We start from the raw sequence: 57,671 nt of genomic DNA, 5'->3' as shown, positions 1-57,671 counted from the left end.
ACGACGTGTCCATCGCGGGACTCGTCCGCGAGGCCGCCCGCCGCGCGCTCGACGACGCCGAACTGGACTGGGCGGACGTCGACGCCGTCGTGATCGGCAAGGCGCCCGACTTCTTCGAGGGCGTCATGATGCCGGAGCTGTATCTGGCCGACGCGCTCGGCGCGGTCGGCAAACCGATGCTGCGGGTGCACACCGCGGGTTCGGTCGGCGGCTCCACCGCGCTGGTCGCCGCAGGACTGGTCGCCGCACGCGTCCACCGCACCGTGCTGACCGTCGCGTTCGAGAAGCAGTCGGAGTCCAACGCCATGTGGGGCCTGTCGCTGCCGATCCCCTTCCAGCAGCCGCTGCTGGCGGGCGCGGGCGGCTTCTTCGCACCGCACGTGCGCGCCTACATGCGCCGTACCGGAGCGCCCGCCGCCGTCGGCTCGCTGGTCGCCTACAAGGACCGCCGCAACGCCCTGCTCAACCCCTACGCGCACCTGCACGAGACCGACATCACCCTGGAGAAGGTGCGCTCCTCGCCGATGCTCTGGGACCCGATCCGCTACTCCGAGACCTGCCCGTCCTCCGACGGCGCCTGCGCGATGGTGCTCACCGACACCGCGGGTGCGGACCGGGCGCCGCGACCGGCCGCCTGGATGCACGGCGGCGCCATGCGCAGCGAACCCACGATGTTCGCGGGCAAGGACTACGTCAGCCCGCGGGCCGGCCGGGACTGCGCGGCCGACGTCTTCCGGCAGGCCGGGATCACCGCGCCGCGCCGCGAGATCGACGCCGTCGAGATGTACGTGCCCTTCTCCTGGTACGAGCCGATGTGGCTGGAGAATCTGGGCTTCGCCGACGAGGGCGAGGGCTGGAAACTCACCGAGTCCGGCGTCACGGAGCTGGGCGGCGACCTGCCGGTCAACCCCTCGGGCGGCGTGCTGTCCACCAACCCGATCGGCGCGTCCGGCATGATCCGCTTCGCCGAGGCGGCCCTTCAGGTACGCGGCGAGGCCGGGGAGCACCAGGTCCTCGGCGCCAGGCGGGCCCTGGGACACGCCTACGGCGGCGGGTCGCAGTTCTTCTCCATGTGGGTGGTGGGCAGCGAGCCCCCCACTACCTGAAATACACCGTGCGCCGGGTGGTTTCCGCGGACTTGTGCGGGCTCCGGATCCGGTGGATAGGCTGGAGGAGGGACGACGACGTAGGAGGAGAGCGGACGTGGCCGAAAGCACCATCGGACAGCCGTTGGCCAACGGGAAGAAGCCGCAGGTCGACTTGACGGACGCGGAGTGGCTTTCCAGCAGCCAGGGCACCGGCGACGTACAGATCGCCTTTGTCGAGGGCTACATCGCGATGCGGGACGGGCGCAACCCCGACGGGCCCGCCCTGATCTTCACCCCCGCCGAGTGGCGCGCCTTCGTACTGGGCGCGCGGGACGGCGAGTTCGACCTCACCTGAGCCCAGCACGGGCGGACGGCATCGGCCGCCGCCCACCCGCGGCCGGGAGGCTTCCGCCGCCCGCCGCGGGTCACCGTGGTCAGCGGGCCCGCTACGGCCAACTGCCCAGCGTCGGCAGCGGATCGCCGGTCAGCGCCCGCGGCGGCACCCGTCCGGCCAGCCAGGCCGCCAGGTCGGTCAGCCGACCCCGTACGAGCACGGGTGTGCCCTGGCCCCGCGTGAACGACCAGGTGTCGTCCGCCGCGTCCCCCGGCGTGCCGAGCGTGAGCCGTATCCCGTCCGGCACCCGCGCGGACAGGAAGTCGACCAGGTGCGTACACAACTCGGGGGACCAGTCCGCCGGGGTCGGGCCGAGCAGCGCGTCCGCCGTGTGGATCTCCAGCTCGCGCCACCAGGCGAGCCCCGCCGTGGTCACCGTGCCGTCGCGGTAGCTCACCGGCCGGTCCCAGTCGTCCGGGCCGACCGCGGCCCAGGACGCCTCGATCTCGTCCAGCGCGTCGCCGAGCGCGGCGGTCAGCACCGGTGCGGAGCGGCCGTGCCCGGCCTCGATGGCCGCGTCCCGGCCGCTGCGACCGCCGTCGTACACCTCGATCAGCTTGCCGCGCAGCGCGTAGCGCGCCTGCCGGGCCAGCGCGAGGCCGACGCCCTCGATATGCGTCAGGACATGGCCGCGGGTCCAGCCGGGCAGCGCGCTGGGGGCGCGGACGGCGGCGTCGTCGAGACCGTCGAGCAGCGTGCGCAGCCGGGTCTGCCCCGCGTCGAGCACAGCCGCGAGCGCGGGTCCTCCGGCCGTCGGGCCGGTCGTGGGTCCGGTCACGGCCACAGCAGACCTCGCTCCCAACCACCCTCGGTGCGGACGTAGTTGACTCTGGTGTGTCTGCGGTCGCGGTCGCCCTGCCAGAACTCGACACTGTCCGCGCGCAGCGTGTGGAGCGCCCAGCCGGGGGCCACCAGGTCCGGGTCGCGCTCGATCCGGCCCGCGGCCTCCCGCACGGCCGCGTCGCGGGTGGCGAGGTCGGACAGGGGTGCGCTCTGGCGGCCGAGCAGCGCTTCGGCGCGGGCGCCGGGGGAGCGGGCCAGGAAGTCCGCCGCGCTCGCCTCGGGGCCCGCGGTCTCGACCCGGCCGCGAATCCGCACCTGGCGGGCGAGCGGCGACCAGTAGAAGGTGAGCGCCGCCGCGGGGTGGGCGGCCAGTTCGCGGCCCTTGCGGCTGCCGGTGTCGGAGGCGAACTCCCAGCCCGCCGCCGACACGTTCTTGACGATGAGCACGCGGGCGGCGGGGTCGCCGTCGGCGCCCAGCGTGGAGACCGTCATGGCGTGCGGCTCGCGGACCCCGGCCGCGACGGCCGCCAGCAGCCACTCGATGAACAACTCATGCGGATCCGCGGGCAGTTCCGCGATGTCGAAAGGCGGCAGGTCGCCGTCGAACACATCGAGACCGCGCAGGATCTCGCGGAGGTCGGACACAGGTACCCCCTCAGTCGTTAATGGCTTATGGCGACGATAGCATTAGGACATGACCGGTGATCATCTCGCGCTCGACCTCGCCGTCACCATCCGGCACGACGGCCACGGCGGCGTCGCCGACGACCTCGCGGACCCCGCCGGACTGACCCGGTGGGTGCGCGAGCACGCCGACGCGCTCAGCGGCGTTCTCGGTGAAGTGCCGGGCTCGGCGGCGCGGTTCACCGCCGACGAGGCCGCGCGCACCGCCGTCGTCGAGGTGCGTACGGCGGTCCGCGCGCTCTTCGCCCGCGCCGTGCTGCCCGGTCCGCCCAGCCGCGCGGACGCCGGACGACTGCCGTCGGCCCGGCAGGCGCTCGACCGACTGAACACCGCGTCCGCCCTGGTCCCCGTCGCCCCGCGCCTGGACTGGCCGGACGGCGCGGAACCCGCGGCGGCTCACACCGTGTCCGCCGACGCGGCTCCGGCCGACCGGCTGGCCGCCGCCCTCGCCCGCGCCGCCATCGCCTTCCTCGCCGGACCCGAGCGCGTGCTGCTGCGCGCCTGCCCCGCCCCGCGCTGCGTCCGCTACTTCGTCAAGGAGCACGCCCGCCAGGAGTGGTGCAAACCGTCCTGCGGCAACCGCGCCCGCGTCGCCCGCCATCACGCGCGGCAGCGCGAGGAGCGGGCTGGGCAGGGGAGTTGACCGGAGGGAGGGGGTGACGCGCGGATCGAGCGGGTGTGCGCGCCGAGTCGAGGCCCGCTCGAGTCGAGGCCCGCGTCGAGCTGAAGCGCGGGGCGAGCTGAGGCGCGGGACGAGTTGAGGCCCGCGTCGAGTTGGGGCCCGCGTCGGATTGAGGTGCGCGGCGAGCCGATGAGCGAGAGGCGCCGACATCCCGCGGGGGCTGACGCGCGCACGAGGGGCGTACGGCAGGACCCGCGGACGAGACGGCGCGTTACGGCGGGTAAGGGGGGCGCACATGGGGCGCACGGGTGCTCCAGTGCGGTGCGGGGACTGCGGTGCCTGGTGGGACGACCGTCTCGCGTGGCAGTCTCGCCCGTGCTGGGCGGCGGGAAGATCTCCCAGGTCGCCGCCGCTCCCGCCGTGCCGGTCACGTCCCCTGCCAGTGGCGAACCGGCACGGCCGTCCCCCTTACACAGCGGAGCCGACGGCGTACGCTGTGAGGCCACCGGTCGGCTGTCCGTCCTGCACGTCCCCGCATGTCGTGCGCCGGGCGCACACCACCGGCAGGCAGGGGGGTTGACCATGTCGCAGCGCCACTCGCGCAACCGGCGCGCGCTGCTCGAACGAGACGCCGAACTCGTCGCCGTGGACGAGGCGTTGAGCGATCTCACCGGCTTAGGTGCCGACGACGACGCCGGTACGGACGCGGGCACCGCCGCGCGCCCCGCCGAACGGCACGGCGGGCTCATCGCCTTCGCCGCGTCCGCCGGCCTCGGCAAGACCACACTGCTCACCGAAGTACGCCGCAGGGCCGCGGAACGCGGCTGCACCGTACTGTCCGCACGCGGCGGCGACCAGGAGCAGCAGGTCGCCTTCCACGTCGCGCGGCAACTGCTGCAACCCCAGCTCGTCGGAGCCCCGGAGACGGAAATCCGCGCCAGGCTCGGCAGTTGGTACGGCATCGTCGGCCCGGCCCTCGGACTGTGCACGGCGGAAGGCGCCGCCCCCGACCCGCAGGGTCTGCGCGACGGCCTGGACTGGGTCCTCACCCACATCGCCGTCCAACGCGCGCCCGTCGTGCTGGTGTTGGACGACGCGCACTGGGCCGACCCGCAGTCGCTCAACTGGCTCGCCGCCTTCGCGCCGCGCGCCGACGAACTGGCGCTGCTCATCGTCGTCGCCTACCGGCCGGACGAACTCCCGCCGGGCGCCGAGTCGTTCCGCGGCCTGCCCGGCCGGGCGGGACACCGCCCGATCGGCCTCGAACCGCTCACCGCGACCGCCATCCGCCACCTGATCAGGGAGTCGGTCGGCGCGCACGCCGACGAGGCGTTCTGCCGCGAGTGCTGGGCGGTCACCGCCGGAAACCCCTTCGAAGCCGTTGAGTTGGCCGAGAAGGTCCGCGACCGGGGGCTGCGCCCCGACGAGTCCAGCGCCCATCTGCTGCGCGACCTGGCCGCCGCGGCCAAGGGCAGTGGTCTGATCGCGCGGCTCGAACGCCTGGGCCCCTCCACCGTCCGCCTCGCCTGGGCCGCCGCCGTCCTCGGCACGGAGATCTCCCCGACGCTGGCCGCCACCGTCGCGGGACTCGGCCGCGAGGAGGCCGCCGACTGCGCCGACCGGCTGCGCGACGCCCGTATCGTCACCGGCAGCGGCACCCTGGAGTTCGTCCACCCGCTGATCGCCACCGCCGTCTACCGGGCGATCCCGGACGCCGTACGCGTCGCCCTGCACGGCCAGGCCGCCTGGTCGGTGGTCGACGAGGGCCTCGGCCCGGCCGCCGCGGCCCGCCACCTGCTGGAGACCCACCCCGAGGGCGACCCCTGGGTGGTCGCCCAACTGCGCGCCGCCGCACGGGAGACGCTGCGCGCGGGCGCCCCCGAGGCGGCCCGCGCGTACCTGGGCCGCGCCCTGCGCGAACCCCCGCCGCCCGAGGACCGGGCCGCCGTGCTCTATGAACTGGGCTCCGCCTCCCAGCTCCTGGAGCCCTCGGTCACCGTCAACCACCTGCGGGCCGCGCTCGAAGAGCCGATCACCGACCCCGAACTGCGCGACGGCATCGTCTTCCGGCTCTCCCAGTCCCTCGCCCACAGCGACCGGCTCGGCGAGGCCGCCGACGTCGTCGCGCACGCCGCCCGTACCGCCACCGGCGCCCGCACCAGGCTGCGGATGCAGGCGGAACAGTTCATGTGGGACGCCTTCCGCGCCGACGAACCCGACTCGCCCAGCCGCTCCCGGCGGCTGGCCAGGCTCGCCGACCGGCTCACCGGCCGCGACCTCACCGAGCGGTACATCATCGGCCTGCGCGCCTGGGACGCCACCTTGCGCGGCGAGCCCACGACCACCGTCCTGCACCACGCGGGCCGCGCCCTGGACGGCGGCCTGCCCTGGGCCAACGAGGGCTGGGGCTTCGAGGTCCCCGTCCTGGTCGCCATGACCTACATGTACGCCGACCAGCCGGGCCGCGCCGAGGAGCTGTTCACCACCGGCATCGCGGGCTTCGAGCGGCACGGCTGGCGCGGCGCCCACCTGTCCTTCGGCTATCTGCTGCTCGGCTACCTGCGCTACCGCCGCGGGCGGCTCGCGGAGGCCGAGGACTTCGCCCGCGACGGGCTGCGGCTGGCCGAGCGGGTCGGCCGCGGCACCCCCGTCCAGTGGTACTCGGTGGCCGTCCTCATCGAGATCCTGCTGGCCCGCGGCCGGACCGAGGAAGCCGTCGCGCTCGCCGCCGCGTACGACTTCCGGGAGCCGTTCCCCGCGGCCGTCACCTTCCCCGACGCCCAGGCCGTGCACGGCGAACTGCTGCTCGCCCAGGGGCGGTACAAAGAAGCCGTCGGCGAACTGACCGGCGTCGGCGGCAGGCTCGACCCGCGCGGGATGCGCAACCCCGCCTGGAGCCCCTGGCAACTGCACCTCGCGCTCGCCGAGGCACACGACACCCCCGACCGGGCCAGGGCGACCGCGCTGGACGCCGTCGCCCGCGCCCGCCAGTTCGGCGCCGCCTCCGCCGTCGGCCACGCGCTGCGGGTCGCCGCCGAGGTCACCGGCGGCCCGGACGGGCTGAAGCTGCTGGAGGAGTCCGTCGACCGGCTGGAGGAGTCGCCCTCCGCTCATCAGCTCGCCTGCTCGCTCGTCGCCCACGGCGCCGCGCTGCGCCGGGCGGGACAGCCAGAGCGGGCCGCGGAACAGCTCCACCGCGGACTCGACACCGCCCGGACGTGCGGCGCGGACGGACTGGCCGACCGGGCCGGCCAGGAGCTGGAGCTGGCCGGGCTGCGCCCGCGGCACCCGCACTCGGCCGACTCCGACGCCCTCACCGCCCGCGAGCACGCCGCCGCCCTGCGCGCCGCACAGGGCGAGGACCACCGCCGGATCGCCGCCGCCCTCGGCACCGGCGAGCGCGAGGTCGTCCGCACCCTGAACGCCGTCTACCGCAAGCTCGGCACCGACCCCACCGGGCTGCCGGAAGCCCTGCGCAAAATCCCCGCGGCGCCCGCGCCGCCGGACGACGACGCCTACGGTCGCTGACGGCCGGGGGAGCGGCCCATGGGCGGGCCGCCGTACGGGATCGCACCGGCCGGGGCGGCACGCGACCAGGGCACGGAAGGGGCGCGGGCCCGGTCCCCGGCGGCGGTCGCTACCCGTACGATGGCGGCATGTCCTTCCTCCGCCGCCGTAGCGCAGCCACGCCCACCGGGCCGGACTTCGATGTCCTCGCGATGGACCCGGGGGACTGGCCCGGCGACCTCGGCGCCGGGCTGCTGCCCGGCCCCGACGGCAGTTGCCAGGGCATCTATCTGCGCTACGACCTGTTCGGCGGACGCGGCCCCGCGATGCTGATCGGCAACCTCCCGGTCGGCTCGCCCGCCCGCGAGCTGGACGACGGCCAGGTGCCCTTCGAGGTGGCCCAGCTCCTCGCGGCGCTCGGCAACGACGAACCGGCCGAGGTCACCGGGATCGAGGACACCCCCGTGATGCACGGCGACAGCCTGCTGATCGTGCGCCGGATCAAGATCTCCGAGTCGCGGGTCGCCTGCGCCCAGTTCGACCGCAGCGACGGCGTCCAGGTCACCATCGCCACCTGGGACCGGCCGATCACCGACGATCTGTACCAGCTTCTGAAGCCGCTGCCCGCGGAGATGTTCCAGGCGGGCTGAGACCCGGCGGACACCTCCGCGGGGCGGACGCCCAGGACGCGGACGCGACAGGACGCCCAGGACACGCACGCTTCGGCACACGCACGCTTCGGGACACGCACGCTTCGGGACACGCACGCTTCGGCACGCGCACGCTTCGCGACACGGGCGCGACAGGACACGGCGAAGGGCGGCACCGGAATCCCGGTGCCGCCCTTCGCCCCGCTACTCTCGGGCCCGCCGCCGCGGGCCCGGCGGACTCAGCGCGGAGCGCCCAGCACAGACGGCAGCAAGGTCACGTCGGAGGCCATCACGTACTCCACCCGGTGACCGAGCTGGATCTCGTAGTAGAGCTGCTTCCCGCGCACCACCTTCTGGTTGCTGGTGTCGAAGGAGGTCGAGTAGAAGTACTCGCCCGGCACCACATTGCCGACCACGTACCGCTGTCCGGCCAGGATCGCGTACGGCATCGGGAAGATGCCCTGCACCGGCACGTCCGCCGGATACGCCGCCGCCTCCGGGTACGCGCGGCCGTAGACCGGGATGCTCGCCAGCCCCTTCTTCGGGGTGATCACCAGGCCGATCGAGTTGACGGCCGTCGGCCGCGACGCCGGGTTGTGGAACCACGCCTTCTGGCCGAGGTACCACACCGCCGTCCAGTCGCCCTGCCGCTCGGCCACCGCGAACTGCTGGCCCGCGGAGGCCCGCGCGCCCACGTCGTTGACGCCCGTGGTGCTCGCGCCGGTCGCGCCGTGCAGCCCGATGTCTTTGACCAGCGGCGCGTCCTCGCTCGGCGCCGTGTACAGCCGGACCGCGTCGGAGCCGTGCGCCGGACAGACCGCCGCGGCCGTCACACAGCCGGTGTAGACCGGCTGGTTGGTGTCGTAGTCGGGGGCGATGGTGACCACGCCGCCCCAGGCGCCGGCGGTCGCGCGCAGGGGGGCGCCCATCAGCGCCATGTAGTGACCCCAGTCCCAGTACGGGCCCGGGTCGGTGTGCATCCCCGAGATGTACGAGGCGGTCGGGCCCGGCACATTGTCGTGCCCGAGGATGTGCTGCCGGTCCAGCGGGATGTGGTATTTCGCCGCCAGGTACTTCACCAGCCGCGCGGACGTGCGGTACATCGACTCCGTGTACCAGGTGCCCGGATCGGTCAGGAAGCCCTCGTGCTCGATGCCGACGGACTTGGAGTTGGTGTACCAGTTGCCCGCGTGCCAGCCGACGTCCTTGGTGTTCAGGTGCTGGGCGATGTGCCCGTCGGAGGAGCGCACGGTGTAGTGCCAGGCCAGATACGTCGGGTCCTGGACGAGCTGGAGGGCGGTGTCCCAGTAGCCCTCGGTGTCGTGGATGACGATCGTGTCGATCTTCTCGGTGTTCGGCCGGTCGGCCTTGTCGTAGTTGCCGTAGTCCCCGCCGCCGGTGTCCTCGTACGGTGCCGGGATCCACTCGCAGCCCAGGCCGCTCGGGCACTCCGTCCCCGCCGCGTTGACCTGCTTCAGGCCGATCCTGGCGGCCTGGCCCGCCGCGGGCCTCACCGCGGGAGCCGCGGCCAGAGTGACCCGCTGCCCGGCGTCGGTGGTCCGTGTCTGCCCCTGCTTCAGGACGTCGAAGACGTCGTCGGCGAAGGCCGCGGCCGTCGCCGTGTCGTCGGCGCCGGAGTAGCGGGCGACCGCCGCGTACCAGTCCGCGGGATCCGAACTCAGCGGCTCGCCCAGCGACTTCTGGGTGTCGGCGAGCAGCGCCGCGCCGCCCGCCACATTCGTCGCCGCGTCCTCGCGCAGCGCACCGGCCGACAGCCCGGTCAGCGTCGCCGCGCGGTCCAGCGTGGTGTACGAGGCGGGCAGCGCGGCCAGATCGGGCGCCTGCGCGGTCGCCGTACTGATCATCGGCCGGGTGTCGTCCCCGCGCCCGTCGTCCGCGCCGTCCCCCATGCCCTTGCTCGGGAAGTCCGCGAGGGCGGTACGGGTGTCGGTCAGATGCATCGGCCCGTAGCCGCCGGTCACACTCGGCATGCCCTGGTGGCCGTCCCAGCGGGACTCCAGATACGACACGCCCAGCAGCACGCTCTGCGGCACGTGGTACGCCTTTGCGGCGTCCGTGAACGCCTGTTGCAGCGAGCCCGCGGCACTCGGGCCGGGCTCGGCCGCGTGGGCGACACCGAACACCGGGAGCAGAGCGGCGGCAGCCGCGGCGGCCGTGGCCATACGCAGCGCGCGCCGTCCACGGCGTCTGTCGGACGGGGGAGCGGATCCTCGCAAAGCAGCCTCCTCCAAGAGATGCCGAACGATCGGCACCACAGAGGTATCGGCTGCCGGAACATCCGTCAACCATCCGTCAGGCATCCGGACACGAGGCCGTCTTCGCACGTCAGCGGCGTATTTCGGAAGTTTCCCCGCTGCGGCGTGCTGGCCTGCTCCTCGTCAGTGGTGTGGACCAGTGGGGCGCGCGGGACGGTGCGCGGAACTCGTGGCCGGCCGCGGTCACGGTGTACCCGTCCGGTCCGCTCCTACCGGGTGCCGACCGCGGCGCGCACCGCCCTGCGGGCCATGCCGCAGTCGTCGTGCAGGCGGCGCAGCAGCAGCCGCTGCTCCTCGCCCGCCTCGGCCGCGCCGGGCGCCACGGGTCCCACGGCCCGCATCGTGCGCTGGACGGCCGTCTCGTAGGTGCGGATCTCCCGGGTCAGCACCAGCATCAGATTGACCAGGAAGGAGTCCCGCGCCGCCGGACCCTGCGCCTGCGCCTGCTGGCTGATCTGCCGCCGCGCCGCCGGGTCGTCGCCGAGCACCGACCACAGCACCGCCAGGTCGTACCCCGGCAGATACCAGCCCGAGTGCTCCCAGTCGACCAGCGAGGGACCCGCGGGCGACAGCAGCACATTCGACAACTGCGCGTCGCCGTGGCAGAACTGCCCCTGCACATGGGCCAGTCCGTGCAGAAGCTGCTGGAGGTCGCCCATGTCCCGGTCGGTCAGCAGCCCCAACTCGTGGTAGCGGTTGATACGGACGGGATAGTCGATCGGCGCGTCGAAGGAACCGGCGGGCGGGCGCCACATGTTGACGCGCGAGTACGCCGAGAGCGCCGCCCGCACATCGCCCTTGGTCGGCGGCTGCACCGGGTGCCGCTGCGGCGACACCACCCGTCCGGGCATCCGCTCCATCACCAGCACGCAGCTCTCGGGGTCCGCGGCGATCAGCCGCGGCACCCGGACCGGCGGCCGGTGCCGGACGAACGTGCGGTAGGCCGCTATCTCCTGGCGGAAACGCTCCGCCCAGGCGGGGGACTGGTCGAGCAGACACTTCGCGACGGCCGGAGCGCGCCCCGAGGTGCCGATCAGCAGCGCGGTACGGCCGCCGCGGCGCAGGAGCTGGACCGGGGCGAACTCGGGGCAGATGCGCTGCACGGCGGCGACGGCGGTGCGCAACTGGGCGCCCTGTGGGCCGGTCAAGTCGAGTCTCCCGCTGAGCGGATGGGAGCTGCCCGCGGGCCGGCCGACGCGCCGTACGGCGGTGGCCTGGCGGGGGCGGAGGGCGGATTCCGCGACGGCGGGGTACGACGGCCGGGGCGGTGCGGACACGGAGGACGATGCCGAATACATGAGGAGAAGCAGATCCCTTCGTGTGCCAACGGTTCAGGGGCGCCACGGCCGGTCCGGTACCGCACCCTGGGGAATGCGGAGACGGACCGGGGTGGCGCGTTCCTACCTGACACCCGGCCGCGGGTGGCACACCACGTAGCGGACCCTGGCGAACCCTGGCGAATAGTCGCGAGGCCATTGTCAGGGGGAATAGTGTCAATTCAGCCGAGGAACCTGGGGGCTTGACGTGGGCAATGAAGCCAACACCCGACTCGCGGACCTGTTCGGCCTCACCGGATGGTCCAAGGGCGAACTCGCACGGTTGGTCAACCGGCAGGCGGCGGCCATGGGCCATCCGCAGTTGTCGACCGACACATCGCGCGTACGCCGTTGGATCGAGACCGGTGAGTCGCCGCGCGATCCCGTGCCGAAGGTGTTGGCCGCGCTGTTCACCGAGCGTCTCGGCCGTGTCGTGACCATCGAGGATCTCGGGTTCGACCGGCGCCGGAAGACGGGAAAAAGACAGACCGGAGACGGCCTCCCGTGGCCGCCGGAACGAACCGCCGCGGTCCTCACCGAATTCACGGGAATGGACCTCATGCTCAACCGACGCGGTCTGGTGGGCGCGGGCGCCGCGCTCGCCACCGGTTCCGTACTCAGCACCGCCATGCACGACTGGCTGCACACCGACCCGGCCCTCGCGGCCGACGCGCCAGTCCTCGACGATCCGCTCGACGCCGACCCCGCCGCCTACGACCAGTACGAGGCGGTACCGGTCGGCTCCCAGGAGATCGAGTCGCTGGAACGCTCGGTCGAGGTGTTCCGCGCCTGGGACGCCTCACGCGGCGGCGGCCTCCAGCGCAAGGCCGTGGTCGGCCAGCTCAACGAGGTGGGCGGCATGCTCTCCTACGCTCATCCCGCGCATCTCCAGCGCCGGTTGTGGGGCGTGGCCGCCAACCTCGCGGTGCTGGCGGGCTGGATGTCGCACGACGTGGGCCTGGAACCCACCGCCCAGAAGTACTTCGTGATCGCCGCGCACGCCGCGCGGGAGGGCGGCGACCGGCCCAGGGCCGGTGAGGCGCTGTCCAGGGCCGCCCGCCAGATGGTGCACCTGGGGCGGCCGGACGACGCGCTGGACCTGATGAAGCTCGCCAAGTCCGGTTCCGGCGAGTCCGCGCTGCCGCGCACCCGCGCCATGCTGCGCACCATCGAGGCGTGGGCGCAGGCGTCCATGGGCCGTGGCCAGGCGATGCGGCGGACCCTCGGCGAGGCCGAGGACCTGTTCGTCTCCGACAAGGGCGATGTACCGGCGCCCAGTTGGATGCAGAATTTCGACGAGGCCGACCTGCACGGGATGCAGGCGCTCGCCTTCCGCACCCTGGCCGACCACGACCCGTCGGCCGCGGCCGAGGCGCAACTCCACGCCAAGAAGGCGCTGGTGCTGCGGGGCGGCGGCCACGAGCGGTCGATGATCTTCGATTATCTGTCGCTGGCGTCGGCCTGCTTCATCGCCGACGACCCGGAGGAGGCCGACCGCTACGCCCGGATGGCGCTGCTCACCATCGGGGAGACCTCCTCGCACCGCACCTGGGACCGGCTGCGCGAGATGTACCGGCTCACCGGCCGGTATTCCGGCTACACCAAGATCCAGGATCTGCGCACCGAGATCGAGACGGCACTGCCGAAATCCAAGGGGAAGGGAACCACCGGGAAGACCCGCTCCGTGTGACAGCGACCGGCCGGCCTGCCGCCGAACGGGTCGGACAGCTCGTACGACAGCACGGATGAGATCCCTGCCGGGCTCTCAAGGGTCTCGAAAAGAAGACCGCGATTCACCCGCGGAGCGCACGCGCGGAATGCCCGTACGGAATGCCGTACGGAATTCGTGCGCGCGACCTGTCCGCGGAACGTGTCCACGGGAAAGGAAGCAGGAAAGAAGGCTCAGGCGATCCTGGCGATCAGCACACAGGCGTCGTCCTCGCGCTCCGGGGTGCCGAACTCCTCGGCGACGATCCGCACGCAGTCCTGTGCGGTCCGGGCGCGGGCGAACAGCGGTGCCATCGCCAGGAGTCGTCCCGAGCCGCTCTCGGTGTCGGTGTCCAGCGCGGAACGGCGCGGCACGAGGCCGTCGGTGTGCAGCACCAGCAGATCACCGGCGGCCAGTTGCTCGTCGGCCTGCCCGTACAGGGCGCCGGAGGTCGCTCCGAGCAGGACGCCCTCGGGGGATTCGAGCACCCGCCCCGCTCCGTCGCGGAACAGCAGCGGGGCGGGGTGGCCCGCCTGGGCCCAGCGCAGCAGCCGGGTCGAGGGCTCGTACCGGCAGCACAGGGCGCTGCCGAGCGCGGGCTGCGCCGAGGTGTCGAGCAGTTCGTTGAGCCAGCCCATCAGGGGGCCGGGCTGGAGGCCCGCGACGGCCATGCCGCGCAGCGCGCCCAGCAGCATCGCCATGCCGGAGGTGGCGGCCACCCCGTGTCCGGTGAGGTCGCCGACCGTGAGTAAGGAGGACCCGTCGGGCAACTGCATCGCGTCGTACCAGTCGCCGCCGATGAGGGCGCTGGTGCCGGACGGCAGATAATGCGCTGCCAGGTCCATCGTGGTGGGCCCCCCGTCCTGCGGGAACCGCAGGGTGCCGCGCCAGGGCGGCAGCACGGCCTCCTGCAGCTCAACCGCCAGCCGACGCTCGGTCTGCGCGATCTGCCGCTGCCGCTGGAGGGAGTCACGGGTCTCCCGGAGCGTGCGCTGGCTGCGCCGCAGGTCGCTGACGTCCCGCAACACCGCCCACATGGACACGGTGTCCCCGTCGGCGCCGAGTACCGGCTCGCCGACCATGTGCACCGTACGCACGGAGCCGTCCGCGCGCACGATACGGAATTCGCCGTCGATCGGACGGCCGTCGACCAGGCAGCCGGTCACCATCTCGGTGAGGATCTGCTGGTCCTCGGAGAACAGCCACGAGGGCAGCTCGTCCAGGGTCAGCGGACCGTCGGCGGACTCCCGGCCGAAGATCCGGTACAGCTCGTCCGACCACTGCGCGTCATCGGTGAGCAGGTCCCACTCCGCGCTGCCCGCCCGGCCCAGCGCGCTGACCGCGTCGGGCCCCGGCGGCAGGGACGTCTGCGACGGCAGGTCCACCAGCAGGTCGGCGGTCAGCGGGTCGCCGCCCGGATACCCGGTGTCCAGGCCGTCCCTGAGCTGGCCGAGGTGGGTGTCCACGTCGTCGAGCTGGTGCACGGCCAGATCGCACAGGGCGCGCTGCCAGCGCAACTGGGGGTCCTCGGCGGCGGCGGCGCTCTCGCGCAGCACCGAATCCACCTGGGTCCTGAGGCGACGCGCCTGAGAGATCAGGGCGTCCACCGCACCGGGATCCGGTGGCTGCGCGGAGTTGTGCTCCGCGTGCGTGGGGAACGGCATGACACACTCCGAACGTGTCTGCTGGCAGGCGCTGAACGGCCGTCGCGGACGGAAGGACCGGTAACGACTGTTGCACAGGGAGCGATCGGCCGTAAGGGTTTCCGCGATACCCGATACGGTGGTGCTTCTGGCATATGCCACCAGCCCAGCGGCATAACGCCACCCTCCGCGCCACCCCACCGGCCGTTCCCGCGCCACCCGTTCGACACCCGCCCGCCGCCCGGAAGCGACACGGCACACCCCGAGTCGGTAGGCTTCCGCCGCCCGTCCCCACGGAATCCTCCGTTCCCGTCAGGCATGAAACCGACGACGGCCGGTAAGGATGCCGGGCACCGGTAGCGGAAATCCCGTTGCCATGGAACCCCCCGCACCGGATGCTGACCTCATGTTCGACCCAGACATAGCGCCCAGTGGATCCCTTCTCGGCCTCCTCCAGCGAGGACGCGGAGACGGGCCCCTGCATGCCCTGGCGGCGCCGCGGACGGAAGCCCTCGCCGCTTTGGAGCAGTGCGTGCTGCGCGATCCCCGGCTCGACTGGCGGGTCGAGTCGCGCTCCTTGTATTACGCGCGCCTCTACTCGGACCTGGAGAGCCCGCTCGACGGGATCGAACACCACCTCTTCCACCCGGACGACCTGGTCGCCCCGGACGAGCACCGCTGCGGCCTCGCCCTGTCCGTCCTCGGACACCTTGCCGGATACGGCCGCCGCGACGCGCTGCACCTGCTGCGGCGGTACGCGGCCACCGGCGGCTGCTGGGAATGGGCGCTCGACGAGCTGGCGGTCCGCGACGACGAGGCGGGACTGCGCGCGCTGGGCCCCGCCGTCGTCGCCCGCTTCCCGCACACCCCCGAAGGCGACGCGGAACTGGCCCGCGCCGTCCGCGAAGCCTACGAACCCCGCCCGTGGCAGCTCTGGGCCGAGGACGCCTCGCAACCGGCCACCGCGACCCGCGTGGCCAAGGCCGCGGAACAGGTCTCGTTCGACCGCTGGCAGCGCCAGATGCGCTCCGCGGGCCCGACCCCCGGCTGGAGCGTCACCGCCGTCCTCGAATGGGCGCAGCAGGGACTGACCCGCCACCCCCAGGTCGAACGCGACCAGCCCGCCGCCCGCTGCCTGGCCGCCGTCGCGGGCCCCGAGGACCACGCGGAACTGCTGGAAGCGGCCCTGCACGGCCCCTCAGCCGCCCGCGCCGCCGCGCTGCGCCACCTCACCGACCGCTGCGACCCCCGGCGCCTGGACCTGATCGAGACGGCCGCGGTCTCCACCGACGACCTCGTCGTACGCGCCGCCCTCGAATCCCTGGAACGGCTCAGGGACGACGACGCGATGGCCCGCGCCCGTGTCTGGGCCGCCCGCACCGACCCGCTCGGCTCCGCCGCCGCCCGGCTGCTCGCCCGCCACGGCGGACCGCAGGACGCCGAGCACGTGCTGGGCGCGCTGCGCAGGACCGTACAGACCGGCGGCGCGGACGCCGAAGGGCTCGACGCGCTCGTCGAGGGAGTCGGCCGGCTCTCCGCCTGCCTGGCCGCGCCCGTCCTGCGGCACATCTACCGGGAGACGTCGTCCTCCCAGCTCCGCGGCACCGCCGCGGTCGCGCTCGCCGTCACCGACCCCGGTTTCGCCGCCGGTTTCGCCGTCGAGTGCCTGTGGGACTGCGAGGAGAGCACCCGCGAGCTGGCCGCGCACCGCGCGACGTCCGGTGACGTGAGGGTCCTGGCGCAGCTGCGCAGACTGGCCGCGGACCCCGCGGAAGAGGCCGAAGTGCAGACCGCCGTACGCGGCCGGCTCAGTTCCGGCGGTACGTCCAGGTAGGCGGCCGGCCCGCGGGCGGACCACGGAGAACCCGGCGCGGGCTCTAGGGCGTGTCCGGCGGATCACGAACGGCCCCTTCGGCACCCGGACCGCCCATGATCCGCGGGGCGGGCCCTAACGCTCATGGGGCGTTCCACTTCGGGAAAGATCCACGTGGCCCTGACAACGCTCAATGCGGCGACAACCACGGTATGCGTGTCGCCATCGTCACAGAGTCCTTCCCACCCGACGTCAACGGAGTGGCCCACTGCGCCCTGCGCACGGCCGAACACCTCGCCCGGCGCGGCCACGAACCGCTCGTGGTCGCGCCCGCGGGCCCGGCCGACCAGGACCCCGGTCCCGACCCCTGTCCCGTCATCCGCGTCCCCTCCCTCCCCCTGCCCGGCTACCCGCAGGTGCGGGTCGCGCTGCCGGGCCGCCGTACCGCCGCCGCCATCGCCGCGCACCGGACGGAGCTGGTCCACCTGGCCAGTCCCTTCGTGCTCGGCGCGCGCGGCCTGGCCGCCGCCACTCGGTTGCGTATCCCCGCCGTCGCCGTCTACCAGACCGACCTCGCCGGATACGCCAGGACGTATCTGAACGCGGGCGAGTCCGCCGCCTGGCGCCGGATCCGCGCGGTGCACTCCGCCGCTGCCCGCACCCTGGCCCCCTCCTCCGCGTCCGTCAGCGCGCTGGCGGAACAGGGCGTGCCGCGCGTCCACTTGTGGCCGCGCGGCGTCGACTCCGACCGCTTCCACCCCGCGCGCCGCGACGGGGCGCTGCGCCGCGAACTGGCCCCGAACGGCGAGCTGATCGTCGGATACGTCGGCAGGCTCGCGCCGGAGAAGCACGTCGAACTGCTCGCCGGACTCTGCGAACTGCCCGGTGTGCGCGTGGTCGTCGTCGGCGACGGCCCCAGCGCGCCGAGCCTGCGCACCGCCCTGCCGGGCACGGTCTTCATGGGCCGCAGGACCGGCACCGAACTCGCCCGCATCCACGCCTCCTTCGACGTCTTCTGCCACACAGGGCCGTTCGAGACCTTCTGCCAGACCGTGCAGGAGGCGATGGCCAGTGGAGTCCCCGTCGTCGCCCCGGCGGCCGGCGGCCCCCTCGACCTCGTCCAGCACGGCCGCACCGGCCTGCTGGTGCCGCCGCTCGACCCGGCGGCCGTCCGCTCGGCCGTCCAGTTCCTGCTCGGCGACGACGGGCTGCGCGAGCGCTACGGGAGCGCGGCTCGCACAGCGGTCGCCGACCGTACGTGGGAGGCCGTCGGCGACCAACTCCTCGGCCACTACGACCAGGTGCTCGGCGAGCGCGAGGCGGCAGCGGCATGACCACCGACATGAGCGGCGGCGTCAACGGCGACGGTATGAGCGGTGCGGGCGACCGCATGACCACCGGTACGCGAACGGCCGGTACGGCGAGCGGCGCGCGAACCGGCGCCGTCACGGACTTCGGCACCGACCCCACCGACGGCAGGGACGACGTCATGTACGGCCAGGACGACCTCGCGTCACCCGACGGCGGCGCCCGCACCGCCCCGCACCCCCTCGACCGCGACCCCGAGTCGGCCCTGCGCATCGTGCGGCTCGCCAACTTCGTCACGCCCGTCTCCGGCGGCCTGCGCACCGCGCTGCGCCACCTCGGCGAGGGCTACGCGGCGGCGGGCCACGAACCCGTGCTGATCGTCCCCGGCGCCACCGCCTCCGACGAACTCACGCCGCAGGGGCGGGTGATCACCCTGCCGGGCCCTGAGATCCCCGGCACCGGCGGCTACCGCGTACTGGCCCGCCGCGCCCCCGTGGAGGCCGTACTCGCCTCGCTCGCCCCCGACCGGATCGAGGTCTCCGACCGCACCACCCTGCGCTGGACGGGGGAGTGGGCCAGGCGGCACCGCGTCCCCTCCCTGATGGTGTCCCACGAGAGCGCCGACGGTGTGCTCGGCACCTGGGGCCTGCCCTCGGGACCCGCCCGCCGCGCCGCCGACGCCCTCAACCGCCGTACCGCGCTGGCCTACACACGTGTGGTGTGCACCACGGCCTGGGCCGCCGCCGAATTCGAGCGGATCGGCGCCCGCAACGTCGTACGCGCCCCGCTCGGCGTCGACCTCGAAGGCTGCCACCCCGGTGCCCGGAACCCGCGGCTGCGCGAGACGCACGGGCACGGCGCCGCCGTGCTGCTGGTGCTCTGCTCGCGGCTCTCGCCCGAGAAGCGGCCGGGCATGGCGCTGGAGACCCTGGCCCACCTGCGCGGCTCCGGCGTCGACGCGGCGCTGGTGGTCGCGGGCGAGGGACCCCTGCGGCCCCGGCTCACCGCCCAGGCCAGGGCCGCCCGGCTGCCGGTCACCTTCCTCGGCCACGTGCCGCGGCGCGCCGACCTCGCCGCGCTGCTCGCCACCGCCGACGTGGCACTGGCACCGGGACCCGTCGAGACCTTCGGTCTGGCCGCCCTCGAAGCCCTCGCGTGCGGCACTCCCGTGGTGGCCAGCTCCCGCTCCGCGCTGCCCACCCTCATCGGACCGGCGGGCGGCTGCGCCGACACACCCGCCGAGTACGCCGCCGCCGTACAGCGAATCCTGGCCGCGCCCGAGGAGGGGCGCCGCGCCATGGCCCGCACCCGCGCCGAGCTGTACACCTGGCCCGCCGCCGTCAACGCCTTCCTCACCGCGCACCGGGCCGCCGTCGGCGCCGCCGCACCGTCCGCGCGCCGCCGGACCGCACCGGAGTCCGACGGGGTCAGGCCGTGACCGGCGCCGTGCGCTTCGCCGTACTCGGCGACTCGCTCAGCGAAGGCGTCGGCGACCCGCTGCCCGACGGCGGGTGGCGCGGCTGGGCGGCGCTGCTCGCCGACGGGCTCGCGGCGGCCCCGTACGACACCCGGACGCTCAACCTCGCCCGGAGCGGGGCCCGTTCGGGCGACGTGGCGGGTCCGCAGCTCGAAGCGGCGCTGCGGCACCGGCCGGACCTCGCGTCCGTGCTGGTCGGCGGCAACGACACGCTGCGCGGCGGCTTCGACATCCAGGCGGTGGCCGCCGAACTGCACGTCGTGATGGGCGCGTTGCGCGCCGAGGGCTGCGACGTGCTCACCGCGTGCCTGCCGGACCCCGGAACCGTGCTCGGGCTGCCGTGGCCGCTGGCCCGGCCGCTGGGCCGCAGGATGCGCGCGCTCAACGACACCGTGCACGCCCTGTCCGCGCACCACGGCGCGCACCACCTCCACGCCGCCGAGCGCCACTGGGCGACCATGCCGGGAGCGCTGAGCGCCGACCGGCTGCACCCCAGCGAGACCGGACACCGGCTGCTCGCCCGCGACTTCCACGCCCTGCTCACCGCCGCGGGCCTCGCCCAGGGGCCCGCGCCCCGCCCCGAGCCGGACGGCGCGCCGCCCGGCCGACGGGCCGCCGCGTGGTGGATGGCCACCCGCGGCACCCGGTGGATCGCCGACCGCTGCACCGACCTGCTGCCCGACCTGATCCGGCTGGCGGGCACCGAACTGCGCCACCACCGGCAGGGCGGCACAGCGGTGTTGGAGGAGGACGCGCGGCGCGCCACGGTCGCGGCGCTCGCCGCGCTCAAGGTCCCGCCGGGCCCGGCGGCGCGGCCGTATACCCCGCCGCGCCCACCGGCGCCGGGTCAGCGCGTGCTGAGCGGCACGAAGCGGACCGGCGTCCCCGGCGGTGACTGGGCGGCGGCCGGCAGCGAACCCTCGGGGACCACGCCGATGACCGGATAGCCGCCGGTGGTCGGATGGTCGGCGAGAAAGACCACAGGACAGCCGTCCGGAGGCACCTGCACAGCGCCGAGCACCATGCCCTCACTGGGCAGTTCACCGCCGCGGGCCCGGCGCAGCGCCGGGCCCCGCGTGCGCAGCCCGATCCGGTTGGACGCGGGTGAGACGGTGTAACCGCCGCCGAACAACGTACGGAAGGCGTCCGGCGCGAACCAGTCGTCACGCGGCCCGCGCGCCAACGGAAGGACCAACTCGGCTCCGGGACCGGGCAGTGCCACCACATCGCCCTCGCCGAAGAGGCTGACGAAGTCTCCGTCAGAGCTCACGTCGGAGCCCCCGATGACGTCCCCGGACCGGCCGCCGACAGGCAGCACGTCACCCCTCGCGAGCGGCGCGGGGCCGAGCCCCGACAGCAGGTCCGTCGACCTGCTGCCCAGCACCGGCCGTACGGCCACACCGCCGGACACCGCCAGATAGCTGCGCAGCCCCTGCTCCGCCCGCCCCACGTCGAGCTCCGCCCCGCCCGGCACCCGTACGAGCGCGCCCCACGCCGCGGGACGCCCGTCGACCCGTACCGCGCACGGCGCGCCTGTCACCGCCACCAGCACCGCGTGCGAGGCCCGCAGCGCGCAGCCGTCGACCGTCGTCTCCAGACCGGCGGCCTCCGCCGGATTGCCGACCAGCCGGTTCGCCGCCCGCAGCGCCGGACCGTCCAGCGCGCCGGACCGCGGCACCCCCAGATGCGCGTGGCCCGGCCGCCCGAGGTCCTGCACGGTGGTGAGCGCCCCCGCCCGTACGACGGCCAACTCGGCGTGCCCTGCCGCCGTTTCCCTCACCCCCGCACCTCCGTGAACCGCACCTCGGTGCCGGGGCTCAGCAGCGCCGCGGGCGCCCGCTCGGGGTCCCAGAGCACGGCGTCCGTCGTGCCGACCAGTTGCCAACCGCCGGGCGAGGAGCGCGGATACACCCCCGCGTACGGTCCGGCCAGCGCGACGGAGCCGGGCGGTACGGCGGTACGGGGCTCGGCCCGGCGCGGTACGCGCAGGTGCTCGGGCAGTCCGGTCAGATAGCCGAAGCCGGGCGCGAAGCCGCAGAAGGCCACACGGAAGGGCGTCGAGGTCACAGTCCCTGCCACCTCCTCGGGGGAGACCCGCCACAGCCCGGCCACCTCCGCGAGGTCGGGCCCGTCGAAGCGCACCGCGATCTCCACGGCCGCGCCCCTCCCGCGCGGCACCGCGGGCACGTCCCACGCGGCCACCTCGGCGGCGAAGGCCCGCGGATCGGCGAGCCCGCACACCAGCACGGTACGGGCGGCGGGCACGATCTCCGTCACCCCGGCCAGTTCCCCGGCCGCCCGCCTGCGCAGCAACTCGGCGTGCAGCGCCTCCGTCTCCTCGCCGGTCGCGGACTCCACCAGTACGGCGTCCGCCCCGGCGCGCAGCACCCGTGGCCCCGTGCCCGCCCCGGAACCCGGCCCGGAACCCGCCCGGCTCACGCGAAGGCCGCGATCCGCAGACCCGACGCCTCCAGCGACTCCCGGACGCGGGCCGCCAGCCGGGCCGCGCCCGGTGTGTCGCCGTGCACGCACAAGGACCGCGCCGCGACCGGCACCCTCTCGCCGGTGATCGCCGTCACCCGCCCGTCGCGGGCGATGCCCACCGAGCGGGCCACCACCTCGTCCTCCGACTCCAGGACCGCGCCCGGCTCGCGGCGCGGGACCAGCGTGCCGCCCGAGGTGTAGGCGCGGTCGGCGAACGCCTCGTGGACCGTGGGCAGCCCTTCGCGGGCCGCCGCGAGCAGCAACTGCGAGCCGGGCAGGCCGAGTACGGGCAGTTCCCCCGCGAGCCGCACGCCCGCGACGACGGCCACCGCCTGCTCGGCGTCGTGCACCGCCCGGTTGTAGAGGGCGCCGTGCGGCTTGACGTACGCCACCGTGGTGCCCGCCGCGCGGGCGAAGACCTCCAACGCGCCGATCTGATAGGCGACTTCGGCGGCCAGTTCCTCCGGAGGCACGTCCATCGAGCGCCGGCCGAAACCGGCGAGGTCGCGGTAGGAGACCTGCGCGCCGATCCGTACGCCCCGCTCCGCCGCCAGTTCGCACACCCGCCACATCGTCGACGGGTCGCCCGCGTGGAAGCCGCACGCGACATTCGCGCTGGTGACGACGGACAGCAGCGCCTCGTCGTCGGTCAGCCGCCAGCGGCCGAAGCCCTCGCCGAGGTCGGCGTTGAGATCGATGACCGCGCCGGGGTCGGCGTCCGGTGCCGCGCCGGGAGGTGTCCGAGGAGCCGTGCCGGGTGCCGCCCCGGTGACCGCGTCCGCCATGATGATCAGCCCGTCCTCGTATCCTCGTATCCGCCTACGAACGGCGCCGAAGGTGCTCCGCGCGCCGCCCGCGAGTCTTCCGTGCCCGTGCCGTACCTGTCGCGGGACCGATCATGGCACTCCCGCGGGCCGACGCGCCGGGTGCCCGCCCCGTGGCGATCCGTGCCGTTTCGTTCGTTGTCGGTGCCACCGCCTAATGTGTGGGGCGTGACCACCACGATCCCGTACTCGCTGCCGGGCGCCGCCCGGCCCGCCCCGGGCCCGGCCGCCGACGAGGGCCTGGCCCGCAGGCTCAAGGCGCTCGCCTGCACGGCGCCGCTGCACGACCTCGACACCCGCAAGGCCAACCTCGCGGGCGAGTACTCGGTGTACGCGATGGCGGAGATCGCGCTGGCCGCGATCGACCTGGTCACGCTCAACATGGACTTCGACACCGGCGCGGACCACGACCAGATAGTGGCCAGACTCCTGCCCCGCGTCGCCGCGCAGGCCCCCGTCCGCGGCCAGGCCGAGCACGAGCGTGTCGCCCGCTGGGTGCTGGAGAATCTGATCAACGTCGGCAGCGCCGACCGCGGATTCCGCGCCGTCTACGGCACGTTCGGCGCCGACGGCGGATATGTGCGGCGGGACTACGACTTCAAGCTGATCGAGGAAGTGCCGGGCCCCGGCGGCAGCGTCTACCTGCGCACCACCGACGAGGCGGTCAACGTCCTGGTCGGCGCGCTCGACACCGACGTCACCAGCGCGCAGATCGCCGCCGAGGTCAAGCTGGAGGTGCTGATCAGCCGCGGCAGGCTCGCCGACGCCCAACTCGCCGCGGAACAGGCCAGGTACCGCACCGTGCAGTACGCGGAGACGCTGCGCCGCACCCTGGAGGCCACCCGGCGCAACGTCCGGGCGGTCGACTGGCTGCGGACCGTCCCCGACATGATCGCCGAGGCCCTCGACCACGTCGCCGACCGCTACCGGCACGAGAACGCGATCCTCACCAACATCCGCAAGGCGCGCGACGAGGCGGAGGAGCCGGAGCACAAGCGCCGCGCCGCCGAACTGGTCGACATCGTCAAGGACTGCATCCGGCGCCACACCCAGCTCCAGTCCAGGCTGCTGGAGGCCGGACCGCTGTTCCGCGCCGAGCAGGACCGGCAGGCCTTCGCCGCGCCCCCCGCGCGCGCCGGACTCGACCTGTACGGGCAGCTCGTCGCGCCCCTGCTGCCGATCCCGGTCGAGCGCGCGTCACGGGTCACCGACGCGTTCTTCGCCCGCGGCGCGGGCCTGCGCACCCCGCCCGCCGTACGCGTCACCGACCTGGTCGAACTGCTGCTCACCCCGCCGCTGGAGCGGGAGCACCTGGGCGCGGAGATGCCGGAGCCCGACCTGGTCGCCACCCCGGACGACAGCCGGTTCAGCGAGGAACAGCTCGAATCCGCGCTCGATCTGCTCGACCTGCCGCACGACGCGCCGCGCCGCCTGTCGGGGCTCCTGGCCGACGCCCGCCGCCGCGACCCCGAACTGCCCTATCTGCTGGCCCTGCTGGCGATCCACGCCGCCTCCCCGCCGGTCGGCACCGCCTACCGCCAGGGCGAACAGCGCCTGCTCTTCGCGGTGGACGACGGCACGCCGCTGGACGACCACGAATTCGGCGGCGCCGACCTCATCGTCGGCACCGCGCGGCTGGACGCGGCGGCGATGACGGCCGCGCGCGCGGAGCCCGCGTGAGGCCCGGCACGGCGCCCGCCCGCCGTTTCCGGCCCGGCGGCGGGCGACCACGTACGGCGGACGCGGCGGTGCCGACCGGCGTCATCGCCTGGACCGAGGAGAGCGAGAAGTGAGCGAGTACCGGGAGACGGCGGCGGACACGCCCGAGGCCGCGGCGTACGAGGCCGGGAGCACCGGACCGGCGCGCACCGGGGGAGTGACGCCCGGCGACGCGGCGGACGCCGCCCGCCTCGTGGGCTTCGGGCTCCAGCCCAAGCTGCTGCCCGCCCGCGACGCGGAGTACGCGGAACTGATCCGCCGCCACCGCGAGGACCCCGCCTTCGCGCGCCTGGCCGACGCGGTCGCGGCCGGACTCGGCCTGATCGTGCTGGAGGTCTCGCCCCGCGCCGGAATGGCCCTGGCGGCGGGCGAGGACTCGGTGTTCGCCGTCCGGATGGGCGACTACGCCCGCCGCGCCGCCTCCGACTCCGGTGACCGCTTCCTGCACGGCCTGGCCCACCTCGCCGCGGCGGCGCTCGCCTTCCCGCGCCCCGAGGACCTCGCCGACGACGGCTACATCGGCCGGATCACCGTCAACGGCATCGACGCCTTCATCCGCCAGGCCTGCCGCCGCCTGGAGGAACAGGCCGACGAGACCGGTGAGAACACCGACCCGGCCAGCGACGCACCGGGACTGGAAGCCGCCTGGCGGGTCTACACCCGGCGCAGCGCGACCGGCGCCACCAAGGACGCCCGCAGGCTGGCAAGTTCCACCACCGGCATCATCGGCAAGGCCGTCGCCTTCCTCGTCGACTCCGGCTTCCTCCAGCGCACCGGGGACGAGTCGGGAGGCACCTACCGCACCACCGCCCGCTACCAGTTGCAGGTCCGCGACATGGCGGGCAGCGCCGCCATGGCCGAACTGCTCGACCTCGGCATCGTCCCGGTCGGCGACGGCAGCGCCAGCCTCGTCCCGGCCGCCGCCGACGACAGCGGCCTCGACCTGGCCGCGGACGCCGGTCTGCCGTTCCACGCCCACACCTGACCGGGGCCCGCCTCCCACCCGCCACCGCCACCGCCTCCCACCCGCCCCGCCTCCCACTCGCCCCCGACCCCCCCCACTCGCCCCCGACCTCCAGTCCACTTCCGACCTGAACCACGAGCCACGAGAGTCCGCCGCATGTACGAGCTTTCCCGACTCCGCCTCTACTCCATCGGGCCCGCGGGCGCGCGCTACGCCGACACCGTCCTGGACCTGCGGGGCGTCGGCGAGCCGGTGCCGCAACCCGCCCCCGCGCAGGGCGAGTTCTTCGCCGACGAGCCCGCAGGACCGCCGCGCCGCCCGGCGCCCGCGGGCGTGCTCTTCCTGGAGAACGGCGGCGGCAAGTCGGTCCTGCTCAAGCTGATCTTCTCGGTGATGCTGCCCGGCCACCGCAACACCCTGGGCGGCGCCAGCTCCGGCGTCCTGCGGAAATTCCTGCTGGCCGAGGACTGCGGCCACGTCGCCCTGGAGTGGCAGCACACCGTGACCGGCGAGCTGGTCGTGGTCGGCAAGGTCAGCGAGTGGCGAGGCCGCCAGGTCTCCACCGACCCGCGGAAATTCGCCGAGGCGTGGTATTCGTTCCGGCCGGGACCCGGCCTCAGCCTGGACTCGCTGCCGGTCGCCGAGGCCGCCAGCGTACGGCCGCCGGTCGAGGGCATGTCCGGCGCGCGCGGCAGGCGCCGCACGATGAAGGGCTTCCGGGACGCGGTCACCGAGGCGGGAAAGGCGTACCCGCACCTGGAAGTGGTGTGGGAGGAGATCCACGACCGGTGGAACGAACACCTCGGCGACCTCGGCCTCGACCCCGAACTCTTCCGCTACCAGCGGGAGATGAACGCCGACGAGGGCGAGGCGGCGGGCCTGTTCGCCGTCAAGAAGGACTCCGACTTCACCGACCTCCTGCTGCGCGCCGTCACCGACACCCGTGACACCGACGGCCTCGCCGACCTCGTGCACGGCTTCGCCAACAAGCTCGGCCGCCGCGCGGAACTCACCGCGGAACGCGACTTCACCGCGGGCTCGCTCGACCTGCTGGAGCGGATCGTCGAGGCCGCCGCCACCCGCGACCAGGCCCGCGGCGTCCACGCCCAGTCCGAACGCCGCACCCGCGCCCTCGCCCGTCGCCTGTCCGCCCGCGCCCAGCAGGAGCGCGGCAGGACCGCCGAACTGGCCGAGCACATGGCGCGCGCCGCGCACAGCGTCACCGACGCCGACCAGGCCCGCGGCGGCAGCGCCCTGATCGCCGCCGAACTTGCCTACCGGCACGCCTCGTTGGCGCTGGCCGCCGCGGACAAGAGCGCCGCGGGACTCCGCCGCGAGCTGGGCGACGCCCGTACGCTGCACGCCGCCTGGCAGGCGGCCGAGACCGTACTGCGGCAGCGCGCCGCGGGCGACCGGCTGACCCGCGTCACCGCCGCGATCCGCGAGGCCGAACGCGACGCGGCCCCGGCGCTGGCCGCCCGCACCCGCGCCGCCGCCGATCTCGTACGCGCCCTGCACGCCGCCGCCGCACGCGCCGAGCAGCAGGCCGACGCCGAGGAGGAGCGGTCCGCCGCGCTCCAGGCGGAGTCCGAGGCCGCGCACCGCGACGCGACCGCCGCCGCCACCGAGGCGCAGCGCGCCCGCAGCGAGAGCGGACACCTCGGACAGCGGCTCGCCGAGGTCGAGCAGGAGACCGCCGAGGCGGTCAGCGCGGGCTGGCTCGACGACACCGCACCCGACGCCGACCCGGCCCGCGCGGCCCTCGCCGCCTCCGACGCGGAACAGACCGCGGCGGCCCTGGCCCGTTCCGCCACCGACACCGCCCACAGCGCCGCCGCCCGCGCCCGCGAGGCCGCCTCCGCCGAGGCCCGCGCCGACCTGGCCGCCGCCCGCGCCGCCGACGCCCTCACCACCGCGGAAGCCGCCAGAACCGCCGCGACCGTGGCGGCCACCGCGCTCGCCGCCGACCCCCGCCTGGCCGCCCTGCTGAGCGTGCCGGGCCCGCGCGACGGCACGGATTCCGCGGCGGGCCAGGACGCCGGACACCCGGTCGGCGCCCGCTCCGGCAGAACCTCCGACGCCTCGGCCGGTGACAGCGCGACCGGGCCGCACGGCGGTACGGGCCGTGACGCCCGGGACGGCTCGGCAGGACGGCACGGCGGTACGGGCTCCGGCGCCGCGGGTACGGCCGCGGGCCGCATCGGCCAGGGCTCGGGAGCCTCCGACCGGGACGGCGCGGGCGCGTCGCCCCTCCGCCCCGCCGCCGCGCGCCCGTCCGCGGACGGTCCCCTCACCGCCGCGGAGCTCGACGGCTTCGCCGAGCCGCTGCGGGAACTGCTGGACAGCGCCGTCGCCTCCGCCGAGCGCAAACTCTTCGAGCTGCGGACCGCGGCGGCCGACGACGCGCGCATCCTCGCCGCGCTCGGCGACGGCGGCCTGCTGCCGCCGGGCCCCGACGTCCTGGCGACCGTCGAATTCCTGGGGGAGCACGGCATTCCGGCGCTGCCCGGCTGGCGCTACCTCGCACAGGCCGTGGACCCGGTGGACCACGCGGTCGTGCTGGCCTCCCGCCCCGAGCTGGTCGACGGCGTCGTGGTCACGGAACCCGGCTCGTACCAGCGGGCCAGGGACGTGCTGGCGCAGGCCGCGCTGCTGCCGCGCTCGACGGTCGCGGTCGGCACCGCGGCGGCGCTGCTCGCGCCGCCGCCCGCGACGGCGGCGGGCAGCGCGGACCAGGACGTGTTCCTGGTCCCGCCGAACCCGGCGATGCACGACGAACTGGCCGCCGACGGCGAACGCCAGGAGCTGCGGGCCCGCGCCACCGCCCGCGAGGAGGACATCAGGACGCTCGCGGCCCGGCTCGCGCACGACCGGACGCTGTCGGCCCGCCTCGCCTCGTGGCGCGCCTCCTGCCCGCCGGACCGCCTCGCCGAGCTGGAGGCGGAGGTCACCGCCGCGCGGCAGAGCGCGGAGCAGGCCCGCGCGGAGCTGGCCGCGCTGCGCGCCGAACGCGCGGAGGCCGAGGCCGCCGCCGCCGAGAGCGCGCGGGACAACGACGCCCGCCGCGCCGCCGCCGAGCAGGCCCGGCGCCGCGCCGACGCGCTCGCCGGTCTCGCCCACCGGCTCCGCGAGCGCGCCAACTGGCAGCGCAGGGCACGGGAGTTGGCCGCCGACGCGGCCGAGGCGGAGACCCGCGCCGAGACCTGCCTGGCGCAGGCCCGCGCCGCGGACGAGGACCGCCGCGCCGCCCAGCGCGCCTCCGACGACGCCCGCCGCACCGCCCGCGTCCTGCGCGCCGAGCGGTCCGAGATCGCCGGAGCCCCCGACGAGAGCGCGCAGGACCGGGCGCAGGCCCCCGCGGCCACCGAGTCGCTGCCCGCGCTCCGCGAGGCGTACCACTCGGCCTCCCAGGTGTACGAGAAGGTCGGTGTCGGCGCCGACCTGCGCGCCGAGCAGGCCCGCGCGGAGAGCACCGAGAACGCGGCCCTGGTCGAACTGGACCGGCTCACCAACAAGGTCCGCAGCCGCGCCGCCCAGTTGCTCGAAGGCCCGGACGGCGCCGACGGCCCCTCACGGCAGGCCGCGGCGGCCCGCGCGGAACAGCTCGTACAGACCCTGGAGTCGCGCGCCTCCACCGCCAGCGAGCAGTTGGGGCGGCTGCGCGGCGAGGCGGAACGGCTCGCGCCCGCGGACGGCGACCGGCACACCGACCTGCCCGACGGACTGCTGCCGCGCGACGCCGAGCACGCGCAGGAGCTGCTGCGCGCCGCCAACGCCGAACTGGCGTCCCGCACCGACGCGTTGGAGCAGGCGAGGGCCGCCCACACCGACATGGTCCACGCCCACCGCGCCGCCGAGGACGCGGCGGGCGGCTTCGACGAGATCGCCGCGATGCTGCGCGACCTGCTGCGGGACAACGCACCGGGGCAGCAGGACGAGGACGAGCCGGAGCCGTACCCCGGCAGCACCGAGGAGGCCCGGCAGGCCGCGGCGGAGGCCCGGCGCGGTCTGCGCGGCTGCGCGGCCGACCTGTCCACCGCGGAGACCCAGCTCCGCGAAGCCTCCGACGTCCTGGTCCGGCACGCCAACGCGGTGCGCTACGAGCAGGTCAGGACGCCCGCGCGCCAGCAGATCAGGGAACTGCCCGCCGCCGCGCTGCCCGAGCACGCCGCCGCCTGGGCGACCGCCTTCGCCCCGCGGCTGCGCGTGCTGACCGACGAGCTCACCCAGCTGGAGCGCAACCGCGACAGCATCGTGGACCGGCTGCGCGGCCTGGTCGAGTCCTCGCTCGCCACCCTGCGCTCGGCGCAGCGCCTGTCACGGCTGCCGGAAGGGCTCGGCGAATGGTCGGGCCAGGAGTTCCTGCGGATCCGCTTCGAGGACCCGGACCAGTCCGTTCTCACCGAACGCCTCGGCGAGGTCATCGACGAGGCCACCAGGGCCGCCGTACGCAAGAATTCGGACCTGCGGCGGGACGGGATGTCCCTGCTGCTGCGCGGCGTCGGGTCCGCGCTCGAACCGCGCGGCATCGCCGTGGAGATCCTCAAACCGGACGCGGTGCTGCGCGCCGAGCGGGTGCCGGTCGGACAGATGGGCGACGTGTTCTCCGGCGGGCAGCTCCTCACCGCCGCCATCGCCCTCTATTGCACGATGGCCGCGCTGCGCAGCAACGACCGGGGCCGGGACAAGCAGCGGCACGCGGGCACCTTGTTCCTCGACAATCCCATCGGTCGCGCCAACGCCACCTATCTCCTGGAATTGCAGCGCGCGGTGGCCGACGCCTTGGGCGTACAGCTCATTTACACCACGGGACTGTTCGACACCACGGCACTCGCCGAATTCCCGCTGGTGGTCAGGCTCCGCAATGACGCGGATCTGCGGGCGGGCCTGAAATACATCAGCGTCGAGGAGCACCTGCGGCCGGGACTTCCGGTCCCCGACCCGCAGGGCGAGCAGGTGCACGGCGAGATCACCGCCACCCGGATGTACCGACGGCCGCCCGAGCCGGAGCGGGACGGGAGAGACGGGGAATCGGACGTGCCCGTTTCCGGGTCCGCGCGCGCCGCCGTGCCCGGACCGGGCAGGGAACTCCAGCCGGACAGAGGCTAGTCCGGACCGCCGCCGGCGGTGGCCGCCGCTGCTACCGGCCGCCGCTGGTAATGACCGCGATCAGCTCCCGGACCGTCGCCCGACCACCAGGTACCGACGGCAGACCGCGAGCGGCCGGAGTCAGACCCCGAGGTGCCGGGGCAGATGGCGCGGTATGTGCACCCGCCGCGTCGGCCTGCCGCGCGCGGCCGACCGCGCCGCACGGTGCCTTCTGCGCCGCTCCCTGCGCAGGGCACGGGCCGCGCTGCTCGGACTGGAGAGCACCCCGTTGCGCTGGTTCCACACCTGTCGCGTCACCCACACGTCCAACACCGCCCACGTGGCGACGACGCTGGTGAAGACGGCGGAGATCAGCGCGGGCGCCGACAGCCAGGAGTGTCCGGCGGCCAGCAGTACGGCCATCACCGCGAGGATCAGCGCGACGGCCACGATCAGCACCGCCCGCACCGCCGCCGCTCGTACCGGATCGGGCATTCGGGGAGTGCCGACCGGGTCCTCGGTCCACACCCGCCCTTGTTCGAAGTCCATACAAGGTGCCTGCCCCGAATCTTCACGATGCATTCCGGGGTACGTATCCGGCCAGACCTGCCCAACCCTACGCACTGGCTTTCGAGTTACCGCATCGGCAGTAGTAGGCTCACGCCGTTTAAACGCGACAGACGATCCCCATACCGGGGAAGACGTTGGGGAGGCCATGCGCTTTCGCGGTACGACGATCCGCCGGAAGATCGTGGCGCTGCTGCTGATCCCACTGGTGTCCCTCACCCTCATCTGGGCCTTCGCCGCCACCATCACCGGGCGCGAGGTGTTCGGACGGCCGGACATCCAGCGAATAGTCGACAATGTCGGCTATCCCGCCGACGACGCGGTTCGGAACCTTCAGCAGGAGCGCAGGGTCGCTCTGGTCTTTCTGGCCAACACCCGTGACTCCGAGGCGCGGATCGCCTACGACAAGCAGGAACACGCCACCGACGCGTCCATCGCCAAGATGCGGACGACCATCGACGCGTCCGGCGTCCGCGACGACCTCAACGCGCGGTCCCGCGACCGCCTCGACGACCTCCTCAACACCGTCGAGGGCCTCACCTCGCTCCGCCAGCGGATCGACAACCAGCGGATCACCCGCGACGACGCCTACCAGGCGTACAACTCGCTGGTCGATCCCACCTTCGACCTCTTCGAGGAGTACCTCCCGCTCAGCGACGTCACGCTGGACAGCCAGCGGCGTGCGGTGATCGGCCTCTACCGGGCGCAGGAGGAGGTCAGCCGCGAGGACGCGCTGATGGCCGCCGCGATCAGCACCGGCCACACCAGCAAGGACGAACTGCGCTCCTTCACCTTCGCGGTCGCCGAGCAGCGCAACTACTACGCGGTCGACCTCAAGACCCTCACCGACGAGGCGCGCGCGCCCTTCGACACGTACTGGCAGAGCGCCAGCGGCAAGGCGCTGCGGGCCGCCGAGAACGCGATCATCGTCGCGGGCGTGGAGGAGGCGCCGGTCGTGGCCGCCCAGAAGGCGTGGCCCGCGACCGCCGCCACCGTGATGACCGACCTCGGCAAGCTCGACGGCGAGGCCATCGCGAAGTTCAGCAAGCAGGCCAGGCCGCTGTCCACCACGCTGGTCGTCGAAGCCGCCGTCATCGGTGTCCTCGGTCTGGTCGCGGTGATCGCCTCGCTGATCGTGTCGGTACGGATCGGCCGCAGCCTGATCCGCGACCTGTCCGGGCTGCGCCGCGAGGCCCAGGAGGTCTCCGGCACCCGGCTGCCCCGCGTCATGCGGCGGCTGGCCGCGGGCGAACAGGTCGACGTCGAGACCGAGGTGCCGCGCCTCCAGTACTCCGACGACGAGATCGGACAGGTCGGCAAGGCGCTCAACACCCTCCAGCGGGCCGCCGTCGAGGCCGCCGTCCGCCAGGCCGACATGCGCAAGGGCGTCTCCGAGGTCTTCGTCAACCTCGCCCGCCGCAGCCAGGTCCTGCTGCACCGCCAGCTCACCTTGCTGGACGCGATGGAGCGCCGCACCGAGAACGCCGAGGAACTGGCCGACCTCTTCCGCCTCGACCACATGACCACCCGCATGCGGCGGCACGCCGAGGGCCTGGTCATCCTCTCCGGTGTCGCCCCCTCCCGGCAGTGGCGCAAGCCCGTCCAGCTCATGGACGTGGTCCGCGCCGCCGTCGCCGAGGTCGAGGACTACGAGCGGATCGAGGTACGGCGTCTGCCCCGGCTGGCCGTCACCGGCTCCGCGGTCGGCGACCTCACCCACCTGCTCGCCGAACTCATCGAGAACGCCGCCGTGTTCTCGCCGCCGCACACCGCGGTACGGCTGCACGGCGAGCCGGTCGCCAACGGCTTCGTGCTGGAGATCGACGACCGCGGCCTCGGCCTGACGCCCGATGCGCTGCTGGAGTCCAACCTCCGGCTGGCCGAGACCCCGGAATTCGAACTGTCGGACACCGACCGGCTCGGCCTGTTCGTGGTCAGCCGCCTCGCGCAGCGCCAGGGCGTCAGGGTCTCGCTGCGGCAGTCCCCGTACGGCGGCACCACCGCCGTCGTCCTCATCCCGGCGAATCTGCTCACCGAGACCGGCGACGACACCGGCGCGACCAAGATCGGCGACCTCACCGAGTCCCGCCCGGCGCGGGTGCCCTCCGACACCGAGCACACCTTCCGGCAGTGGGGCCTGGACGGCATCGGCGGCGAGACGCAGAAGGAGCACGAGGCGCACCCGGCGGACGAACCCGTCGGCGCGCCGGTCGGCGAGGCGGGCGACCCGGAACTCGACGGGCCGCTGCCGTTGCCGCGCCGCCGCCGTACCGCGCCCGTACTGGTCTCCGACCGCGGCCGACCGGTCGGCGGACCCTCCGCGCAGACCTCGCAGGCCGACCGGGGAGCGCTGGAACAGGCCGCGGAGCGGGCCGTGGCGCAGGCGCAGGCCCGCGGCGAGCTGTACCCACAGGGCCAGCCGCAGGCACAGACCCCGGCGCAGGCACCGGCTCCGGCGGAGCCCCAGCCGCTGCCCGCGCGCCGGTCCCCGTCTCGGCCCGCGTCCGAACCCACGCCCGAACCCCCGTCCGGTTCCCAGCCTTTGACGGCCGCGAAGAAGACGACCGCGTCCGGCGCGAGCGGCAGCGCACTGCCCCGCCGGGTCAGGCAGGCCAATCTGGCGCCGCAGTTGAGGGTGGAGACCACCGCCCACGACAGCGGCGGCGCGACCGGCGAGGGCGCCGGCCGCGAGCGGTCGGCGGACGAGGTCCGCGACCGGATGGCGGCACTCCAGCGCGGCTGGCAGCGCGGCCGGGAAGTGACCGAGAACGACGGCACGCAAGACGACCCGTCGGCATCCGCACCGAGAACGACACCTGAGGGGAACGGTCGATGACCGCACCATCGAGCCCGACACGCGAGCTGAGCTGGCTCCTTGACGATCTGGTCTCGCGCGTGGCCAGCATCCGCAAGGCCCTGGTCCTCTCCGGCGACGGCCTGGCCATCGGCGCGTCGGACGGACTGACCCGCGAGGACTCCGAGCACCTCGCCGCCGTCGCATCCGGCTTCCACAGCCTCGCCAAGGGCGTAGGACGGCACTTCGAGGCCGGACGCGTCCGGCAGACCATGGTCGAACTGGACGACGCCTTCCTCTTCGTGACGGCGGCGGGCGACGGAAGCTGCCTGGCCGTACTCAGCGCGGCCGAGTCCGACGTCGGCCAGGTCGCGTACGAGATGGCGCTACTGGTCAAGCGGGTCGGTGCCCACCTGGGCACCGCGGCTCGGAACGACGGCGGCGCGGCACTCAGCGGCTGACCGGATGATCTGACAACGGGGTGACGGGTGTCATGACTTCTGATTCGGACCGGTGGTACGACGACGCGGCAGGACCGGTGGTGCGGCCCTATGCGATGACAAGGGGCCGCACCAGCAACGCCGCTGAGACGAAGATCGACCTGATCGCCCTGGTGATCACGGAGACCGAGGCCGGGGACGACGGAGGCGCGCAGGACGACCACACGCTGTCACCCGAGCACCTCGACATCGTCGAACGCTGTCAGGTCCAGGCCGTCTCCGTCGCGGAGCTGGCCGCCGACCTCGACCTGCCGGTCGGGGTGGTCCGCGTCCTGGTCGGGGACCTGCTGGAGGCGTCGCACGTACAACTCCACCAGCCGGTCCCACCGGCCGAGTTGGTGGACGAGAACATCCTGCGCGAGGTCATCAACGGGCTGCGCGCGCTGTAGTGGATCGTGATCCACTGCGGCGTGCCGGTCATGTTCGAACAGGACTAGGCTCTCCGCAGACGTACGACGAAGCGCAACCGACGTACAGATCGACGTACAACTGACAACGCCGGCAGGGAAGTAGACACAACATGGCTTTCGCGCGATCGGATCGCCGCCGCAAGCCGTCCGCCGACGAGCCGGTGGCACTCAAGCTGCTGGTGGCGGGCGGCTTCGGCGTGGGCAAGACCACGCTGGTGGGCGCGGTCAGCGAGATCAGGCCGCTGCGCACCGAGGAGTCGCTCAGCGAGGCGGGCCGCCCGGTGGACGACATCGAGGGCGTGGAGGGCAAGCGCACCACCACCGTCGCCATGGACTTCGGGCGGATCACGCTCAGGGACAACCTGGTGCTGTATCTGTTCGGCACGCCAGGACAGGACCGGTTCTGGTTCCTGTGGGACGAGTTGGCGCAGGGCGCGCTCGGCGCGGTCGTGCTCGCCGACACCCGCCGCCTGGAGGACTGCTTCGCGGCCGTCGACTACTTCGAGCGGCGCGGCATCCCCTTCACGGTCGCCGTCAACTGCTTCGACGGCGCCGAACTGCACGCGCCGGACATCGTGCGCGACGCCCTCGACCTGGACGCCTCGGTGCCGGTGGTGATGTGCGACGCGCGCGAGCGGGACTCGGCGAAGAACGTCCTGATCACCGTGGTGGAACACGCGGCGCAGATGGCGACGGGGCGCAAGGAGCCCGCCGCCACCTGAGCCCGGCGGCTGCCTGGGGCCGGACGTTTCCGCAGCCCGGCCGCCGCCTGAGCCCGGTTCTTTCGCGAGGCGGCCAACCGGCCGCCGTTCAGAGCCGATCGCTATCCGGCGGAGCCGTCCTCGTCGTCCTCCTCCAGCCAGCCGAAGCTCCGCTCGACGGCCATCTTCCAACGCCGGTAACCGAGTTCACGTCGCGGCTCGGCCATGCGCGGCTTCCACTCGGTGTCGCGCTCCCACTGCGCCCTGAGCGTGTCGAGGCCGTCCCACACGCCGGTCGCCAGACCCGCGGCGTAGGCCGCGCCGAGGCTGGTGGTCTCGGCGACGACCGGCCGCACCACCGGCACGCCCAGCACGTCGGCCTGATGCTGCATCAGCAGGCTGTTGACGGTCATGCCGCCGTCCACGCGCAGTTCGGCGATGCGTACGCCGGAGTCCTCCTGCATCGCGTCGACCACCTCGCGTGTCTGCCAACTCGTGGCCTCCAGCACGGCCCGCGCCAGGTGCGCCTTGGTGACGAAGCCGGTGAGCCCGGTGATCACACCGCGCGCGTCGGACCGCCAATAGGGCGCGAACAGCCCGGAGAAGGCCGGCACGACGTAGGCGCCGCCGTTGTCGGGCACGCTCGCGGCCAGCGGCTCGATCTCGTCCACGCTGCGGATGAGGCCGAGTTGGTCGCGCAGCCAGTGGACGAGTGCCCCGGTGACGGCGATCGAGCCCTCCAGGCAGTACGCGGGCCGGTCGCCGCCGAGCCGGTAGCCGACGGTGGTGAGCAGACCGCTCTTGGACGGCACCGGCCGTGCCCCGGTGCTCATCAGCAGGAAGCTGCCCGCGCCGTAGGTGTTCTTGGCCTCGCCGGTCTCGAAGCAGGTCTGTCCGAAGAGCGCGGCCTGCTGGTCGCCGAGCGCGGCGGCCACCGGCACGCCCGCGAGCCGTCCGACGGCGGTGCCGTAGACCTCGGCGGAGGACCGTATCTCCGGCAGGACGGCCTCGGGGATGTCCATGGTGGCCAGGATCGCCGGGTCCCAGTCCAGCGTGTCGAGGTCCATCAGCAGGGTGCGCGAGGCGTTGGTGACGTCGGTGACATGGACGCCGCCGTGGACGCCGCCGGTCAGATTCCACACCAACCAGGAGTCGACGGTGCCGAAGGCGATCTCGCCGTTCTCCGCGCGCCGCCGCAGCCCCGGCACATGGTCGAGCAGCCAGGCCACCTTGGGCCCGGAGAAGTACGGCGCCAGCGGCAGCCCGGTGGCGTCGCGGAACCTGTCCTGGCCGTAGGTGCCGCCGAGTTCGGCGCACAGCGCCGAGGTGCGGGTGTCCTGCCAGACCAGCGCGTTGTGCACCGGGCGTCCGGTCGAGCGGTCCCAGAGCACCGTCGTCTCGCGCTGGTTGGCGATCCCGAGGGCGCTGAGCTGGTCGGGGCGCAGCCCGGCCCTGGCGAGCGCGCCCGCCGCCACGGCCTGCGTCTTAGCCCAGATCTCGGTCGCGTCGTGCTCCACCCAGCCGGGCCTGGGGAGGATCTGCCGGTGGTCGCGCTGGTCGGCGGCGACGATCCGGCCGCCGCTGTCGAAGACGACGCACCGGGTGGATGTGGTGCCCTGGTCGATGGCGGCTACGTAGCTCACGGGCTGGTCGCTCATGTCGGTCTCCCTTGCCCGGTCCGCGCGGGACCGTGTCGGGAACGGGCGGCGGCGCGGACCGCCGGTGGCCGGTGCCCCTCCCGCCGACCGGCTCCGCGCCACCGGAAGTGTTCTCCAGCGGTGACGGAGCGTCAAGAAGCCTGACCGATCAGGTCACTTCACGACGGAGCCGGGACCGATCCCCACCGTTTGACCCGACACGCGTCGGTACGGTCCGGCCCGGTGCGCGTCCGCCTGGCCCGTGCGGCCCGGCGCGCGTCCGACCAACCCGGTCGGCCCGGTGCGCGTCCGCCCGGCCCGTACGATCCGCTACGCGCCCCCCGGTGCCCGGTCACTTCATCACGACCACCGCGGAGCCGTGCCCGAACAGCCCCTGGTTGGCGGTGATTCCGAGCCGCGCGCCCGCGACCTGCCGCCCTTCCGCCCGGCCGCGGATCTGGCGGACCAGCTCGCAGACCTGCGCGATGGCCTGGGCGGGTACGGCCTCGCCGAAGGACGCCAGGCCGCCGCTGGTGTTGACCGGGATGGCGCCGCCCAGCGCGGTCGCCCCCGACCGCAGCAGCTTGGCGCCCTCACCCGCCGCGCACAGGCCCAGATCCTCGTACCACTGGAGTTCCAGGGCGGTCGACAGGTCGTAGACCTCCGCCAGGTCGAGGTCTCCCGGCGCGATCCCGGCTTCCTCGTACGCCGCCGCCGCGATCGAGGCGCGCGGCTCCCGGTCGGGCGGGGGCACGGCGACGGCGGAGTCACTCGCGATGTCCGGCAAGTCCGGTACGGTGCGCGGGTACTGGGGCGTTACGGTGGAGACCGCGCGGATCCGTACCGGGGCGGAGGTGTGCCGCCGGGCGAAGTCCATGCTCGACAGCACGAGCGCGGCGCCGCCGTCCGAGGTGGCGCAGATGTCCAGCAGTCGCAGCGGATCGGCGACGACCGCGGAGGCCGCGACCTCTTCGGCGCTGACCGGCTCGCGGTAGCGGGCCAGTGGATTGGCCGCGCCCGCACGGGAGTTCTTGACCTTGACCTGCGCGAAGTCGTCGAGTGTGTCGCCGTGCACGGCCATCCTGCGGCGCGCGTACAGGCCGAAGTAGCCGGGGTTGGTGGCGCCGAGGACCCGGAAGCGCAGCCAGTCGGGGTCGTCGGGCCGCTCGCCGCCCGCGGGGGCGAAGAAGCCCTTGGGCGCGGAGTCGGCGCCGACCACGAGCGCCACGTCGGTGAGGCCCGCCAGGATCTGCGCGCGGGCGGTCGCGATGGCCTGCGCCCCGGAGGCGCACGCGGCGTAGACGCTGGTGACGCGGGCGCCCTGCCAGCCGAGCGCCCGCGCGAAGGTCGCGCCCGCCACGTATCCGGGATAGCCGCCGCGTACGGTGTCGGCGCCCACCACCGACCGCACCTCGCGCCAGTCGAGGCCCGCGTCCGCGAGGGCCGCGCGGGCGGCGGCGACCCCGTATTCGGTGAACGGCCGCCCCCACTTGCCCCAGGGGTGCATGCCGGCGCCGAGGACCGCGATGTCGGCGGTCATCGGGCATCGCCCACGGGCCGCCAGTTCCAGGTGCCGCGTCCGGTGTCGGCGCCGCCCGTACCGTCGGCTGCCGTCTCCCCGAGCACCCCGGGCACCAGCTCGACCGGCATCCCGACCGCGAGATCGGCCGGGGTCACTCCGGGCGCCGCCTGTCCCAGCACGACCATCCGCTCGTCCGCCAGCTCGACGGCGACCAGGGTGTACGGCTGCCACGCGCGCCCGGGGTCCGAGGGATACGGCGGCGGCGTCCGGTAGCGGGCGTCGGTGTACGACCAGACGTGCCCGGTCCTGGAGAGCGGGAACTCGTCCAAGTCGGTACCCGCGCACGCGGGGTTGCGGCAGAAGGAGTCCTCACGGGGGAAGAACACGCTTCCGCAGTCGCGGCACCGGGTGCCGAGCAGCCGGAAGTCGGTTCCCGTCCCCTCGGTGAACCAGCCCTCGACCACCGGCGGTGTGCGCCTGTGCTGCTCCACGCGGCCTCCCCGGCTCGCCATCTGACGGATCGTCAGAAGTGTGCCACGGGCGGCCCGCCGGCGGAACAGTGTCGGACCGCGCGAAGTCGGCGGGCCGGACCGGCCGGTGCGAGGGGGTGTCAGGCGTCGTCGCCCGTGCCGCCCTGCTCCGCCAGCCACTTGTCCGCCGTCTCGGCCAGTTCGGCGTCCCGTCCGGCGAGCATGGTGGTGATCATCTTGACGTCGCCGCGCAGCGACCACGCCGGGTGCCCGAAGGTCGCCGGATTGTTCTTCTCGATCAGGAAGTGGGCGGGCCACGCCGTTCCGTACCCGATCAGCGGCAGCGCCGCCGCGTACCGCTTGCGGCCTCGCGCCAGGCCGTACCCGGTGACCGCGAGGCCGGTGAGCGTGCCCGTCAGGTGCACCCAGCGGGTGGCGGCCTTCGAGTGCATCGCCACGTAGTACGGCCAGAACTCCTCGAAGGTGCTGAACGTCTGCTTCGTCATTACCGCAGAGTAGCGCCGCCGCTGGACGGTGTCAGGGGTCGGTGCTATGGTCTTCTCGTAGTGAGAATGACTCACCTTGAGAACAACATCCGGGGTGGGTTCGGCGCGAGACGGGGGCGATCATGACGGACGCGGCGAACACGTCGGAGTCGGCGGGGGAGTCGGCGGCGCGGCGGGAGCGGGACTTCCTCGACTCCTACGATCCGCGCGCCTTCGACCCGATCGCCGTGACCGTCGACATCGTCGCGCTGACCCTGCGCGCCGACCGGCTGCACGTACTGGCCGTCGAGCGGGGCGGACCGCCGTTCGCGGGGGAGCGGGCACTGCCGGGCGGATTCGTCCGCGCGGGACGCGAGTCCCTGGACGAGGCGGCGGCGCGGGAGTTGGCCGAGGAGACCGGCCTGGACGCCACGGCGCTCGGCCGGGTCCACCTGGAACAGCTCGGCTCCTACGGCGTCCCCGACCGCGACCCGCGCATGCACGTGGTCTCGATCGCGTACCTCGCCTTCGCGCCGGGACTGCCCGATGCCACGCCGGGGAGCGACGCCGCGGGCGCCGCCTGGATCCCCGTCGAAGCAATCCTCCCGAAAGGGCAACCGGACACGGCGCCGCCGCGTCCCTTCGAGCAGGGTCGGCGGACCGGAATCTACGGGGGTGGTACCGGCCGCCGGCCCGCTTCTCACGGGAGCGCTCCCCGGCTCGCCTTCGACCACGACCGCATCCTCGCGGACGGTCTGGAACGCGCCCGCGGAAAGATCGAGTACACCCCGCTGGCCACGGCTTTCCTCGGCGAGACCTTCACCATCAGCGAATTGCGGGCGGTCTACGAGACGGTGTGGGGCGCGCCGCTGCACGCGGGCAACTTCCACCGCAAAGTGCTCTCCGTGCCGGGCTTCGTGGAGTCCACCGGCGAGACCGACAGCCGCCCCGGCAGCAAGGGCGGTCCGCGCGCCCGTCTCTACCGGGCAGGCGATGCCCGGTTGCTGCACCCGGCGCTGCTCCGCCCCGACCGGGAGGACGACGTCCGATGACCGCCACCACGAATCCGCTCGATGACCCGGCCGGTGACCGGACCAACGGCCCGACGCGTGGCGCGAGTCGCGGACCCCTCGGCGACACCGGCAACGACCCGTCGGGCGCACACATACGCACCTTCGAGGACGCCCTCGCCGCCCTCGACGCCGACTTCCCGGCCGACGCCCACGACGCGGTCCGCCACTACCGGCGGCTCGCCCGGCTGCTGCACCCCGACGCCGCACCGCCCGGCCGCACCGCGGAGGCCGCCGCGGCCTTCGCCCGGCTGTCCGCCCGCCACCACCACACCGACGAAAGGGCCACCGCTCCCACCGTCACCACCGCGGACCGCCGCTACGTCCTCGGCCCGGTCCTGGCCACCGGCGACCTCGCCGTCCTGCGGACCGCCCACTACGACGAGAACGGCGACCGGCGCGAGGCCGTACTGAAGATCCCGCAACGGCCCGGCGACAACGACCTGTTGGAGCACGAGGCCGACGTGCTGCGCCGCCTCGACACCGTCGGCGAACGGCGGCACCGCGCGTACGCCCCGCAACTGATCGAGAGCTTCAGGCACCGCGACACCGACGGCGTCGAGCGGCACGTCAACGCGCTCGTACCGCTCACCGGCTTCCACACGCTCGCCGAGGTCGCCGCCGCCCACCCCGGCGGCCTCGACCCGCGCGACGCGGCCTGGATGTGGCGCCGCCTGCTGACCGCGCTCGGCTGGGCCCACCGCGCCCGGCTGGTGCACGGCGCCGTCTTCCCCGAACACGTCCTCATCCACCCCGAGTTGCACGGCCTGGTCCTGGTCGACTGGTGCTACGCGACCGCCTTCGACACCCATGTGCCGGTCCTCGTCGACCGGCACAGGGACGCCTATCCGCCCGAGGTCCCGGAGCGCCGACCGGCCTCCCCGGCCACCGACATCCACCTCGCCGCGCTCTGCGTGCGGCAGCTCATGGGCGACCGGGCACCGGCGCCGATGCGCGCCTTCCTGCGCGCGTGCGTACTGCCCTCGCAGAACGCACGCCCGCAGGACGCCTGGCAGCTCCTCGGCGAGCTGGACGACCTGCTGGAACGGCTCTACGGGCCGCGCACCTTCCGCCCGTTCGCCATGCCGCACATCTGACAACCGCGACACCACCACCACGACACAAGGGGGAACCACCATGGGCAGCGGAAGCTGGTCCACCAATGTCTACGACGCCGCCGCGCGCTACCGCGCCGCGTCCGGCTCCGGCGCCTTCGCCTACAGCGACCACGTCACCGGCTCGTCCCCGCGCAGCAGTTGGGCGGCCCACCCGTCACTCGACCCCAAGAACATCACCCTGCGGGAGAGCCGCGACTCCGCGGAACACCCCACCTCGCTCGCCATCGCCGTGCTCTTCGACGTCACCGGCTCGATGCGCACCGTGCCGCAGGTGCTCCAGACCAAGCTCCCCGAGCTGTTCGGCCTGCTGCTGCGCAAGGGCTACACCGAGCACCCGCAGGTGATGTTCGGCGCGGTCGGCGACGCCACCTGCGACCGGGTGCCCCTCCAGATCGGGCAGTTCGAGTCCGACAACCGGATGGACGACGACCTCGGCAACATCCTCCTGGAGGGCGGGGGCGGCGGCCAGATGAGCGAGTCGTACGAACTCGCGCTCTACACCATGGCCCGGCACACCGCGCTGGACTGCCACGAGAAGCGCGGGCGGCGCGGCTACCTGTTCCTGATCGGCGACGAGATGCCGTACGGCAAGGTCAAGGCGCGCGAGGTGTGGGACGTCCTCGGCGAGCGCATCCCGCAGGACATCCCGATCACCGACATCGTCGCCGAACTCCAGCGCACCTACCACGTCCACTACATCCTCCCGGCGGGCTCCTCCTACGTCGGCAACACCGAAGTGCTCGGCATCTGGCGGAAGTTGCTCGGCCAGAACGTCATCGAGCTGGACGACCTCGACGCGGTCTGCGAGACCATCGCGCTGACCGTGGGCCTCGGCGAGGAGGCGATCGACCTCGCCGCGGGCCTGGCCGACCTGGCCGACGTCGGCTCGGCGGCGGGCGACAGCGTCAGCAGGGCGCTCGCCGGACTCGACCGGGGCAGGGACGGCGCGGCCCGCGGCAGCGCCCTCGCCGTCTCCGACGCGCCCCTCACCGACGGCGACGCGGGTCCCGCCACCACCACGAGGCTGTAGTGCACACCATCGTCGTCGACCTCGGATTCGGGGACGCGGGCAAGGGCGCCGCCGTGGACCGGCTCTGCCAGGACGGTACGGTCCAGGCGGTCGTCCGGTTCAACGGCGGCGCCCAGGCCGCGCACAACGTCGTCACCGCAGACGGCCGCCACCACACCTTCGCGCAGTTCGGCTCCGGCACGCTGCGCGGGGTCCGCACCCACTTGTCGCGGTTCATGACCGTCGACCCGCTCGCGCTGGCCGCCGAGGCCGACCACCTGCGCACGGTCGGCGTCCCCGACCCGTACGCCCTGCTGTCCGTCGACCGTGCGGCGCCGATCGCCACCCCGTACCACGCCGCCGCCAACCGGCTGCGGGAGCAGGCGCGCGGCGCCGACCGGCACGGCTCCTGCGGGATGGGCGTGGGCGAGGCCGCCGCGTACGCGCTCGCCCACCCCGGCGACGCGCCGACCGTCGGCGACTGCGCGTCACGCCCCCGGCTGCTGCGCCAACTGCGCCTGCTGCGCGACCGGTTGGCGGACGAGTTGGGCCCGCTTTCCGCGCCGCCGGTCGAGGACTGCGCGGAAGTCCTCGCCGCCTTCGCCCGTACGGTCACCCTGACCGACGGGGCCGCGCTGCACGACCTCCTGCGGCGGGGCCCGGTGGTCTTCGAGGGCGCCCAGGGCGTCCTGCTGGACGAATGGCACGGCTTCCACCCGTACACCACCTGGTCCACCACCACCTTCGCCAACGCCGAGACGCTGCTGGCCGAGGCGGGTACACCGGGCGAGGCACGGCGGCTGGGCGTCGTGCGCACCTACACCACCCGGCACGGGCCGGGCCCGCTCGTCACCGAGGACCCGGAGCTGACACCGCTGCTGCCCGAGCCGCACAACGGCCACGGCCGCTGGCAAGGCGCCTTCCGCACCGGCCACTTCGACGCCGTCGCGCACGCGTACGCCGTGGAGGTCTGCGGGGGAGTGGACGCCCTCGCCGTCACCCACCTCGACGCGCCCACCCGCGCCCGCGGCCTGCGCATCTGCCGCGCCTACGGCATCGACGGCACCCTCGTCGAACGCCTCCCGCCGGGTCCGCCCGGCGACCTGGCCCGCCAGGCCGCCCTCACCGCGCGCCTCCAGCGCGCCCGCCCGGCCCTGTGGGACACGCCCGGACGCGACCCGCGCCGCTGGTCGGACGCGATCGGCGCGGCCCTGGGCGCCCCCGTCCTGCTGGAGTCCTCGTCCCCGACCCGCCAGGTCCTGCGCAAGCCGCCCCGCGGCCCAGAAGCCGGCCCGACCCGCAAGGCCGCCTCTGAAGCGGCCCGTCACCCCACCCGCACGACCGCTGTCCGATAGGGTCCCGCCGTGGCCAAGGACTCTCACTGCTCGTCATGCGGCGCGCCCTTCGGCGCCGACCCCGGATGGCCGCGCACCTGCGGGAACTGCGGGGCCGTCAGCTACCGCAACCCGCTGCCCGTCGCCGTCGCCCTGCTCCCGGTACGGCACACCGACGGCACGGGGCTCGTCGTGATCCGCCGGACGATCGAGCCGCGCCTGGGCCGACTCGCCCTGCCCGGCGGCTTCATCGACTTCGGCGAGAGCTGGGAACAGGCCGTCGTCCGGGAGCTGTCGGAGGAGACCGGCATCCGCGCCTCGGCGGCGGACGTCACCCTCGCCGACGCGCTCACCGACGAGGACGGCGGATATCTGCTGCTGTTCGGCCTGCTGCCGGAGCGCGACGCGGCCGAACTGCCGCCGTCCGTACCTACCGACGAGACCGACGGGCACCAGATTCTGCCGCGCCCGGCCGAGTTGGGCTTCCCCCTGCACACCCTGGCCGCCCGCCGCTGGTTCGACGGCGCTTACGACACGCCGCCGCGCACCCGGTAACCGACCGGCTTCTACGACACGGCACCGCGCACCCGGTAACCGGTCGGCCCCTACGACGCCGTGCCGCCACCCCGTAGCCGACCCGCTTCTAAGACGCCGTGCCGCGCACCCGCACCCGGTAGCCGACCGGCTCCCCGGCGTCCGCGCCGTCCCGCTCCACCACGACCTCGCCGTCCGCCCACCGAGAGGTGAACCGTTCCATCCGCGCCGTGCCCCAGCCCTCCGGGTCGCCGCTGAAGACGACACCGCTCCCGGTACGGCCGAGTCGCGGTGCCCACACCTCCAGTTCGACCTCGCCGTCCGCCCCGGCCACCGGCACGATCGCACCCGCCCGCGCCAGTACCGGAATCCGGCCCAGCGGCGCGTCGAGCAGCACCTGACCGGGCCCGCGGTGCGCCGTACCGGTCGCGGTGTCGTACCACAGGCCGCGCGGCAGCCGTATCGCCCGCGTCAGCGAACCTGGTTCGAGCACCGGAGCCACCAACAGCGCGTCGCCCAGCAGGAAAGCGTCATCGCACTCGCGCAACGCCCGGTCACCCGGCGCGTTCCACCACAGCGGGCGGACGTACGGGGCGCCGGTGCGGTGCGCGACGTGCGCCAGCGACTCCAGATACGGCAGCAGCCGCACCCGCTCGGTCAGCGCGGCCCGCGCGTGCTCCAGCACCTCGGGGCCGAACTCCCACGGCTCGCGCCGCCCGGCGTCGATCGCCGAATGGGTGCGGAAGAACGGCAGATACGCGGCGAGTTGGAACCAGCGCAGATACAGCTCGGGCGATGGTGAACCGGTGAAGCCGCCCACGTCGGGGCCCGAGTACGGCACCCCGCACAGGCCGAGCCCGAGGACCAGCGACAGGGACGCGCGCAGCCCCGGCCAGCCGGTCGCCACATCGCCCGACCAGGTGCCGCCGTACCGCTGCATGCCCGCCCAGCCGGAGCGCGAGAAGAGGAACGGCCGCTGCTCGGGGCGCAGTTCGCGCAGCCCTTCGTAGCCCGCGCGGGCCATCGTCAGGCCGTACACATTGTGCGCCTCGCGGTGGTCGCCGCCTCGGCCCTCCAAAGAGTGCCGCGCCGAGCGCGGCAGGGTGTTCTCGCCGAAGGACACGAAGGACACCGGCTCGTTCATGTCGTGCCAGACCCCGGAGAAGCCCTGATCGAGGCGCTCGGCGTACAACCGGCCCCACCACGCCCGCACCTGGGGGTCGGTGAAGTCGGGGAAGGCCGCATCGCCCGGCCAGACCACGCCGTTGACCTCCCGGCCCCGCGCGTCCCGCACGAACGCGCCTTCCTCGGTGCCGCTGTCGTAGACCGCCACACCGGGCTCCGCCTTCACCGCCGGGTCCACGATCGACACCATCCGGATCCCGGAATCCGCCAACTCCGCGGCCAGACCGGGCAGATCGGGAAACCGGCCCTTGTCGACGGTGAAGACCTGGTGGCCGTCGAAGTGGTCGATGTCCAGATGCAGCACCGACAGGGGCAGTTCCCGCTCGCGGTAGCCCGCCACGACCCGCCGCACCTCCCGCTCGCTGCCGAAGCCCCAGCGCGAGTGGTGGTGGCCCAGCGCCCAGCTCGGCGGCAGCGCGGGCCTGCCGGTCAGCGCCGTCCAGCCGTTGAGCACCCGTGACGGTGTACCGGTGATCACCCAGTAGCGCAGCGGCCCGCCGTCCATCCGCAGCTCGCAGCCGCCCGGCCGGTCGTGGCCCGAGCCCGCGCCCTCCTCACCGTCCCGCAGCGTCACCCTGCCGTCCCACGTGTTGTCGTGGAAGACCAGGTGGCAGCCCGCGTCGGCGACCACGAGCTGCACCGGCATGGTGATGTACAGCGGGTCGTCGCCCGGCTCGAAGGAGCCGTCGGGGTCGGTGTTCCACAGCCGGTAGCCGCCCGCGGGCAGCCGCGGTCCCACGGCCCGGCCGCCGAGCCCGTACACCCGCGCGTCGGCCGGGGTCTCCGAGCGCTGCACCCAGCGCGCGCCCACCCCCGGCTCACCGCCGGTCGGCTCCCACCAGCGCGGCGGCAGCTCCCTGCGCAGCAGCACGCCGCCGGGCGTGCGGATCTCCACCGCGCCGTGCCGCGACACCAGGACGGTGACGCGCTCGGACACCACCCGCCAGCCGTCCTTGTCCGGTTCGAGGATCGCCCGCAGATCCGCCTCGGGCCGCCCGCCGGCCAGCGCGTACGACGGGTCGGGATCCGCGCCGTCCCAGCCGCAGAAGACAGCGCCGCCGATCGCCACCCGTATCCGCAGCACCGAGCGCGCGAACCGTACCCGGCCGCCGCCGGGCAGCGGCTCCACCTCCTGCGCGGCGCCCGGCACCCGGGCGCGCTCGGCGCCGCGCCGCGGCAGATCCCGCGCGTCCGTGCGCTGCCGCCGCCAGGCCGAGCGTGTGGCACGCCGGCCCTCGGCGGAACCCGCCGTCCGCACCGTCCGCAGCAGGTCCCGAGCGTTCATGCCCCCACCCTTCCATCGAAACCGCCGGTCGCGCCGCTCGTTCAGCCACCGTTCACCTGGAGGGGGCGGTGCGCGACCCGCGCCGGTCGCCGGCGCCGCCGACCCGGACCGCACCCCGCGCGCCCGTGCCCTCCCGGCGGCGGGGCCGGGCCCGCGCGGGCCCGGTGAGTGATCTTCCCAGGGATCTTGGCGGGAACCCCGGCGGGAGCCGGAAACAGAGCCACCCCGTCGCCGCCCCGCCGCCCGGACCACCCCCTCGGAACCCCTCGTCAGAGCCCCCGCCGACCCCCGCCGCGCGACCCATGGGCCACCCCGCCCTGGCGCCGAAGACGATCACATGGCATCGTCCTGCCCAGGCCCGGGGCGGGACATTCCGCCCGCAGGGGACCAGCCGCAGATACGCGACGACGCGTACCGTCCGGGGAGCCGCCCATATGAGCACCACGCCCGAGCCCGCCGACAGCCCGGAGCCCCTGTGGACGCCGGGACCCGAGCGGATCGCCCGCGCGCAGGTGACCCGGTTCCAGGACTGGACGGCCGAGCGGTACGGCGCCCCGGCCGCCGTGCCCGGCGACCCCGCCGCGAGCTACCACGCGCTGCACGCCTGGTCGGTCCGCGACCCCGACGCCTTCTGGCGCGCGATCACCGAGTGGTACGACGTCCGCTTCAGCACCCCGTACGAGACGGTGCTCGCCGACGCCTCGATGCCCGGCGCCCGCTGGTTCCCCGGCGGGACCCTCAACTACGCGGAACACGCGCTGCGCCCGGCCCTCGACCCGGCCCGCGCGGACACCCCCGCCCTGCTGCACCTGGACGAGAGCCACGAGACCGGCACGGTGAGCTGGGCCGAACTCAGCCGCCAGGTCGCCTCGCTCGCCGCGGCCCTGCGCCGCCTCGGCGTCACCCCCGGCGACCGCGTCAGCGGCTACCTGCCCAACATCCCGCAGGCCGTCGTCGCGCTGCTCGCCACCGCGGCCGTCGGCGGCGTATGGACCTCCTGCGCCCCGGACTTCGGCGCCCGCAGCGTCCTCGACCGCTTCCAACAGGTCGAGCCCGTCGTGCTGTTCACCGTGGACGGCTACCGCTACGGCGGCAAGCGGCACGAACGGACCGACGTCGTCACCGAACTGCGCGCCGGGCTGCCCTCGTTGCGCGCCACCGTGCACATCCCGCTGCTCGGCACGCCCGCCCCCGAAGGCGCCCTGGACTGGGCGGACCTGACCGCCGACGACACCGCGCCCGCGTACGAGGCCGTTCCCTTCGACCACCCGCTGTGGGTGCTCTACTCCTCCGGCACCACGGGACTGCCCAAGGCCATCGTGCAGTCCCAGGGCGGCATCCTGCTCGAACACCTCAAGCAGACCGGCCTCCACCTGGACCTCGGCCCGGACGACCGCTTCTTCTGGTACACCTCCACCGGCTGGATGATGTGGAATTTCCTGGTCTCCGGGCTCCTGGCCGGTTCCACCGTCGTGCTCTACGACGGCAGCCCCGGCTACCCCGACGTCGCCGCCCAGTGGCGGGTGGCGGAACAGACCGGCACCACCGTCTTCGGCACCTCCGCCGCGTATGTGATCGCCTGCCGCAAGGCGGACATCCACCCCGGCCGTGACGTCGACCTGTCGGCCGTCAAGTGCGTGGCCACCACCGGCTCGCCGCTGCCGCCCGACGGATTCCGCTGGCTGCACGACGAGGTCAAGGAAGACCTGTGGATCGCGTCGGTCAGCGGCGGCACCGATGTGTGCAGTTGCTTCGCGGGCGGTGTCCCCACCCTCCCCGTGCACATCGGTGAGCTCCAAGCGCCGTGCCTGGGGACCGACTTGGAGGCGTGGGACGCGCAGGGCCGCCCGGTCGTCGACGAGGTCGGCGAGCTGGTCGTCACCAACCCCATGCCGTCCATGCCCATCAGGTTCTGGAACGACCCGGACGGCGCCCGCTACCGCGAGAGCTACTTCGAGATGTTCCCCGGCGTGTGGCGGCACGGCGACTGGATCACCCTCACCGCGCGCGGCACCGTCGTCATCCACGGCCGCTCCGACTCCACCCTCAACCGCCAGGGCGTCCGCATGGGTTCCTCCGACATCTACGAGGTCGTCGAACGCCTGCCGGAGATCCGCGAGTCGCTGGTCATCGGGATCGAACAGCCCGACGGCGGCTACTGGATGCCGCTGTTCGTGCAGCTCGCCGACGGCGCGGAACTGAACGACGCGCTGCGCGACCGGATCCGCACCGCGATCCGCGCCCAGCTCTCGCCGCGCCACGTACCCGACGAGGTCATCGCCGTCCCCGGCGTCCCCCACACCCTCACCGGCAAGCGCATCGAGGTCCCCGTCAAACGGCTCCTCCAGGGCACCGCGCTCGACAAGGCCGTCAACCCGGGTTCGGTGGACGACCTCGGGGTGCTGCGCTTCTACGAGCGGCTCGCCGCCGAACGCGCGAAGGGCCGCTCGTAGAAGGTCACTTCAGGCGCCGACGGTCACGTCCGCGTCGCCGTCATCCGGTGTACGCCGCGAAGATCTTCGAGAACTCGTACGGCGTCTGCGAGATGTTGGTGCACTTGTAGGTGGCGCCGGTGCACGCGTTTGCGTCCCGGCCCTCCTCCCAGAACGAGAGCATGCCCAGGTGCTTGCTCTGCGCGAAGGCGACGAGCTGACGGGCGTCGGCCTGGTCGTAGACGTGTCCGTCGTCGTTCTGGCCGAGCATCGGCGTCACGCCGACCATCGCCCAGAGCTGCGCGTCGGACTTGGTCGGATAGAGGGACTTGAGCTGTCCGAACAGGCTGTTGGCGGCCTGGACCGCCGCGTCGCCGTAGTCGACGCTCTGGTAGTAGTCCATGGCCATCACATTGACCATGTCCAGGTTGACGCCCGCGTTCTTCGCGGAGGTGACCACGTTCAGCCCGTTCGCGTCGAGACCGTTGGGCAGCACGGGCAGGGTCAGCGAGATCCGCAGACTCGGGTGGGACTGCTGGAGCAGCGCCAACGCCTGTGAGCGCAGGGCGATCGACGCGGGTTCCGCGACCGCCGAGCCCTCGATGTCGAAGTCGACGTAGGACAGGTTGTACGCGTCGACCACGGCGCCGTACTCGGTGGCCAGCGCACTGGCCGAACCGCACGCCGGGGCCAGCTCGATGCCGCTCGCGCCGCCGAAGGAGACCTTCACGTCCCCGCCGGCCGCCCTGATGGCGTCGATCTGGTCCTTCGCCCACGCCTGGCGCGGGTCATAGGCGTTGAACCACGACGCCTTGCAGCCCGCCGAGGTCACGAAGGCGAGCGTGAAGCTCTTCACGCCGCTCGCCTGGGACATCGCCGTGAGACTCGGCGTCGGCCAGGCGCCCATGTCCACGTACGGCGCGGTACGGATCACGCCGGGGCTCGGATTCCCGCCGCCACCGGTCGCGCTCGTGGCGCCGCTGACGGCCGCGCTGTACGCCGAGTAGTTGCCCGCCGCGTCCTTGGCGCGGACCTGGAAGGAGTACGCGGTGGACGCCGCGAGACCCGTCGCGGTGTACGACGTGCCGGTCACGGCGACCGGCGTGCCGCCGTTGCGTGAGACCTCGTAACCGGCCACGGAACCGGAGTTGTCGGTCGAGGCGTTCCACTTCACCGTCAGCGAGGAGCTGGTCGGCGAGCCCACGGTGACGCCGCCGGGCACGGTCGGAGGCGTGGTGTCGGAACCGCCGCCACCGCCGCCCGCGTCGCAAGAAGCCCCGTTGAGCTTGCAGTTGGCCGGGGTGGCGGTTCCCGAACCCACCCAGCCGAAGACGGCCGAGGCGCCCGGCGCGAGCGTCCCGTTGTAGTCGCGGTTGGTGAACGTGTAGTGCGTGCCGCCGGACGTGGCGGACTGGGTCAGCAGCGCGTCCCAGTAGCTGCCGACGCTGCTGCCGGAGGCCAGGTCGAACTCGACCTTCCAGGAACTGATCGCGGAACCGCTGCCGTTGGTGATCGTGTACTGCGCCTGGTAGCCGCTGCCCCAGTCCGAGGTCTTGGCGAAGGCCGCGCCGACGCCGCCGGCCGCCGAGGCGGGTGGAACGAGGAACAGGACGAGCGTGCCGAAGAGCGCGAGGAGGAGTGTGAGGGATCTTCGCATGCCGGACTCCCATTTGGTCTGTACCAATGCCGCCCAGGATCTGGATACTTGACCGGCGCCGCCCCCGTCAATAGCGCCGCTGGCACCTCACTGACCACCCCCGTCACGGTGCGGTGCCTCAACCCCCGTACGTGCTCGCGGAGTCGGCGAGCACGCGACCGAAGTCGGCGGCCAGCACGGCCGCTTCCGGCACCCGCAGGTCCGCGACGGTGATCCGTACGCCCGGACCCGTACCGATCCGGAACCGCGACCCGCCCGCCACCCACCAGCCCTGCGACCGCAGGCCGTTGACGACCGCGGCCTCGTCGCGCACCGGCACCCACACATTCAGACCGCTCACCCCGGCCCCGGTGATCCCGTGCTCCGCGAGCGCCGCGATCAGCGCCTCGCGGCGCTCGGTGTACGCCGTCCCCGCCGCGGCGACCAGTTCCGCCGTCGCCGGATCGGTCATCAGCCGGACCACCGTCTCCTGGAGCACATGGCTGACCCAGCCCGACGTCAGCAGCATCCGGCCGTCGTGCCGGGCGAGCGTGACCGGGTCGCAGGCCATCGCCGTCCATCGCAGATCGGTGCCCAGATGCTTGGAGACCGTACGGATCTGCGCCCATCGCCCCGGACCCCGCGCCCCCGCCGTGGTCAGCGAGTGCAGCGGACCGCCCGCCGTGTCCGCGCTGTGGTCGTCCTCGACGACCAGCACCTCGGGCGACCCCGCCAGCACCGCGAGCAACTCCTCCCGGCGCGCCTCCGACACCCGCGACCCGTACGGATTCTGCGCGCGCGGACACAGCACCACCGCCCGCGCGCCGGCCCGCAGCGCCGACCGCAGCGCTTCCGGCCGCATCCCCTCGTCGTCCACCGCCACCGCGGCCGTCCGCAGCCCCAACGCCGGTACGAGATCGAGCAGATGGTGGAAGCCGGGGTCCTCGACGGCCACCGCGTCGCCGGGCCGCAGCTCCACCGACAGCAGCCGCGCGACGCAGTCCAGCGCGCCGTGCGCGAAGGTGACCTGCCCGTCGGGCACCCCGTCCCGGCGGAACCACGCCCGCGCCAGCTCCTCCAACTGCGGCAGCCGGGGCGAGGCGCGGTGCGAACGTGCGCCGGGCGACAGCCGTCCCGGCGGCACCAGATCCGGCAGGAAGGCCGGGTCCGGATGGCCGCCCGCCAGATCCCGCAGCCCCTCTGGCACCCGGGGCGGACGCCGCGAGGCCACCGAGGGCGCCGACGCGACCACCGTCCCGCCGCGCCCGCGCGTCACCACGATCCCGCGCCGCCGCAGCTCCTTGTACGCCGCCGCCACCGTCCCCGGACTGACGCCGAGTCCGTCCGCCAGCGTCCGCACCGGCGGCAGCGCGTCCCCCGGGCGCAACCGCCCTTCGGTCACCGCCCGTTCGGCCGACGCGGCAATCTCCCTGGCCGTCGCACCGCTGATCGCATATTGTGTTGCCACATACATGAGTATGTACCAATACAATGCCGCACGGCAAGCGAGTACGTGGCGGACGAGCGGCGAACGAACCCGGTGACGAGGGGGAGCGGACACGATGCGGATACCGCCGATACCAGGAGGCCCGGACGGGCGGCGGATGCTCTGGATCAACCTCATCGACAAGACCGGCTCAGGACTCTGGGTCGCCGTCACCGCCCTCTACTTCGTCCTCATCGGCGGACTCAGCACCGGCCAGGCCGGACTGCTGCTCGGCCTCGGCGGCGCCGCCGGCATCGCGGGCGCGCCCGTCGCGGGCCGCCTGGCCGACCGCGTGCCGCTCACCCGCGTGCTGTTCGCCGTCCAACTCCTGCGCGGCGCCTCCAGCCTGCTGCTCCTGCTCGCCCACGGCTTCTGGCAACTGCTGCCCCTGGTCGCCCTCGGCAGCTTCGGCGAACGCTCCGCCTCCGTCCTCACCAAACTCTTCGCCGCCCGCGTCGCGGGACCCGACCGCGCCCGCTACCAGGCCGTACAGCGCACCGTCGTCAACGTCGGCTACACCGTCGGCGGCCTCGGCGCCTCCGCCGCCCTGGCCATCGGCACCAGCGCGGTCTACCGCGGCCTGCTCCTCGGCGACGCCCTGTCCTTCGTCCTCGTCGCCGCCCTGGTCGCCCGCTGCGCCGAACCCCCCTCGGCCAGCAGAACCGTCGCCGCCCACACCGCCCCGACCGCCACCACGGCCACAACTCCCGTACCGCACCGCGAAGTCGGCGCCCCCTCGAACCCCTGGCGGGACCGCGGTTACCTCCTCTACGCCGCCCTCGACTCGGCGATGTTCCTGTACGGCTGCGCGCTCAGCGTCGGCATGCCGCTGTGGATCATCACCCGCACCGACGCTCCGCACGGCCTCGCAGCCGCCATCTTCGTCGTCAACACCGTCATCGTGGTCGCCTTCCAGGTCCGGCTCTCCCGGCACGGCAGGACCCCACGCGTCGCCGCCGACTCCCTGCGCCGGGTCGCCGTATGGTTCCTGCTCTCCGGAGCCGCCACGGCCGTCGGCGTCGTCCACACGCGATGGGCCGCGACCGCCGCGATCCTCGCCGCCGCCATCGCCTTCACCGTCGTCGAGATGATCCAGTCCGCCATCTCCTGGGAACTGTCCGTCGCCCTCGCACCCGACGACGCACAGGGCAGCTACGTCGGCGTGCACGGCCTCGCCCAGTCCACCTCACGCTGCGTCGGCCCGCTGCTCATGACCTCCGTCGTCATCGCCACAGGACCGACCGGCTGGATCGCGCTCGGCGCCGTACTCGCCGCCGCCGCGCTCCTGCAACGCCGCCTGGTCCTGCGCCGCCTCGACCGACCGCACCCGACCGCCGCAGAACCGCCGTTGTCAGTGCCCCCGGTTACGGTGAGTGAGCACTAGGGGTCATCGGGACCCCGGTGCCACACCGAGGGGGAAGCATGTCCAGCACCAAGAACCGCACCACCCACCGCAAGAACCGCCACGCCCGCGCCGACCAGGCACAACGCCCGCCCCGGCACCGCGCGGCCCACCGCAGGGCGCTGCGCCGCGAAGCCCCCACCGTCGTCGCCCTGCTCCTGGACGACGAGGACTTCGCGGCCCTGACCGACCACCGCAGCTTCGCCTTCGACAACTACGCACAGTATCTGCACGCCGTCGACGCCTTCCTCCGCCACCTGCACGCCCAGGGCCACCACATCGCCGTCACACTCTTCGACCCCGACGCCTACGCCGACTACTGCACCACCACCCGCCAGCCCCCGGACAGCGCCACCACCCGCACCCACTACACCGCGGAGGCGACCGCCGCGGGCCCCTCCATCGCCTACACCCGCCAGTCCCTCACCCTGCTGCGCGCCCAACTCGCCCACGAAGCCGACCGCCGCGCCACCTGGGAGAGCGCCACCGACGCCCTCACCCGGGCCGGCACCTGCCCCGACTGCGGACAGGACCTCGCCCACTGCGCCTTCGACCGCGCCTCCGACACCCTGCTGCGCCTCATCGAGACCGTCGGCCCCGGCACCCACCACGTCGTGTGCAGCCTCCCCGCCGACGACGGCCCACTGCTCGCCGCCGTCCACGTACACGCCGACACCGACGACACGATCGAACTCGCGGAGAACGACGCCCTCGTGCTCTGCACCGTCATGGCCGCCAGCACCGCCACCGGCCGGACCGGAGGCGTCGTCCTGCGCACCACCCACGACGACGAACGGCCCGACACCGTACGCGGCTGGTCCCTGCGCGACGGCCACCTCCACCCGCTCACCGAAGCGGAGGTCTTCAACGCCTACTGCACCGACGCCGCCACCGGCGACCCCGTACCGCCCGAGCACGGCGTCGCCTACCGCGCGGGACTCCCCCTGCCGCCACCGCCCGTCGACCACATCGGCCCGACGGGTCCCTTCGGACCCCTCACATGAGGGAGAGGCCGCAGTACGGGACCGGCTGGCGCGGAACACCGGGCCGATGACAAAACGGCGGAGGGCGCCCCACCCCGCACGGGTGGAACGCCCTCCGCCAACCAACCCGACCGCCGCCGCCGCCGTCGGCTCACTCGCCGGACAGCACGCCCTGCGCCGCCCGCCGCGCATCATCGGCGCTGTCGGTCGCCCGAGCCGCGGCAGCCGCACGCTCGCACTGCGCCAGCGTGTACTTCGCCAACGTCGCCCGCACATAAGGAATCGACGCCGCACCCATCGAAAGGCTGGTGACACCCAGACCCGTCAGCACACACGCGAGCAACGGATCCGCCGCCGCCTCACCGCACACACCACAGCTCTTGCCCTCGGCCCGAGCCGCGTCCGCGGACGCCGCCACCAGGTCGAGCAGCGCGGGCTGCCACGGGTCCTGAAGCCGCGACACCGCACCGACCTGCCGGTCCGCCGCGAAGGTGTACTGCGCCAGGTCATTGGTGCCGAGCGACAGGAACTCGACCTCCTGGAGAATCGACCGCGCCCGCAGCGCCGCCGACGGAATCTCCACCATCGCACCGAACTTCGCCCGCAGCCCCGCCGCACGGCACGCGTCCGCGAACGCCTTCGCGTCCTGACGGTCCGCCACCATCGGCGCCATGACCTCCAGATACACCGGAAGCCCCTCCGACGCCTTCGCCAGCGCGGTGAGCTGCGTCCGCAGCACCTCCGGGTGGTCGAGCAGCGACCGCAGCCCCCGCACACCCAGCGCCGGGTTGGGCTCGTCCGCGGGCGTCAGGAACTCCAGCGGCTTGTCGGCGCCCGCGTCGAGCACGCGCACCACCACCCGGCCCTCGGGGAACGCCTCGAGCACCTGGCGGTACGCCTGAACCTGCTTGTCCTCCGTCGGAGCCTTCGAGGAGTCGTCCAGGAACAGGAACTCCGTACGGAACAGACCCACGCCCTCCGCCCCCGCCGCCACCGCCGCGGGCACATCGGCCGGGCCGCCGACATTCGCCAGCAACGGCACCTTGTGCCCGTCCGACGTCGCACCAGGACCCGACGACGCCGACAGCGCCGCCTTCCGGGCCGCGGCCGCCTCGGACAGCGCGGTCCGTTTCTCCTCGTCCGGCTCGACGAACACCTCACCGGTGCTGCCGTCGACCGCGATCAGCGTTCCCTCGGCCAGCTCACCCGCACCCGGCAGCGCCACCACGGCCGGCACCCCGAGCGCCCGCGCCAGAATCGCGCTGTGACTGGTCGGCCCGCCCTCCTCGGTGACGAAACCGAGCACCAACGCAGGGTCGAGCAGCGCCGTGTCCGCAGGCGCCAGATCACGCGCGATCAGCACATACGGCTCGTCGCTGTCCGGCACACCCGGCATCGGCACACCCAGCAGCCGCGCCACGATCCGGTTCCGCACGTCGTCCAGATCCGCGACCCGACCGGCCAGATACTCACCAGCGCCCGCCAACAGCGCCCGGTAGGAGGCGAAAGCGTCGTACACCGCGCGCTCGGCCGTACTCCCCACCGCGATCCGGCGCTCGGCGTCGGCCAGCAGCTCCGGGTCCTGCGCCATCAGCGCCTGCGCCTCAAGCACCGCCTGCGCCTCGCCGCCCGCGAGATGACCACGCGCGGTCAGATCGGCGGCCACCGCCTCGACGGCCTGCCGCGCCCGGCCCTGCTCGCGCGGAGCGTCGTCCGCCGGGATCTGCTTGGCGGGCGGCTCCAGAACAGCGGTGCCCATGTGCCGTACCTCGCCGATCGCCACACCGTGGCTGACACCGACGCCTCGCAGCGTTGTCTCCATCTCACCCGTCTCCGGTCGATGCGGCGGGTCGATGACGCCGCCGCTTAGGTTGCGTGCCCCCGCTGGCCTGACTCCTGGCGGAGCGCGGGACTACTTCCAGGTGAAGAGAGTGCCGCCCGCTTCGATCTCGCCGCTCTCCGCGACCTCGCCGAGCGCTTCCACCGTGGCCTCGAGCGCGACCACGGGGCACACCGGCGACTTCCCGGCCTCCTCGACGGCCGCCGGATTCCACCGGACGACCTCCTGGCCGCGGCTGACGGTGTCGCCCTTGGACACCAGCAACTCGAATCCCTCGCCATTGAGCTGAACGGTGTCGATGCCGAGGTGCGTCAGCACTCCGTGCCCTTCGTCGTCCACGACGACGAACGCGTGCGGGTGCAGAGAAACAACGACTCCGTCCACCGGGGACACCGCCACCGTCGACTCGCGCACGGGGTCGATGGCCGTACCCGGTCCCACCATGGCGCCGGAGAACACGGGGTCGGGCACTGCCGCGAGCCCGATGGCCCGTCCGGCCAGCGGAGAAGAAACGGTCGTCATGGGAAGCCTCCTATATGCGGAGCTCAAGACGCCGTCACTGCCTGTCACCGGACGGCGAGGCCGCGAGAGCAGCCTAAGTCATGTCAAGTATGGATTCCGCCCGAGCGGAAGCGACCACATGATGACCCTTCCCGATCGGAAGTCTGTCATCCGGCCACCCTCAGCCACCGTGACTGTCACCGCGACCGCAACGGCCGCGGTCGATTTGCTCCGAGCGGGGGAGTCCAGTACGTTGGCACAACCGCCTCGACGAGACCCGCGGAAACGTGTGTGCTCGGAACGGGGTTGGTAATTCCGACCGAATAGCTTCTGCTAAAGTCGGAGACACGACGAAGGGAAAGCCCGGAGGGCCGGTGAAACGGTCTGAAGGAAGCTTCCGTTCCTTGAGAACTCAACAGCGT

The 57,671-nt window shown here is 73.7% G+C and carries 43 protein-coding genes (1 of these 43 running past the window's edge); 25 read left to right on the top strand and 18 right to left on the bottom strand.

Translation table 11 applies throughout. The features are described from left to right. Together ACIOC1_RS34930 and ACIOC1_RS34925 are read left to right on the top strand one after the other, a co-directional pair. A protein-coding gene (locus ACIOC1_RS34930; protein WP_401858564.1) for a thiolase domain-containing protein crosses the window boundary here: on the top strand, nucleotides 1-1,106 show its 3' portion. It extends 61 nt beyond the left edge of the window; 1,106 of the gene's 1,167 nt are visible here — the last part of the coding sequence; its start codon lies beyond the left edge, outside the window; its stop codon occupies nucleotides 1,104-1,106. Nucleotides 1,107-1,203: 97 nt separating this feature from the next. After that, the gene (locus ACIOC1_RS34925) at nucleotides 1,204-1,443 is read left to right on the top strand and encodes a DUF397 domain-containing protein (protein WP_093716245.1); all 240 of its coding nucleotides are present in this window, start codon (nucleotides 1,204-1,206) and stop codon (nucleotides 1,441-1,443) included. A 91-nt stretch (nucleotides 1,444-1,534) separates the two neighbouring features. On the opposite strand, the gene ACIOC1_RS34920 is transcribed toward ACIOC1_RS34925, so the two are convergent. Both ACIOC1_RS34920 and ACIOC1_RS34915 read right to left on the bottom strand, forming a co-directional pair. Next, nucleotides 1,535-2,260, bottom strand: coding sequence for a maleylpyruvate isomerase family mycothiol-dependent enzyme (locus tag ACIOC1_RS34920; protein ID WP_355343997.1), 726 nt, complete (start codon nucleotides 2,258-2,260; stop codon nucleotides 1,535-1,537). Continuing rightward, nucleotides 2,257-2,910 carry a pyridoxal 5'-phosphate synthase gene (locus ACIOC1_RS34915; protein WP_401724755.1) on the bottom strand — a complete coding sequence of 218 codons (654 nt, stop codon included), beginning with the start codon at nucleotides 2,908-2,910 and terminating at the stop codon, nucleotides 2,257-2,259. The genes ACIOC1_RS34920 and ACIOC1_RS34915 overlap by 4 nt, the downstream gene beginning before the upstream one ends. Before the next feature lie 49 nt (nucleotides 2,911-2,959). Between ACIOC1_RS34915 and ACIOC1_RS34910 the strand changes: the two genes are divergently transcribed. The 3 genes from ACIOC1_RS34910 (at nucleotide 2,960) to ACIOC1_RS34900 (ending at nucleotide 7,728) form a co-directional block, all read left to right on the top strand. Further along, the gene (locus ACIOC1_RS34910) at nucleotides 2,960-3,592 is read left to right on the top strand and encodes a CGNR zinc finger domain-containing protein (protein WP_401858559.1); all 633 of its coding nucleotides are present in this window, start codon (nucleotides 2,960-2,962) and stop codon (nucleotides 3,590-3,592) included. 561 nt (nucleotides 3,593-4,153) lie between these two features. Further along, nucleotides 4,154-7,099, top strand: a complete 2,946-nt coding sequence (locus ACIOC1_RS34905; protein ID WP_401858556.1) for an ATP-binding protein — start codon at nucleotides 4,154-4,156, stop codon at nucleotides 7,097-7,099. 128 nt (nucleotides 7,100-7,227) lie between these two features. Next, nucleotides 7,228-7,728, top strand: coding sequence for a hypothetical protein (locus ACIOC1_RS34900; protein WP_355344009.1), 501 nt, complete (start codon nucleotides 7,228-7,230; stop codon nucleotides 7,726-7,728). A 239-nt stretch (nucleotides 7,729-7,967) separates the two neighbouring features. Here ACIOC1_RS34900 and ACIOC1_RS34895 read toward each other — a convergent pair whose 3' ends face one another. Then, nucleotides 7,968-9,911: an N-acetylmuramoyl-L-alanine amidase gene (locus tag ACIOC1_RS34895; RefSeq protein ID WP_401858553.1), complete on the bottom strand. Its 1,944-nt coding sequence runs from the start codon at nucleotides 9,909-9,911 to the stop codon at nucleotides 7,968-7,970. A 302-nt stretch (nucleotides 9,912-10,213) separates the two neighbouring features. After that, the gene (locus ACIOC1_RS34890; RefSeq protein ID WP_355344012.1) at nucleotides 10,214-11,302 is read right to left on the bottom strand and encodes an aminoglycoside phosphotransferase family protein; all 1,089 of its coding nucleotides are present in this window, start codon (nucleotides 11,300-11,302) and stop codon (nucleotides 10,214-10,216) included. Nucleotides 11,303-11,528: 226 nt separating this feature from the next. Between ACIOC1_RS34890 and ACIOC1_RS34885 the strand changes: the two genes are divergently transcribed. After that, complete coding sequence (locus tag ACIOC1_RS34885; RefSeq protein ID WP_391050109.1) at nucleotides 11,529-13,010, top strand: hypothetical protein; 1,482 nt, start codon at nucleotides 11,529-11,531, stop codon at nucleotides 13,008-13,010. A 212-nt stretch (nucleotides 13,011-13,222) separates the two neighbouring features. On the opposite strand, the gene ACIOC1_RS34880 is transcribed toward ACIOC1_RS34885, so the two are convergent. Continuing rightward, nucleotides 13,223-14,692: a SpoIIE family protein phosphatase gene (locus ACIOC1_RS34880; RefSeq protein ID WP_391050107.1), complete on the bottom strand. Its 1,470-nt coding sequence runs from the start codon at nucleotides 14,690-14,692 to the stop codon at nucleotides 13,223-13,225. Between the two features lie 385 nt (nucleotides 14,693-15,077). On the opposite strand from ACIOC1_RS34880, the gene ACIOC1_RS34875 reads away from it, so the two are divergent. From ACIOC1_RS34875 to ACIOC1_RS34860, 4 genes are all read left to right on the top strand, one after another. Further along, nucleotides 15,078-16,505 (top strand): HEAT repeat domain-containing protein, encoded by a 1,428-nt coding sequence (locus tag ACIOC1_RS34875; protein ID WP_401858548.1) that lies wholly within the window; start codon nucleotides 15,078-15,080, stop codon nucleotides 16,503-16,505. 191 nt (nucleotides 16,506-16,696) lie between these two features. Continuing rightward, entirely contained in the window at nucleotides 16,697-17,818 is a 1,122-nt protein-coding gene (locus ACIOC1_RS34870) for a glycosyltransferase (protein ID WP_391050103.1), read from the top strand. After that, a complete protein-coding gene (locus ACIOC1_RS34865) occupies nucleotides 17,815-19,230 on the top strand; it encodes a glycosyltransferase (protein WP_401858544.1) in 1,416 nt (471 codons plus the stop codon). The genes ACIOC1_RS34870 and ACIOC1_RS34865 overlap by 4 nt, the downstream gene beginning before the upstream one ends. Then, nucleotides 19,227-20,216, top strand: coding sequence for a GDSL-type esterase/lipase family protein (locus ACIOC1_RS34860; protein WP_391050100.1), 990 nt, complete (start codon nucleotides 19,227-19,229; stop codon nucleotides 20,214-20,216). Before ACIOC1_RS34865 ends, ACIOC1_RS34860 begins: the two co-directional genes overlap by 4 nt. On the opposite strand, the gene ACIOC1_RS34855 is transcribed toward ACIOC1_RS34860, so the two are convergent. From ACIOC1_RS34855 to ACIOC1_RS34845, 3 genes are read right to left on the bottom strand one after another with little or no spacing between them, the layout of a single operon-like run. After that, on the bottom strand, nucleotides 20,117-21,049 hold the full coding sequence (locus ACIOC1_RS34855; protein ID WP_401858541.1) for a biotin-dependent carboxyltransferase family protein: 933 nt from the start codon (nucleotides 21,047-21,049) through the stop codon (nucleotides 20,117-20,119). The two genes, ACIOC1_RS34860 and ACIOC1_RS34855, sit on opposite strands and share 100 nt — an antisense overlap. Then, nucleotides 21,046-21,657 carry an allophanate hydrolase subunit 1 gene (locus ACIOC1_RS34850; protein ID WP_401858538.1) on the bottom strand — a complete coding sequence of 204 codons (612 nt, stop codon included), beginning with the start codon at nucleotides 21,655-21,657 and terminating at the stop codon, nucleotides 21,046-21,048. The genes ACIOC1_RS34855 and ACIOC1_RS34850 overlap by 4 nt, the downstream gene beginning before the upstream one ends. Nucleotides 21,658-21,704: 47 nt before the next feature. Further along, nucleotides 21,705-22,538 (bottom strand): LamB/YcsF family protein, encoded by an 834-nt coding sequence (locus ACIOC1_RS34845; protein WP_401724777.1) that lies wholly within the window; start codon nucleotides 22,536-22,538, stop codon nucleotides 21,705-21,707. Between the two features lie 207 nt (nucleotides 22,539-22,745). Between ACIOC1_RS34845 and ACIOC1_RS34840 the strand changes: the two genes are divergently transcribed. From ACIOC1_RS34840 to ACIOC1_RS34830, 3 genes are all read left to right on the top strand, one after another. Continuing rightward, the gene (locus ACIOC1_RS34840; RefSeq protein WP_401858535.1) at nucleotides 22,746-24,257 is read left to right on the top strand and encodes a hypothetical protein; all 1,512 of its coding nucleotides are present in this window, start codon (nucleotides 22,746-22,748) and stop codon (nucleotides 24,255-24,257) included. A gap of 109 nt (nucleotides 24,258-24,366) precedes the next feature. Next, entirely contained in the window at nucleotides 24,367-25,281 is a 915-nt protein-coding gene (locus ACIOC1_RS34835) for a hypothetical protein (RefSeq protein ID WP_355344044.1), read from the top strand. A 135-nt stretch (nucleotides 25,282-25,416) separates the two neighbouring features. After that, the gene (locus tag ACIOC1_RS34830) at nucleotides 25,417-30,369 is read left to right on the top strand and encodes a hypothetical protein (protein ID WP_401858532.1); all 4,953 of its coding nucleotides are present in this window, start codon (nucleotides 25,417-25,419) and stop codon (nucleotides 30,367-30,369) included. A gap of 120 nt (nucleotides 30,370-30,489) precedes the next feature. Here ACIOC1_RS34830 and ACIOC1_RS34825 read toward each other — a convergent pair whose 3' ends face one another. Next, a complete protein-coding gene (locus tag ACIOC1_RS34825; RefSeq protein WP_401858529.1) occupies nucleotides 30,490-30,897 on the bottom strand; it encodes a hypothetical protein in 408 nt (135 codons plus the stop codon). Nucleotides 30,898-31,063: 166 nt separating this feature from the next. On the opposite strand from ACIOC1_RS34825, the gene ACIOC1_RS34820 reads away from it, so the two are divergent. The 4 genes from ACIOC1_RS34820 to ACIOC1_RS34805 all read left to right on the top strand — a co-directional run bounded on the left by ACIOC1_RS34820 (nucleotide 31,064) and on the right by ACIOC1_RS34805 (nucleotide 35,341). Then, nucleotides 31,064-33,751 carry a nitrate- and nitrite sensing domain-containing protein gene (locus tag ACIOC1_RS34820; protein WP_401313909.1) on the top strand — a complete coding sequence of 896 codons (2,688 nt, stop codon included), beginning with the start codon at nucleotides 31,064-31,066 and terminating at the stop codon, nucleotides 33,749-33,751. Then, the gene (locus tag ACIOC1_RS34815) at nucleotides 33,748-34,170 is read left to right on the top strand and encodes a roadblock/LC7 domain-containing protein (RefSeq protein WP_188286155.1); all 423 of its coding nucleotides are present in this window, start codon (nucleotides 33,748-33,750) and stop codon (nucleotides 34,168-34,170) included. Before ACIOC1_RS34820 ends, ACIOC1_RS34815 begins: the two co-directional genes overlap by 4 nt. Before the next feature lie 32 nt (nucleotides 34,171-34,202). Continuing rightward, on the top strand, nucleotides 34,203-34,598 hold the full coding sequence (locus ACIOC1_RS34810; RefSeq protein ID WP_355344056.1) for a DUF742 domain-containing protein: 396 nt from the start codon (nucleotides 34,203-34,205) through the stop codon (nucleotides 34,596-34,598). A 131-nt stretch (nucleotides 34,599-34,729) separates the two neighbouring features. After that, entirely contained in the window at nucleotides 34,730-35,341 is a 612-nt protein-coding gene (locus tag ACIOC1_RS34805) for an ATP/GTP-binding protein (RefSeq protein WP_355344059.1), read from the top strand. Nucleotides 35,342-35,442: 101 nt separating this feature from the next. Here ACIOC1_RS34805 and glpK read toward each other — a convergent pair whose 3' ends face one another. The 4 genes from glpK to ACIOC1_RS34785 all read right to left on the bottom strand — a co-directional run bounded on the left by glpK (nucleotide 35,443) and on the right by ACIOC1_RS34785 (nucleotide 39,455). Further along, entirely contained in the window at nucleotides 35,443-36,978 is a 1,536-nt protein-coding gene (glpK, locus tag ACIOC1_RS34800; protein ID WP_401858525.1) for a glycerol kinase GlpK, read from the bottom strand. Between the two features lie 331 nt (nucleotides 36,979-37,309). After that, on the bottom strand, nucleotides 37,310-38,497 hold the full coding sequence (locus ACIOC1_RS34795) for a lipid-transfer protein (protein WP_401858522.1): 1,188 nt from the start codon (nucleotides 38,495-38,497) through the stop codon (nucleotides 37,310-37,312). Next, nucleotides 38,494-38,970: a Zn-ribbon domain-containing OB-fold protein gene (locus tag ACIOC1_RS34790; protein WP_401313905.1), complete on the bottom strand. Its 477-nt coding sequence runs from the start codon at nucleotides 38,968-38,970 to the stop codon at nucleotides 38,494-38,496. Before ACIOC1_RS34790 ends, ACIOC1_RS34795 begins: the two co-directional genes overlap by 4 nt. A gap of 119 nt (nucleotides 38,971-39,089) precedes the next feature. Continuing rightward, on the bottom strand, nucleotides 39,090-39,455 hold the full coding sequence (locus ACIOC1_RS34785) for an Mpo1-like protein (RefSeq protein WP_401313904.1): 366 nt from the start codon (nucleotides 39,453-39,455) through the stop codon (nucleotides 39,090-39,092). Between the two features lie 122 nt (nucleotides 39,456-39,577). Between ACIOC1_RS34785 and ACIOC1_RS34780 the strand changes: the two genes are divergently transcribed. From ACIOC1_RS34780 to ACIOC1_RS34760, 5 genes are read left to right on the top strand one after another with little or no spacing between them, the layout of a single operon-like run. Then, on the top strand, nucleotides 39,578-40,486 hold the full coding sequence (locus ACIOC1_RS34780; protein WP_401858517.1) for an NUDIX domain-containing protein: 909 nt from the start codon (nucleotides 39,578-39,580) through the stop codon (nucleotides 40,484-40,486). Continuing rightward, nucleotides 40,483-41,601 (top strand): molecular chaperone DnaJ, encoded by a 1,119-nt coding sequence (locus ACIOC1_RS34775; protein ID WP_401858514.1) that lies wholly within the window; start codon nucleotides 40,483-40,485, stop codon nucleotides 41,599-41,601. The genes ACIOC1_RS34780 and ACIOC1_RS34775 overlap by 4 nt, the downstream gene beginning before the upstream one ends. Before the next feature lie 40 nt (nucleotides 41,602-41,641). Beyond that, nucleotides 41,642-42,652 (top strand): hypothetical protein, encoded by a 1,011-nt coding sequence (locus ACIOC1_RS34770; protein ID WP_391164201.1) that lies wholly within the window; start codon nucleotides 41,642-41,644, stop codon nucleotides 42,650-42,652. Continuing rightward, nucleotides 42,652-43,986: an adenylosuccinate synthetase gene (locus tag ACIOC1_RS34765; protein ID WP_401858511.1), complete on the top strand. Its 1,335-nt coding sequence runs from the start codon at nucleotides 42,652-42,654 to the stop codon at nucleotides 43,984-43,986. The genes ACIOC1_RS34770 and ACIOC1_RS34765 overlap by 1 nt, the downstream gene beginning before the upstream one ends. A gap of 9 nt (nucleotides 43,987-43,995) precedes the next feature. Then, nucleotides 43,996-44,520: an NUDIX domain-containing protein gene (locus ACIOC1_RS34760; RefSeq protein WP_401858509.1), complete on the top strand. Its 525-nt coding sequence runs from the start codon at nucleotides 43,996-43,998 to the stop codon at nucleotides 44,518-44,520. 88 nt (nucleotides 44,521-44,608) lie between these two features. On the opposite strand, the gene ACIOC1_RS34755 is transcribed toward ACIOC1_RS34760, so the two are convergent. After that, the gene (locus tag ACIOC1_RS34755) at nucleotides 44,609-46,969 is read right to left on the bottom strand and encodes a glycoside hydrolase family 31 protein (protein ID WP_401858506.1); all 2,361 of its coding nucleotides are present in this window, start codon (nucleotides 46,967-46,969) and stop codon (nucleotides 44,609-44,611) included. 434 nt (nucleotides 46,970-47,403) lie between these two features. On the opposite strand from ACIOC1_RS34755, the gene ACIOC1_RS34750 reads away from it, so the two are divergent. Then, a complete protein-coding gene (locus ACIOC1_RS34750; RefSeq protein WP_401858503.1) occupies nucleotides 47,404-49,422 on the top strand; it encodes an acetoacetate--CoA ligase in 2,019 nt (672 codons plus the stop codon). Nucleotides 49,423-49,462: 40 nt separating this feature from the next. Here the strand turns inward: ACIOC1_RS34750 and ACIOC1_RS34745 are convergent, their stop codons facing one another. After that, on the bottom strand, nucleotides 49,463-51,058 hold the full coding sequence (locus ACIOC1_RS34745; RefSeq protein ID WP_401858500.1) for a cellulose binding domain-containing protein: 1,596 nt from the start codon (nucleotides 51,056-51,058) through the stop codon (nucleotides 49,463-49,465). A gap of 118 nt (nucleotides 51,059-51,176) precedes the next feature. After that, on the bottom strand, nucleotides 51,177-52,505 hold the full coding sequence (locus ACIOC1_RS34740) for an aminotransferase class I/II-fold pyridoxal phosphate-dependent enzyme (protein WP_401858497.1): 1,329 nt from the start codon (nucleotides 52,503-52,505) through the stop codon (nucleotides 51,177-51,179). Nucleotides 52,506-52,599: 94 nt separating this feature from the next. Between ACIOC1_RS34740 and ACIOC1_RS34735 the strand changes: the two genes are divergently transcribed. Continuing rightward, nucleotides 52,600-53,907, top strand: coding sequence for an MFS transporter (locus ACIOC1_RS34735; RefSeq protein WP_401858494.1), 1,308 nt, complete (start codon nucleotides 52,600-52,602; stop codon nucleotides 53,905-53,907). Nucleotides 53,908-53,945: 38 nt separating this feature from the next. Beyond that, nucleotides 53,946-54,929, top strand: coding sequence for a hypothetical protein (locus ACIOC1_RS34730; RefSeq protein WP_401858492.1), 984 nt, complete (start codon nucleotides 53,946-53,948; stop codon nucleotides 54,927-54,929). Nucleotides 54,930-55,059: 130 nt separating this feature from the next. Here ACIOC1_RS34730 and ptsP read toward each other — a convergent pair whose 3' ends face one another. Beyond that, a complete protein-coding gene (gene ptsP / locus ACIOC1_RS34725) occupies nucleotides 55,060-56,730 on the bottom strand; it encodes a phosphoenolpyruvate--protein phosphotransferase (protein ID WP_391050064.1) in 1,671 nt (556 codons plus the stop codon). Between the two features lie 90 nt (nucleotides 56,731-56,820). Then, nucleotides 56,821-57,270, bottom strand: a complete 450-nt coding sequence (locus ACIOC1_RS34720; RefSeq protein WP_355344104.1) for a PTS glucose transporter subunit IIA — start codon at nucleotides 57,268-57,270, stop codon at nucleotides 56,821-56,823. Nucleotides 57,271-57,671 lie beyond the last annotated feature (401 nt).

It is taken from the genome of Streptomyces sp. NPDC088197 (assembly GCF_044741185.1).
GTDB lineage: Bacteria > Actinomycetota > Actinomycetes > Streptomycetales > Streptomycetaceae > Actinacidiphila.
The sequence above is the reverse complement of the archived record's forward strand: the minus strand, read 5'-3'. Positions and strand labels throughout refer to the sequence as shown.

Excerpts from the sequence above, each read along its gene's own strand:
- ACIOC1_RS34745 (WP_401858500.1), bottom strand. The coding sequence starts at position 51,058 with ATGCGAAGATCCCTCACACTCCTCCTCGCGCTCTTCGGCACGCTCGTC.
- ACIOC1_RS34905 (WP_401858556.1), top strand. The coding sequence starts at position 4,154 with ATGTCGCAGCGCCACTCGCGCAACCGGCGCGCGCTGCTCGAACGAGAC.
- ACIOC1_RS34865 (WP_401858544.1), top strand. The coding sequence starts at position 17,815 with ATGACCACCGACATGAGCGGCGGCGTCAACGGCGACGGTATGAGCGGT.
- ACIOC1_RS34785 (WP_401313904.1), bottom strand. The coding sequence starts at position 39,455 with ATGACGAAGCAGACGTTCAGCACCTTCGAGGAGTTCTGGCCGTACTAC.
- ACIOC1_RS34880 (WP_391050107.1), bottom strand. The coding sequence starts at position 14,692 with ATGCCGTTCCCCACGCACGCGGAGCACAACTCCGCGCAGCCACCGGAT.
- ACIOC1_RS34770 (WP_391164201.1), top strand. The coding sequence starts at position 41,642 with ATGGGCAGCGGAAGCTGGTCCACCAATGTCTACGACGCCGCCGCGCGC.
- ACIOC1_RS34805 (WP_355344059.1), top strand. The coding sequence starts at position 34,730 with ATGGCTTTCGCGCGATCGGATCGCCGCCGCAAGCCGTCCGCCGACGAG.
- ACIOC1_RS34810 (WP_355344056.1), top strand. The coding sequence starts at position 34,203 with ATGACTTCTGATTCGGACCGGTGGTACGACGACGCGGCAGGACCGGTG.
- ACIOC1_RS34720 (WP_355344104.1), bottom strand. The coding sequence starts at position 57,270 with ATGACGACCGTTTCTTCTCCGCTGGCCGGACGGGCCATCGGGCTCGCG.
- ACIOC1_RS34775 (WP_401858514.1), top strand. The coding sequence starts at position 40,483 with ATGACCGCCACCACGAATCCGCTCGATGACCCGGCCGGTGACCGGACC.
- ACIOC1_RS34750 (WP_401858503.1), top strand. The coding sequence starts at position 47,404 with ATGAGCACCACGCCCGAGCCCGCCGACAGCCCGGAGCCCCTGTGGACG.
- ACIOC1_RS34910 (WP_401858559.1), top strand. The coding sequence starts at position 2,960 with ATGACCGGTGATCATCTCGCGCTCGACCTCGCCGTCACCATCCGGCAC.
- ACIOC1_RS34730 (WP_401858492.1), top strand. The coding sequence starts at position 53,946 with ATGTCCAGCACCAAGAACCGCACCACCCACCGCAAGAACCGCCACGCC.
- glpK (WP_401858525.1), bottom strand. The coding sequence starts at position 36,978 with ATGAGCGACCAGCCCGTGAGCTACGTAGCCGCCATCGACCAGGGCACC.
- ACIOC1_RS34890 (WP_355344012.1), bottom strand. The coding sequence starts at position 11,302 with ATGTATTCGGCATCGTCCTCCGTGTCCGCACCGCCCCGGCCGTCGTAC.
- ACIOC1_RS34820 (WP_401313909.1), top strand. The coding sequence starts at position 31,064 with ATGCGCTTTCGCGGTACGACGATCCGCCGGAAGATCGTGGCGCTGCTG.
- ACIOC1_RS34895 (WP_401858553.1), bottom strand. The coding sequence starts at position 9,911 with ATGGCCACGGCCGCCGCGGCTGCCGCCGCTCTGCTCCCGGTGTTCGGT.
- ACIOC1_RS34795 (WP_401858522.1), bottom strand. The coding sequence starts at position 38,497 with ATGACCGCCGACATCGCGGTCCTCGGCGCCGGCATGCACCCCTGGGGC.
- ptsP (WP_391050064.1), bottom strand. The coding sequence starts at position 56,730 with ATGGAGACAACGCTGCGAGGCGTCGGTGTCAGCCACGGTGTGGCGATC.
- ACIOC1_RS34825 (WP_401858529.1), bottom strand. The coding sequence starts at position 30,897 with ATGGACTTCGAACAAGGGCGGGTGTGGACCGAGGACCCGGTCGGCACT.
- ACIOC1_RS34875 (WP_401858548.1), top strand. The coding sequence starts at position 15,078 with ATGTTCGACCCAGACATAGCGCCCAGTGGATCCCTTCTCGGCCTCCTC.
- ACIOC1_RS34755 (WP_401858506.1), bottom strand. The coding sequence starts at position 46,969 with ATGAACGCTCGGGACCTGCTGCGGACGGTGCGGACGGCGGGTTCCGCC.
- ACIOC1_RS34815 (WP_188286155.1), top strand. The coding sequence starts at position 33,748 with ATGACCGCACCATCGAGCCCGACACGCGAGCTGAGCTGGCTCCTTGAC.
- ACIOC1_RS34780 (WP_401858517.1), top strand. The coding sequence starts at position 39,578 with ATGACGGACGCGGCGAACACGTCGGAGTCGGCGGGGGAGTCGGCGGCG.
- ACIOC1_RS34845 (WP_401724777.1), bottom strand. The coding sequence starts at position 22,538 with ATGGCGGACGCGGTCACCGGGGCGGCACCCGGCACGGCTCCTCGGACA.
- ACIOC1_RS34900 (WP_355344009.1), top strand. The coding sequence starts at position 7,228 with ATGTCCTTCCTCCGCCGCCGTAGCGCAGCCACGCCCACCGGGCCGGAC.
- ACIOC1_RS34735 (WP_401858494.1), top strand. The coding sequence starts at position 52,600 with ATGCGGATACCGCCGATACCAGGAGGCCCGGACGGGCGGCGGATGCTC.
- ACIOC1_RS34870 (WP_391050103.1), top strand. The coding sequence starts at position 16,697 with ATGCGTGTCGCCATCGTCACAGAGTCCTTCCCACCCGACGTCAACGGA.
- ACIOC1_RS34830 (WP_401858532.1), top strand. The coding sequence starts at position 25,417 with ATGTACGAGCTTTCCCGACTCCGCCTCTACTCCATCGGGCCCGCGGGC.